38 protein-coding genes and 2 pseudogenes (1 of these 40 running past the window's edge) are annotated in these 57,671 nt (G+C 66.8%); 17 read left to right on the forward strand and 23 right to left on the reverse strand.

What is annotated here, in order from left to right:
* Positions 1-380, forward strand: a 380-nt coding sequence (locus AAFP30_RS27500) for an HNH endonuclease (protein ID WP_419233243.1), incomplete at its 5' end; no start/stop codon positions are given.
* Positions 381-620: 240 nt separating this feature from the next.
* Here the strand turns inward: AAFP30_RS27500 and AAFP30_RS27505 are convergent.
* Both AAFP30_RS27505 and AAFP30_RS27510 read right to left on the reverse strand, forming a co-directional pair.
* The gene (locus AAFP30_RS27505; RefSeq protein ID WP_419233287.1) at positions 621-3,935 is read right to left on the reverse strand and encodes an arabinosyltransferase domain-containing protein; all 3,315 of its coding nucleotides are present in this window, start codon (positions 3,933-3,935) and stop codon (positions 621-623) included.
* 10 nt (positions 3,936-3,945) lie between these two features.
* Complete coding sequence (locus AAFP30_RS27510) at positions 3,946-7,194, reverse strand: arabinosyltransferase domain-containing protein (protein ID WP_419233244.1); 3,249 nt, start codon at positions 7,192-7,194, stop codon at positions 3,946-3,948.
* A 105-nt stretch (positions 7,195-7,299) separates the two neighbouring features.
* On the opposite strand from AAFP30_RS27510, the gene AAFP30_RS27515 reads away from it, so the two are divergent.
* From AAFP30_RS27515 to AAFP30_RS27540, 6 genes are all read left to right on the forward strand, one after another.
* Positions 7,300-10,650 (forward strand): arabinosyltransferase domain-containing protein, encoded by a 3,351-nt coding sequence (locus tag AAFP30_RS27515; RefSeq protein ID WP_419233245.1) that lies wholly within the window; start codon positions 7,300-7,302, stop codon positions 10,648-10,650.
* A 4-nt stretch (positions 10,651-10,654) separates the two neighbouring features.
* On the forward strand, positions 10,655-13,960 hold the full coding sequence (locus AAFP30_RS27520) for an arabinosyltransferase domain-containing protein (RefSeq protein WP_419233246.1): 3,306 nt from the start codon (positions 10,655-10,657) through the stop codon (positions 13,958-13,960).
* Between the two features lie 34 nt (positions 13,961-13,994).
* On the forward strand, positions 13,995-14,888 hold the full coding sequence (locus AAFP30_RS27525) for an oxygenase MpaB family protein (protein WP_419233247.1): 894 nt from the start codon (positions 13,995-13,997) through the stop codon (positions 14,886-14,888).
* Between the two features lie 99 nt (positions 14,889-14,987).
* The gene (locus AAFP30_RS27530) at positions 14,988-15,536 is read left to right on the forward strand and encodes a Dps family protein (protein ID WP_419233248.1); all 549 of its coding nucleotides are present in this window, start codon (positions 14,988-14,990) and stop codon (positions 15,534-15,536) included.
* A 166-nt stretch (positions 15,537-15,702) separates the two neighbouring features.
* A complete protein-coding gene (locus AAFP30_RS27535; RefSeq protein ID WP_419233249.1) occupies positions 15,703-16,932 on the forward strand; it encodes a DICT sensory domain-containing protein in 1,230 nt (409 codons plus the stop codon).
* Between the two features lie 64 nt (positions 16,933-16,996).
* Positions 16,997-17,746 carry a VIT1/CCC1 transporter family protein gene (locus AAFP30_RS27540; protein WP_419233250.1) on the forward strand — a complete coding sequence of 250 codons (750 nt, stop codon included), beginning with the start codon at positions 16,997-16,999 and terminating at the stop codon, positions 17,744-17,746.
* A 5-nt stretch (positions 17,747-17,751) separates the two neighbouring features.
* Here the strand turns inward: AAFP30_RS27540 and AAFP30_RS27545 are convergent, their stop codons facing one another.
* From AAFP30_RS27545 to glf, 13 genes are all read right to left on the reverse strand, one after another.
* Positions 17,752-19,302, reverse strand: a complete 1,551-nt coding sequence (locus AAFP30_RS27545) for an acyl-CoA carboxylase subunit beta (protein ID WP_419233251.1) — start codon at positions 19,300-19,302, stop codon at positions 17,752-17,754.
* A gap of 50 nt (positions 19,303-19,352) precedes the next feature.
* Positions 19,353-24,656, reverse strand: a complete 5,304-nt coding sequence (pks13, locus tag AAFP30_RS27550) for a polyketide synthase Pks13 (protein ID WP_419233252.1) — start codon at positions 24,654-24,656, stop codon at positions 19,353-19,355.
* Positions 24,657-24,784: 128 nt separating this feature from the next.
* Positions 24,785-26,686, reverse strand: coding sequence for a long-chain-fatty-acid--AMP ligase FadD32 (fadD32, locus tag AAFP30_RS27555; protein ID WP_419233253.1), 1,902 nt, complete (start codon positions 26,684-26,686; stop codon positions 24,785-24,787).
* A 244-nt stretch (positions 26,687-26,930) separates the two neighbouring features.
* Positions 26,931-27,917 carry an LLM class F420-dependent oxidoreductase gene (locus tag AAFP30_RS27560; protein WP_419233254.1) on the reverse strand — a complete coding sequence of 329 codons (987 nt, stop codon included), beginning with the start codon at positions 27,915-27,917 and terminating at the stop codon, positions 26,931-26,933.
* Positions 27,918-28,097: 180 nt separating this feature from the next.
* Entirely contained in the window at positions 28,098-29,093 is a 996-nt protein-coding gene (locus AAFP30_RS27565) for a cutinase family protein (protein WP_419233255.1), read from the reverse strand.
* Positions 29,094-29,095: 2 nt separating this feature from the next.
* Complete coding sequence (locus AAFP30_RS27570; protein WP_419233288.1) at positions 29,096-29,659, reverse strand: DUF732 domain-containing protein; 564 nt, start codon at positions 29,657-29,659, stop codon at positions 29,096-29,098.
* 182 nt (positions 29,660-29,841) lie between these two features.
* Positions 29,842-31,323 carry an alpha/beta hydrolase-fold protein gene (locus AAFP30_RS27575; protein WP_419233256.1) on the reverse strand — a complete coding sequence of 494 codons (1,482 nt, stop codon included), beginning with the start codon at positions 31,321-31,323 and terminating at the stop codon, positions 29,842-29,844.
* A gap of 226 nt (positions 31,324-31,549) precedes the next feature.
* Complete coding sequence (locus AAFP30_RS27580; protein ID WP_419233257.1) at positions 31,550-32,536, reverse strand: alpha/beta hydrolase; 987 nt, start codon at positions 32,534-32,536, stop codon at positions 31,550-31,552.
* Positions 32,537-32,783: 247 nt separating this feature from the next.
* Positions 32,784-34,790, reverse strand: a complete 2,007-nt coding sequence (gene zomB, locus AAFP30_RS27585) for a flagellar motor control protein ZomB (RefSeq protein ID WP_419233258.1) — start codon at positions 34,788-34,790, stop codon at positions 32,784-32,786.
* Positions 34,777-35,694 carry a decaprenyl-phosphate phosphoribosyltransferase gene (locus AAFP30_RS27590; RefSeq protein WP_419233259.1) on the reverse strand — a complete coding sequence of 306 codons (918 nt, stop codon included), beginning with the start codon at positions 35,692-35,694 and terminating at the stop codon, positions 34,777-34,779. The genes zomB and AAFP30_RS27590 overlap by 14 nt, the downstream gene beginning before the upstream one ends.
* 33 nt (positions 35,695-35,727) lie before the next feature.
* Positions 35,728-36,270, reverse strand: coding sequence for a phosphatase PAP2 family protein (locus AAFP30_RS27595; RefSeq protein ID WP_419233289.1), 543 nt, complete (start codon positions 36,268-36,270; stop codon positions 35,728-35,730).
* Complete coding sequence (locus AAFP30_RS27600) at positions 36,266-38,209, reverse strand: glycosyltransferase (protein WP_419233260.1); 1,944 nt, start codon at positions 38,207-38,209, stop codon at positions 36,266-36,268. Before AAFP30_RS27600 ends, AAFP30_RS27595 begins: the two co-directional genes overlap by 5 nt.
* Positions 38,206-39,414, reverse strand: coding sequence for a UDP-galactopyranose mutase (gene glf / locus AAFP30_RS27605; RefSeq protein WP_419233261.1), 1,209 nt, complete (start codon positions 39,412-39,414; stop codon positions 38,206-38,208). The genes AAFP30_RS27600 and glf overlap by 4 nt, the downstream gene beginning before the upstream one ends.
* A 172-nt stretch (positions 39,415-39,586) precedes the next feature.
* Here glf and AAFP30_RS27610 point away from each other — a divergent pair, with 172 nt between their 5' ends.
* The 5 genes and pseudogenes from AAFP30_RS27610 to AAFP30_RS27630 all read left to right on the forward strand — a co-directional run bounded on the left by AAFP30_RS27610 (position 39,587) and on the right by AAFP30_RS27630 (position 43,350).
* Positions 39,587-40,306, forward strand: coding sequence for a glycosyltransferase (locus AAFP30_RS27610; RefSeq protein ID WP_419233262.1), 720 nt, complete (start codon positions 39,587-39,589; stop codon positions 40,304-40,306).
* A pseudogene (locus AAFP30_RS27615) lies at positions 40,303-41,220 on the forward strand (acyl-CoA dehydrogenase family protein); the annotation flags it as partial. The gene AAFP30_RS27610 and the pseudogene AAFP30_RS27615, both read left to right, overlap by 4 nt.
* Before the next feature lie 162 nt (positions 41,221-41,382).
* A pseudogene (locus tag AAFP30_RS27620) lies at positions 41,383-42,006 on the forward strand (PIG-L deacetylase family protein); the annotation flags it as partial.
* Positions 42,003-42,626, forward strand: coding sequence for a class I SAM-dependent DNA methyltransferase (locus AAFP30_RS27625; protein ID WP_419233263.1), 624 nt, complete (start codon positions 42,003-42,005; stop codon positions 42,624-42,626). The pseudogene AAFP30_RS27620 and the gene AAFP30_RS27625, both read left to right, overlap by 4 nt.
* 40 nt (positions 42,627-42,666) lie before the next feature.
* The gene (locus AAFP30_RS27630) at positions 42,667-43,350 is read left to right on the forward strand and encodes a GAF and ANTAR domain-containing protein (protein WP_419233264.1); all 684 of its coding nucleotides are present in this window, start codon (positions 42,667-42,669) and stop codon (positions 43,348-43,350) included.
* Between the two features lie 4 nt (positions 43,351-43,354).
* On the opposite strand, the gene AAFP30_RS27635 is transcribed toward AAFP30_RS27630, so the two are convergent.
* The 4 genes from AAFP30_RS27635 to AAFP30_RS27650 all read right to left on the reverse strand — a co-directional run bounded on the left by AAFP30_RS27635 (position 43,355) and on the right by AAFP30_RS27650 (position 47,424).
* Complete coding sequence (locus tag AAFP30_RS27635) at positions 43,355-44,896, reverse strand: SpoIID/LytB domain-containing protein (protein WP_419233265.1); 1,542 nt, start codon at positions 44,894-44,896, stop codon at positions 43,355-43,357.
* A 167-nt stretch (positions 44,897-45,063) separates the two neighbouring features.
* Complete coding sequence (locus AAFP30_RS27640) at positions 45,064-45,894, reverse strand: HAD family hydrolase (RefSeq protein ID WP_419233266.1); 831 nt, start codon at positions 45,892-45,894, stop codon at positions 45,064-45,066.
* The gene (locus AAFP30_RS27645; protein WP_419233267.1) at positions 45,891-46,658 is read right to left on the reverse strand and encodes a lysophospholipid acyltransferase family protein; all 768 of its coding nucleotides are present in this window, start codon (positions 46,656-46,658) and stop codon (positions 45,891-45,893) included. The genes AAFP30_RS27640 and AAFP30_RS27645 overlap by 4 nt, the downstream gene beginning before the upstream one ends.
* 7 nt (positions 46,659-46,665) lie before the next feature.
* A complete protein-coding gene (locus AAFP30_RS27650) occupies positions 46,666-47,424 on the reverse strand; it encodes a lysophospholipid acyltransferase family protein (RefSeq protein WP_419233268.1) in 759 nt (252 codons plus the stop codon).
* A 148-nt stretch (positions 47,425-47,572) separates the two neighbouring features.
* Here AAFP30_RS27650 and AAFP30_RS27655 point away from each other — a divergent pair, with 148 nt between their 5' ends.
* Positions 47,573-49,171: a Rieske 2Fe-2S domain-containing protein gene (locus AAFP30_RS27655; RefSeq protein ID WP_419233269.1), complete on the forward strand. Its 1,599-nt coding sequence runs from the start codon at positions 47,573-47,575 to the stop codon at positions 49,169-49,171.
* Between the two features lie 21 nt (positions 49,172-49,192).
* Complete coding sequence (locus AAFP30_RS27660) at positions 49,193-49,840, forward strand: TetR/AcrR family transcriptional regulator (protein WP_419233270.1); 648 nt, start codon at positions 49,193-49,195, stop codon at positions 49,838-49,840.
* Between the two features lie 2 nt (positions 49,841-49,842).
* On the opposite strand, the gene AAFP30_RS27665 is transcribed toward AAFP30_RS27660, so the two are convergent.
* Positions 49,843-50,685 carry a hypothetical protein gene (locus AAFP30_RS27665; RefSeq protein WP_419233271.1) on the reverse strand — a complete coding sequence of 281 codons (843 nt, stop codon included), beginning with the start codon at positions 50,683-50,685 and terminating at the stop codon, positions 49,843-49,845.
* A 104-nt stretch (positions 50,686-50,789) separates the two neighbouring features.
* On the opposite strand from AAFP30_RS27665, the gene AAFP30_RS27670 reads away from it, so the two are divergent.
* Positions 50,790-51,371 (forward strand): dihydrofolate reductase family protein, encoded by a 582-nt coding sequence (locus AAFP30_RS27670; RefSeq protein WP_419233272.1) that lies wholly within the window; start codon positions 50,790-50,792, stop codon positions 51,369-51,371.
* Between the two features lie 70 nt (positions 51,372-51,441).
* Here the strand turns inward: AAFP30_RS27670 and AAFP30_RS27675 are convergent, their stop codons facing one another.
* Positions 51,442-52,824, reverse strand: a complete 1,383-nt coding sequence (locus tag AAFP30_RS27675; RefSeq protein ID WP_419233273.1) for an MFS transporter — start codon at positions 52,822-52,824, stop codon at positions 51,442-51,444.
* 134 nt (positions 52,825-52,958) lie between these two features.
* Between AAFP30_RS27675 and AAFP30_RS27680 the strand changes: the two genes are divergently transcribed.
* Positions 52,959-54,446, forward strand: a complete 1,488-nt coding sequence (locus AAFP30_RS27680) for a PucR family transcriptional regulator (protein ID WP_419233274.1) — start codon at positions 52,959-52,961, stop codon at positions 54,444-54,446.
* On the opposite strand, the gene AAFP30_RS27685 is transcribed toward AAFP30_RS27680, so the two are convergent.
* On the reverse strand, positions 54,447-56,438 hold the full coding sequence (locus AAFP30_RS27685) for an FAD-dependent oxidoreductase (protein WP_419233275.1): 1,992 nt from the start codon (positions 56,436-56,438) through the stop codon (positions 54,447-54,449). It lies immediately after the preceding gene.
* Positions 56,439-56,580: 142 nt separating this feature from the next.
* Here AAFP30_RS27685 and AAFP30_RS27690 point away from each other — a divergent pair, with 142 nt between their 5' ends.
* Entirely contained in the window at positions 56,581-57,006 is a 426-nt protein-coding gene (locus AAFP30_RS27690; protein ID WP_419233276.1) for a DUF1801 domain-containing protein, read from the forward strand.
* Here AAFP30_RS27690 and AAFP30_RS27695 read toward each other — a convergent pair.
* A protein-coding gene (locus tag AAFP30_RS27695) for an EamA/RhaT family transporter (RefSeq protein WP_419233277.1) crosses the window boundary here: on the reverse strand, positions 56,999-57,671 show its 3' portion. The gene runs 257 nt beyond the window's last position; only the last 673 of its 930 coding nucleotides appear in the window; its start codon lies beyond the right edge, outside the window — the gene reads right to left on this strand; its stop codon occupies positions 56,999-57,001. The two genes, AAFP30_RS27690 and AAFP30_RS27695, sit on opposite strands and share 8 nt — an antisense overlap.

The raw sequence follows: 57,671 nt of genomic DNA on the forward strand, positions 1-57,671 counted from the left end.
ACGCCGAGATCGCCGAGGTCGTCGTCGACGGACAGACCGTGCCGCTGCAGATGGGCACCACCCGACGCCGGTTCCCGCCGCATCTGCGGCGTGCGATCATCATCCGCGACCAGTGCTGCGTCAAGTGCGGGGCATCCGCCGGCCGCACCCACGTGCACCATGTGCAGTGGTGGAGCCAGGACGGGCCGACCGATCTGGATAACGGGTGTCTGCTGTGTCCGTCGTGCCACGCCTTTATCCACGCCACCGACTGGGACATCATCATGGGCGCCGACCGGCACCCCTGGTTGATTCCACCGGCCGCGATCGATCGGCAACGACGACCGCTACCGGCCTACAACCGCCGCACCCTGACCCTCGACGACCCGATCGCCGCCTGAGCCTGAGGCCACCGAACTTGTCGGGGGTCGGTGATACACCTGTACCGGGTGATCAGCCAGGGCAAGCGGCCGACACCCCACGACATCTGATGCGGGCTCCCGCCAACGACAACACTCCCTGTGTGTAGCACCTTTCGCGCACCCGACCCGTCGGGACCGCGCACGCTCTTTGACAACTCCACAGTGTGAACAGGCAAGCGGCGCTTGCGGGCTCCCCGGGGGGAGCCCGCAAGTGACCCCTCAGTTCTTGATCGCGCGCATCGGACCCGGGGTCCACATACCGCCGTGGACATCCTCGGTGATCGTCAACTCCGCGGGGACTTGCGGTTTGAGCGGGACGAGTCGCTGCAGGCTGCCCCAGTCCTTGGCCCAATCGTTGCGGAGATAGGCGGGGAGCACGATCGGTTGCAGTTCGTTCTCGACGATGCCGAGCGGGCCACCGTAGTCGCCGGCCATCCAGCGTCGGGAGTTGACCCGCTCCCCTTCGGCGTCGGGAGCGATCCGCCACATGGGGGTCTCCAGCACACCGTGGACCGCGGCGGCGGGACGCTGGCAGGGGAACGCCAGGGCGACCTCCCAGTCCAACAGGACCGGATCCTCGCTGCCCACCAACGAGTTCAGCGTCACCAGCGGGGTGACCCGCGGCGGGGTGATGGCCAGCCATTGGGCCGGATCCGACGAGGTGTCATCGGCGACGACACGCACGACCGTGGCGCGTGGTGGCGCCTGGTCGAGCGGGAAGCGCAGGTTGCGCCATTCGGGTGCCGTGTCGATGCCGAGTGGGGCCATCGACGCGGTGGTCGTGACCGTGCCGTCGGGCTCGACGCGGCCGAACTCGAGCCGCAGCTTCTGGCCCGGATGGGTGACGGCGAGTTCGTCGACGTACTCCACCTCGCCGGCGACGGCGATCGTCGCGATCGGCTTGTCGGCGCTGCGGGCCGGTAGTTGGTACCAGTCGGACGTGAGATGGCCACGACCACTGTCGGTTCCGTAGGTGCCGAGGACAGGGACCTGATTCGGGTCGAGTCCGAACGGGAGCTTCACCGACGACCCGTTGACACCGCGACCGGCGGTGGTGCCACCACCGGTGTCGGCGGATCCGGCCGATCCGGACACCTCTTGCTGCGCGGCGTTGGGATCGGTCTGCGTGCGGTCGACCTCGGTGGAGTCCGAACTGTCGTCGGAGTCGCTCTCCAGGTGTGCCGAGACTCCGTTCGGCTCGAAGCCGACCATGTCGCGTCCGGCCAGCGCGGCACCCGGTGACGGATTGGCTTGGCCCGCAACCTGTGCCGGCGTCAGCACGCCCTGGTTCGGGTCGGCTTCCACCATCACCGCGTCGGCGAGGGCGCAGGGGTTGCCCTTCATCGCGGCAATGTTCGAACTCGTCCACGACCATGAGCCCTGCTGCGTTCGAATCGCTTTCGCGTAGGAGACGAAGGTGAATAGCAGGATGACCGCGGAGATGATCGCGAGCGAGTAGGTGGGGATGCGTTGGATGATGCTGCGGTTGGCGGTATTCGCGGTCAGTTCGCCGCGTTCGGCGAGTCGGTCGTCGCGGTAGTACTGCCAGGCGCCGTACAGCGTGAGGGCCACCGCCACCAGCAATATCGGTACGTAGAAACCGATGCCGCGGAAGTTGGGGGTGTCGTCACCCCACGGCATGCCATAGCTGCCGACGTACCACCACTGGTTACGGCCGGCGAAGGCGACGGCGAGTGCGTAGGCGCAGGCGGCCGCGAAGAACGTGCGGTTACAGCGCCGCGACATCACTTCGGGGCGCACGAAAGTTGTTGCGGCAGCTGCGAGAACACCGGTGAGACAAGCGAATGCGCCCATCTGGTGGGTGGCCTTCGTCGGCACGAATGCCAGCACCGCCACTGCACCGGAGGTGACGGCGACCAGCCGCCACAGCGGTGCGGTCGCCACGCCGCGGACGCGCCGTTTGCTCAGCAGCATCAGCACGATGAGCAGGACGGCGATGATGGTGACGAAGATGCCCACCCGACGCGCGATCGATCCGTCCGGTGTGGGGTTGAGCAGGATGTAGTAGCGCATCGCCTCGGTCCACCATTTGTTGGTGGGTCCGACGATGCCCTGCACCTTGATGCCTTCGCGGATCGCGGCGAGGGGTTGGTCGGCGAAGATCTCGAACAGCACGGCGAGACCCGATGCGAGAATCGGCAGCAGCAATGGGAGCAGGCCGTCGCGCCGACGACGTTTGCGCAGTCGGGTCAGCAGCGGACGGATCGCTGCCAGCAGCGGCAGGATCGCGATCGCACCCGCCGGGTGAATGGTCAGGGTGAAGGCCGCGGACAGGATGGCCAGGGTCAGCGGGAAGAACCGGCCGGTCGCGATGGCCCGTTCGACCAGGATCCAGGTCAGCAGGATGCCCACCGACAGCGCCGGTTCCACGCGCAGACCGTTGTTGAACGGCAGCCACACCGCGAGGAATCCGAGGCCCGCGGCCCAGAGCGCGGCCCGCGATGTGCGCACGGCGAGTCCGAGCCTCGGGATGGCGGCGCGACTGATCAGGAACCAACCGGCCAGCGCGAACAGCAGCGGCAGCAACCGCAGCCACGGCGTGGCGGTGCTGACCTGCATCCACAGGGCGAGGTATTGGTAGTGCCAGCCGAAGGGATCCTGGGGCACACCGAAATAGCGGTAGTAGTTGTCGAGGTAACCGGCACCGGGGGCAATCCGCCCGACGGTGACCTGGTAGCCGTCGTCGGCGGTGTTGCCACCGATGAACAGCCACACCACCAGTACTGCGGTGACCACCCCGTCAACCCAGGTGGGTTTCCACCATTTCGGCGGCAGCAGTCGTCGGAGTCGTCGACCGTCGCGGGCGTCGAGCACCGCGAGGGCGATCATCGACGCAATGGTTGCGAGGACACCGAGAATCAGCAGCGCACCCTTGAGCGTCGTCGGACTGGAGATGAAGCGGGTGTCAATCGTCGACCGGTACGACAAACCGTCGGCGGACGCGGATTTCGGTAGGTCGGTGTAGACGCCGATGATCTGGGGTCGCGAGTTGGGATCGTCGAGCCGGAAGCGTGGACCGTCGGCGACACCCTCCACGCTGCCCCATGTCCCACTGGTGTTGGCACCGATCACGATGCGGCAGTCGGGGTTCCGCTGCAGGTCGGCGCGAGGCGCCGAGATGAGGACCGCATTGCGCTGGGTTACCAGGAGTCGGTCGCTCGTGGCGCGGATGAACAGACCGACCTTGCTCGCCTCGGCCCCGTTCTCCGGCACCGTCGACAGCAGCACCCCACCGGAGGCGGGGAGATCAGCAGCCAACCGGCACGGCACCGTGATGTCCATGGACACCGGCACATACGACACGTTCGGTGCGGCAACGTTTTCGATGCCACCGGCCTGCGGCCACACCAGTTCAGTCTTGGTGTAGCTGACCGGCAGGAACGGGGCGGCGACGGCCAGCAGCACGCCGAGCAGTCCGGCCACCACCGCGACGATCTTCGCGATGCGGATCTTGCGCGTTTCGGTGGTCCCGGGGTCCCGACTCACGGAAGTCGGTTCGACGTTGTGTGTCATGTCGTTGTCGTCAGTCACTTTGCGGCACCACCCTGATCGCTCCCGGTCGGGTCCAGCCCCACATCGTCGACGGCGCGACCCGAACCGGCGCCGGTTCGGCCTCCGGCACGATCGGTGAAAGTTGTTGCAGACCGCCCCAATCCCGATACCAGTCGTTGTCGAGGTAGGTGGCCATCGTCGAGGCGCGGGTCAACGCCTCCGGCGTGGTGAGAATGCCGCCGTTGACGCCGGCCTGCCACGTCTTGGATTTCGAGTTGGTCGTGACCTGGTCCGGGACGATGCGCCATTCGGGGATCTCGCTGACCCCGTCACGGGTACCCATCGGGTGCTGGCACGGGAACTGGCTACCCACCGACAGATCCAGCAGCACGGGTGTCTCGGTGCCCACCACATCCTGCAGGGTGCGCAGTTGCGGTGCGCGGGGCGGGGTGAACGCGAGCCACTGGTCGGGGGCCACGTTGTCGTCGAGGGCGACGATCCGCATCGCAGTGACCTCGGACGGGACGGCCGACATGGGGATGCGCAGGTTGCGCCACGGACGGTTGGGGCGGTCGGGTCCGGGGTCGATCGGCACCACGGGCGCACCGACTTCGGTGAAGGTCCCGTTCTCGTCGCGACCGAACTGGACTTTCAGCGAGCGACCCGGATTGACCACGCCGTCCTGGTCGATCGACAGCACCGGTCCGGCGGCGGTGATCACCAACAGCGGCGACGAGTTGCGTGCCGGCAGTTGGTACCACGCCGAGGTCAGTTCGGCGGTGCCGTTGTCGTGCCCGTAACTGCCGAGGACGGGGGTGTCCGCGTCGAGCCCGAAAGGCAGTGTCCTGCTCAGGGTCCCAGGCGGACCACCGGAGACGACGAAGGGTCGCGAGAGGTCGCCGGAGGTGTTGATGGTACCGGCGCCGAGCGAGGTCGCGTCCGGGGTGAGGTCGGCGGCGACGCCGTCCGGTGTGAAGCCGGTCGACTCGCCGCGCAGGGCCGCGGTTGGGTTGGTAGTGCCGATCGGTTGCAGCGCACCACGATTCGGGTTCTCTTCGACGAGCACCTGGTCGGCCATGCCGCAGGGGTGTCCGGCCAGCGCGCGCAGGTTGGCGTTGGCGGTTGTGTAGGTGTCCGAGCGTGCCACGGCGGCCTTGGTGAACAACAGCAGTTCACCGATCACCACCAGCGTGGCGATCAGCAGCATCGGCGCCGATGCCACCGCGCTGCTCCACCGCGACACCGGCGTCTGGTCATCTTGTCGCGCACCGCGTTCCGTGTCGACGTCGATCCGCAGGTGGAACCACATCGCGACCGCCAGGGCCAGCACGGTGAGCACGAGGAACACCGACGACAGTGGGATGCCGGCCAGTGTCGGCGCTTTGTCGAAGAAGGCGATGCCGAAGTCGTAGGCCCAGCCCCATGCATTCTTCCCGGCAACCGCGACGGCGCAGGCGAACAGCAGCACGGCGACGTACATCCAGAGGTTGCGCGGGGACCGTCGGGCCGACTGCGCCACCCCGACCGTGGCGACGGCCGCCATCGCTGCGGCGACGCCGGCGTAGATGCCGAATTGGACGGTCCACTTGGTCGGTGTGAACGACAGCAGGAGCACGGTGAGCAGGATCGCGCCGACCAGTCGCCACACCGGACCCGGGTCGACGCCACGAATGTGTTTGCGCCGCAGCATCAGCGCGAGGGTGACGAAGAGCGCCGCGACGAGCATCAGCATCGGCACGCGCCGCACCAGCGAGCCGTCCTGGGTGGTCAGCGAGAGGTAGTAGTAGCGCAGGAGTTCCTGATACCAGACGAGCGTCGGGCCGACGGTGTAGCGGATGCGCAGGGCCTCGGCAATGCCGGCGAGGGTCTGATCGCGGAACACCACGATGACCACCAGGGCGACCGCGGCTCCGATCGGGGCGATCAGCGGCAGCCAGCCGTTTTCGCGGTGGCGTCGTCGGATGGTGCGCAGCATCGGGCGGGAACCCGCGAGGAGCAGTGCGAGCGCGATCACGCCGTGCGGTGCCAGCGCCAGGGTGAGCCCGGCGGCGAGCGCGGCGCCCGCGGCGGGCAGCATCCGGCGGGTCGCGACGGCCTGCTCGACACCCCACCAGGTGAGCAGGGAGCCGAGGACGATGATGCCCTCGCTACGCAGGCCGCTGGCCATCGGCATCCAGAAGGCCACGAACACCGCGGCCGCGGTGAACATGGCCCACTGGGAGCGTCGGACGGCGCCACCGAGTCGCGGCAGCAGCACCCGGCTCAGGATGAACCAGCTCGCCAGCCCGGCGAGCAGCGCGGGCAACCGCATCCACACGCCGGCGGTGGAGATCGCCGACCAGTGCGACAGGAAGCTGTAGTACCAGTCGAACGGTGCCTCGGGGATGCCGAAGAACCGGTAGTAGTTGGCGAGGTAACCGGCGTCGTTGGCGTTGCGGCCCATCGCGAGGATGTAGCCGTCGTCGGACGAGCCCGCGCCGAGGAAGTGCCAGATGACGAGGACCGCGGTGACCGCGAGGTCGGCGGGACGCGGCGCCACCAGACGACGCAGGTCGTGCCACCGTGGGCCGATCCGCCGGTGATAGCCGTTCGCGACGTCGAGCACCGCGATCGCGACGAAGCAGACGAGCGCGGCGAGTATGCCGAGGATCATCACGAGCAGCTTGATCCAGGTCGGGCTGGTGTCGAAGCGGTTGTCGATGTCGACGTGCACCGACAGGCCGGTGGCCTGCGCTCGCGCGACCTCGGCGCGGTCGAGGTCGGTGAAGATGCCCGACACCTGCGGGCGCTCGCCGGGTTCGGCGTGACCGGTCTGCCCGGCCCCGACCAGTCGCGCGTCGACACCGGCCGGCGACGAGATCACCGTGAGGCGCTCGCACCGCGCCAACTCGGCCCGCGGCACCCGCAGCAGGTCCTTGCCACGCAGGGTGACCGCGAGGACATCCCGGGCCGTGGTGACGAACAGTCCCTTCTGCGCGGCCTGCGGCGCAGCGCCCGGCAGCGTGGACAGCACGACGGTGGTGCCGTCGGCGGCCGTCTCCCGCAGGGTGTCGCAGCCGATCGTGACCCGCAGATCCGCCGGTGACTGCGCCACCAACGGCGCGGTCACCGACGCCGTGGAGGCGCCGACGGCCGCGCGGCCGGGCCAGTCGATCGACGCCGCGTGCGTGGTCACCGGGAGCAGCGGGGTCAACACCGCCGCGACGATCGCGACCAGTCCGGAGACGGTGGCGATCATCGCCCACAGGCGCGCATTCGCGGGTCGGGAATCAGCAGTCATCAGATCGAGACCCTAGTTGAACAACGGAACCGGAACAGAATCGTGCTGCGCCGCGGTCCGGGTATGTCTGCGTACTCTCAGGGAAGTCCCCTAGCATTTGGGATCGTGCCTGTGACAGCGCCGACCGGTGCGCCCGACGCAACGAACCCGACCGCGAGGGTGTCAACGGGCACTGTTCGGATCGTTGCCGTCGTCGCCGGCCTGCTCGGTGTGGTGCTGTGCGCGATCACCCCGTTACTGCCGGTCAAGGGCACTGATGCGGCCTTCGACTGGCCGCAGGGACAGTCGCTGACCGGATCGTCGGCCGACATCGTCGCCCCGCTGATCGCACAGACCCCCGAGTCCATGGACGCGACCATTCCGTGCCCGGTGTTGGCGGCGCTGCCCGCCGACGGCGGCCTGGTGCTCGCGACCATGGCGCCGTCGGCCCCGAAGAGCAAGGCGTCGGCGCTCTATGTCACCGCGACGTCGTCGACCGTGTCGGTGACATTCCGGAATTCGGTGGCCGCGTCGGCGCCGCGTGCCGAGTTGTCGGGCTGCCGCGAGTTGCACATCTGGTCGGCGCCGAGCGGACCGGGCGCGCAGTTCGTCGGCCTGTCCGGTGCGGCTGGTGAATCGACGACCCTCGCCCCGGACAAGCGGCCCCAGGTGTCGGGCATCTACACGGATATGACCCGGGAGCAGGCCATCGCCGCCGGCAATGCCGGGATGCGCGTGCACACCGTGATCGACAACCGCTACGTGAGCTCACCGAGCGTGCTGAAGCGCATCGTGGCGGTGCTCGCCGTGCTCGCGGTGCTGGTCGCGCTGGTGGCGCTCGGTTACCTCGACCGCATCTTCGGGTATCACCGTCGGATCGGGCAGCGGTCCCGGTCGCTGGCACGGTCGCTGATCCCCCGACCGTCGGACATCGCGGTGACCGTGGTGCTGCTGATCTGGGCGGTACTGGGGGCGGGGACCGCCGACGACGGCTACATCCTGAACATGGGCCGCATCGCCGGTCCCGCGGGCTATCTGGCCGACTACTACCGCTATTACGGCGCCCCCGAGGCGCCCTTCGATTGGTATTACGACTTCCTCTCGCACTGGTCGTCGGTGTCCCCGTCGATCCTGTGGATGCACATCCCGTCGCTGATCGCGGGACTGGTGTCATGGTTTGTACTCAGCCGGGTGCTGCTGCCGCGCCTGGGATCGGCGGTGCGGCGCAGTGGGTGGGCGATCTGGGCGGCGGCCACGGTGTTCACCGCGTTCTGGCTGCCGTTCTGCAGTGGCCTGCGCAGTGAGTCGATCATCGTGCTCGGCTCGCTGCTGACGTGGTGGGCGGCCGAACAGTCAATCGCCACCCGCCGCCTGCTACCCGCCGCGGCCGCCGCCATCGCCGCCGGGTTCACCCTCGCACTGGCCCCGCAGGGCGTCATCGGTATCGCGATCCTGCTGGTGTCGGCGCGGCCGCTGCTGCACGTCCTGCTGGACCGCCGCCGGGAGGCCGGGCTGACCGCGGTCCTCGCCCCGATCCTGGCCGCCGGTTCGCTCGTGCTGGTCGTGGTGTTCCGCGACCAGACCCTCGCCACAGTGCTCGAGGCGATGAAGCTGCGCTACCAGGTTGGCCCGGTGATCAGCTGGCATCAGGAGTACCTGCGCTACTACTTCCTCACCGTCACCACCGACGACGGCTCGCTGACCCGCCGCGTCCCGGTGCTGTTGCTGCTGGCGGCGCTGATCGTGACCGTCGCGGTGATGCTGCGACGCACCCGCATCCGCGGTGTCGATCCGGGGCCGACGTGGCGGGCGATCGGCGCGGTCGGCGTCACCCTGCTGCTGTTTGCCTTCACCCCGACCAAGTGGACCATCCAGTTCGGCGTGTTCGCGGGTTTGGCGGCGGCACTCGCGGCGACGGCCACCCTCGCGGTGGCGCAGTCGGCGGCCCGCTCCGCGCGCAACCTCACAGTGTTCGTGTCGGGCCTGTGTTTCGCGTTGGCCGCCGCGATGGCCGGCAAGAACGCCTGGCCCTTCGGCTACGAGTACGGCATCTCCTGGTTCGACCGGGCACCGGTACTCCTCGGCTTCAGCATCTCGAGCATCTTCCTCGGCCTCGCGGTACTGACCGCCGGGATCGCGGTGTGGCAGCACCTGCGCCTGGACTACGTGCAGAACAAGGGACTCGCGCACAGTTCCGATGGCCCCGGGGCGAGCACCGCCGATCGGCGGCGCCTGTTCCTCGCGTCGTCGCCGATCGCGATCATCGCGGCCATCATGGTTGTCGCGCAGGTCTTGGTGTTCGCCAAGGCGGTGGTCGTCCGACGGCCCGCCTTCACCGTCGCCGCCGAGAACCTGAACACGCTGCGCGGCAACAGTTGCGGCATGGCCGACGCCGTACTCGCCGAACCCGACGCCAACGCCGGTGTCCTGCCACCGGCGACCGGAGAGTCGGCGTCGGCAACCCTCGCCGGCACCGGTTCGGTCGGGTTCACCCCCGACGGGGTGCCCGCGGATCTGACCCCGGACCCCGGCAGCGCTCGACCCGGACAGATGAACGTCGCCGCGAGCTTCTCCAAGCCGTTCGTGGTCAACGGCGGTCTCGGCGCCGGGACCACCGGCGGTACCGGACCACGCACCGTCAACGGTTCCACCGTCGCGTTGCCCTACGGCCTCGATCCCGCCACGACCCCGGTGCTCGGCAGCTACGGCTACAGCGGTGAGGCCAAGCTGACAACCGGCTGGTATCAACTGCCGCAACGTAATTCGTCGCCGCTGCTGGTGGTCGCGGCGGCCGGGTCGATCTCCACGATCGACGCGTTCGGCGCAACCGTGTTCGGGCAGAAGCTGGTCATGCAGTTCGGCCGGCCCGGTGCGAACGGCGCCTTCGAGCAGGTGGGCCGCGACCTCGTGCCCATCGATCCGGGACCGGTGATCCCGAATCGCCCGTGGCGCAACCTGCGGGTGCCGATGGCACAGGTACCGCCGCGCGCGACGGTGATGCGGTTGTCGTTGCTGGACAACAACCTCGACCCGAAACAGTTCATCGGCATCACGCCGCCGCGCGCACCCAAGCTGCAGACGCTGCAACGGATCGTCGGCTCGCAGGACCCGACGCTCATCGACTTCACTGTCGCCGCACATTTTCCGTGTCAGCGGCCGATGGAGGTGCGCAACGGGGTCGCCGAGGTGCCGGACTGGCGCATCCTGCCCGACTTCGCGTCGGCGAACTCCCAGTCGAAGACGTGGATGTCGAGCGCGGGTGGCGGACCGCTGTCGGTGTCTCAGGCGACGACGTCGGCCACGACCGTCCCGACGTATCTGCGCGACGACTGGCATCAGGACTGGGGTGCGCTGGAACGGCTGTCGCCCCTGGAGCCCGACGCGCATTCGGTGACCGTGGATGTCACGCAGCAGACGCGATGGGGATGGTCGCGGACCGGTTCGATCAGGGTGGAGCCCCAATCCTATGACGACTGAACCCATGACCACTGAACCCTCGCCGACCGAACCCAGGACGACGGAACGCGACTACCGCACCGCCAAGATCGTGGCGGTGGTGGCCGGGCTGATCGGCATCCTGATGGCGGCACTGAGTCCGCTGTTGCCGGTGAACCAGTCGACCTCCGAACTCAACTGGCCGCAGGGCAACGGTGTCGGCAGTGTGGCCGCACCGCTGGTGTCGTTCGTGCCGATCGACATGGATGTGGCTGTGCCGTGTTCGTTGGCCCGGGACCTCCCGGCCGGCGGCGGGGTGCTGTTGTCGACGGTGCCCGACGGCGGGCAGGACGCGGCCGCCCGCGGCCTGTTCATCCGCGCCACCGCCGACGCGCTGACCGTGAGTGACCGCAACGTGGTCATCCTGAACACCGATCGTGCTGCCGCCCAAGCCGATCTGGACTGTCGCATCGTGTTCCACGCCGACGGGACCGGGGTCAATGCACGTATCGACGGCGTCACCGGCGACGGGATCCACACCTATGCGGTGGCCGACCCCGACATGCGACCGCAGATCATCGGCGTGTACACCGACCTACCGGAAACCGCACCGCGCGAGGGCCTTTCGTTCCATGCGACGATCGACACCCGGTACGTCAGCTCCCCCACTTTCCTGAAGCTCGCGGCGATCATCGTCGGCATCATCATGACGATCCTGTCGCTGGTCGCGCTCGGGGTGCTCGACAGCCGGGATGGCCGCGGGCACAAGCGCTTCCTGCCGGCCGGCTGGTGGGTCGTCACGCCACTGGACGTGGTGGTGTTCGCAGTGCTCGCGTTCTGGTGGTTCATGGGCGCCAACACCTCCGACGACGGCTACAACTTCACCGTCGGCCGCATCACCAGCGAAGCGGGCTACGCGGACAACTACTTCCGCTATTTCGGGGTGCCGCAGGACCCGTTCGGCTGGCATTACCAGGTGCTCTCGGCGATGACCCACGTCAGCCTGTCCGCACCGTGGATGCGACTGCCGGCGTTCCTGCTCGGGCTGCTCGGCTGGTGGCTGCTCAGTCGGGAAGTGATCCCCCGCCTGGGTCGCGCGGTGCGCACCAGCACACCGGCGATGTGGTCGGGTGCGTTCGTCTTCCTCGCGATCTGGTTGCCCTACAACAACGGTCTACGGCCGGAACCCGGCGAGGCGATCGGCGCGCTGCTCACCTGGTGCTGCGTCGAACGCGCGATCGCCACCCGTCGACTGCTGCCGTACGCCGTCGCGGTGGTCACCGCCGCATTCACCCTGGCGCTCGCGCCGGGCGGTCTGATGGCGGTGGCCGCATTGCTGGCCGGCATCCGGCCGATCGTGAAAACCGTTGTCACGCGCCGCAAGCGTGACGGTCTGTTCCCGATGCTGATCCCGATCGTGGCGGCCGGCACGGCGGTGCTCTACGAGATCTTCCTCGATCAGCCGTTGATGCCGCTGGTCGTCGGCAACCAGGTGGCCAGCGACGTCGGGCCGACGCTGGAATGGTGGCAGGAACCGGTCCGCTACTACTACCTCGACCTGCAGACCGCCGACGGCACCCTGGCGCGACGGTTCGGCGTGTTCATCATGATCCTGTGCATCGTCGTGGTGCTACTGCGGCTGCTGCGCCGCGAGCATCCGAACGGTGTTGCCCGCGCACCGATCTGGCGGCTGCTGGCGGTGGTGCTCGGCACCATGTTCCTGATCTCGTTCACCCCGACCAAATGGACCCACCACTTCGGGCTGTACGCCGGTATCGCCGGTGGTCTGGCCGCGGCGGCCGGCGCGATGATGGCCCCGGCGATCCTGCGGTCGCGACGCAATCGGACATTCTTCGCCGCCGCGGTACTCGCGGTGACCGCCATATCGTTCGCCGGCACCAACGGCTGGTGGTACGTGGCCAGTTACGGCATCCCCTGGTGGGATCGGCCGCCGTCCATCGGCGGGATCAAGCTCGGCTGGCTGATCCTCGCGGCGGCGGTCATCACCGCACTCGTCGGTCTGTGGTTCCACTTCCGAGACGACTACGTCGACGAGCGGACCCGTACCCGCGGCGGCAGCGGCTGGGCGTCGAAGCTGAAGTTCTCACCGCTACCGGTGATCTCGGTGTTCGTCGTGATGTTCATGGTCGCGTCGTTCGCCAAGGCCGCCTACGAACAGCGCGACAGTTGGTCGTGGCTGAAGTCGAACGCCCGCGCGCTCACCGGCAACTCCTGCGCGCTCGCCAATGATGTGCTGGTGGAAGCGGATCCGAACACCGGGCTGCTCTCGCCGGCCGCCGTCGACGGCCGACCCGCACCGAGTGTGTCCGCCGCGTTGGCCGGGTCGTCGAATCCCGCCGAGTTCACGCCCAACGGGCTGCCCAACCAACTCTCGGTGGATTCCACCCAGGAGTCCGACACCTCGACGACGAGCGCGGTGAACACCGCGCAGTCCGGGGCGGGCGCCGACGAAGCAACCGACAGCAACACGTCGGCGCAGGGCGGCACTCAGGGCGGACAGGGCGCACGCGGCGTCAACGGGTCGACCGTCAAGCTGCCCTTCGGTCTGAATCCCGCGAGTACGCCGGTCCTCGGCACCTACGGAACCGCCTCGGGCACCGGCTCATTGACCACCGACTGGTACCAACTCCCGGCGCGCGATCAGAACAAGCCACTGCTGACGATCGCGGTCGCCGGAAAGGTACAGGCCGTCGACGGCATCGGAGTGGTGCAGCCCGGCCAGCAACTGATCATGCGGTTCGGCCGGACCGGACCGGACGGGAAGGTCACCCCGGTCGGCACCATGTCGCCGATCGATGCCGGCGAGGCCCCCATCTGGCGTGATCTGCGGTTCCCCATGGATCAGGCACCGAGGAACGCCGACGTCGTGCGGGTCGAGGTCACCGACACCGCGGGCGCGCCGGCCGAGTGGGTGGCGATCACCCCGCCGCGGGTGGGCGAACTGGACACTCTGCAGAACGTCGTCGGCAGCACCGACCCGGTGTTCATCGACTGGCTGCCGGGCCTGGTCTTCCCGTGCCAGCAGCCGATGCGGGTACGCAACGGCGTCCTCGAGGTACCCAAGTGGCGGATCATGCCCGACGCCGAGGCAACCCGGAAGAACAGCCAGACGTGGATGTCGGGCAAGGCCGGTGGCCCGCTCGGCATCACCGAGGCGATGCTGACGCCGACGCTGCTGCCGACCTACCTGCGCAACAACTGGGGCCGGGACTGGGGCGGACTGCAGCGGTTCACCGAGATCGATCCGGCGCCGCCCGCCGAGTTGGAGCTGGGCACTGCGCGGCATTCGGGGCTGTACAACCCGGCACCGATGCGATCGAGCGGATACTGACCTCCGGCCACAGTTTTCGGGTTACGGTGACCCGGTGGATGTCATCGACGACAGCTACCGACACGCACACGTCTCCGATGTGCCGCGGGCCCGGCATCGGCGGACCGTGCGCCGCACCGGCGATCTGGTCACCGGCCTGGGGCCGACCATCGCCGGTGCCAATGTGATCATGCAGCTGGCGCACCCGAAGGTCGGCCACGGCGTGGTGGAGAGCCGGGTCGATTCCGGTAGCGCGGTCAAGCATCCGATCAAACGCAGCCGCACCACCGGGACATTCCTGGCGGTGGCACTCCTCGGCGACGACCACGACCGCGCCTACGTACACCGTGAACTCCAGCGGGTCCATGCGCTGGTCTACTCCACCGACAAGAGCCCGGTTCGATACCACGCCAACGATTCCCGGCTGCAGCTGTGGGTGGCGGTGTGCCTGCTGAAGTACTTCATCGACCAGTACGAACTGCTCTACGGACAGTTGTCGACCACCGAACGCGAACGCGTGGTGGCCGATTCCCGGTGGCTCGGCACCACATTGAACGTGCGGGACGACCAATGGCCCGCGAGTTACGCCCAGCTGCAGGAGTATTGGGCAGCGCAAGTCGAGTCGATGACCATAGATGCGCCAGTTCGTGAACTGTTGCAAAGTCTTTCGGATCTCTCCTTCCTCTCCTACCGATTCGGTGTGGCGGGCACAATGGTCCACCAGGCCCTCGGTCGGCCGATGAACTACCTCATCAAGGCCGGGCTGCCCGACGGATTCCGGGAGCAGATGCACTGGCGGTGGACGGCCGCCGACGAACGGATCTACGCTGCGACCCTGCGTGCCGCGCGGATCGTCGACCCCGCAGTCGGCAGGGTCATGCGAGGACTGTTGTTCGCCTACCTTCTCGACATGCGCCTTCGACGGCGGTTCGGTGTGCCGGTTTTCTGACACCTGACGCGTTACCTGATCGAGACCGTGTATCTCGGTTCCGTTGCCATAGCGTTCGGCACTGCCATGTGCGGCCATTGCCCGCCATACCGTCGTGGCATGACCTCATTCACCGCACCAGGCCTGTCCATCGACTCCGCTACCACTGTGACCGAGGTACTGCAGGAGCGCCTGAGCGCCCTCAACGACCTCCACCTCACCCTGAAACACGTGCATTGGAACGTGGTCGGTGCCAACTTCATCGGCGTGCACGAGATGATAGACCCGCAGGTCGAATTGGTCCGCGGATACGCCGACACCATCGCCGAACGCATCGCAACGCTGGGTGCGTCGCCGCGCGGCACCGCGAAAGCCATCGAAACCGACCGCTCCTGGGACGACTACTCCATCGGCCGCGACACCGCGCAGGCGCACCTGGGGGCGCTGGATCTCGTCTACGACGGCTTCATCACCTCGCACCGAGCGGCGATCGAGAAAACCGGCGAACTCGACCCCATCACCGAGGACGTTCTCATCGGGCAGACCGCCGAACTCGAGAAGTTCCAGTGGTTCGTCCGCGCGCACCTCGAGAGCTACACCGGCAACCTCGCCACCGCAGGCCAGAGCACCGAGACCGGCGCCGCGGACGCCGCCCGCAGCGCTGGGTGACGCTCTGACCTCCGCCGACGCGCCACGTCGTCTGCGCGATTATTTGTTACGCTAACGGCGGGCAAGGTGTTTGCCCTCTCGAGGGTGTGAAACAGACCGCATCCGCCCAGATCGATCGGGGCTTCTCGCCCTGACGGGAGGCCGCGCGATGGCCCAAGGTCCAGCGATGAAGCCGGCTTCCGAGTCGACCACGACGAGCGAGTTCACCCTCTTCGACGATCTGGAGCTCCACATGCAGTTCGCGCCGGTCTGTCGGCTGACGGATGGCGCGGTGGGCGCTATGGAACTTCAACTCCGCGGTCCCTCGGGCACGCGGGTCGGGAGCGCTCGTGCGTTGCGTCGCGCAGCCTGGCTGATGGACCAGCACCGCGTGCTCGACAGCCGCAAACGTGACTTCGCGACGACCCCCCGCGCGCAGTCCGTCGCCAAGATACTGCCGCTGCTCGTCCCGCTGGATCTCGATCTGATCGCCGGGCTCGACGACGAGACCGTCAACACCCTGGAGCGCCACGTGATGGTGGTGCTGCCCGATGCGATGCAACGCAGTCCGCAGCACACGCTGGCCAAGGTCGCCAGGGCGCGACGCACCGGCCGAATCATCTGCGTCGACGGTCTCAACACCAGCGAGCAGGCGGCCGCGCTGCTGTCGCTGATCGAACCCGACATCGTCATCACCAGTGCAGATCTGTTGCGCGGCAATGCCGGTCAGGAAGCCGCGCGCGTCGCCCACGCGATCGCCGCACACACCGAGCGCAGCCACGCCGTGGTGATCGCCGAGGGCGTCGACACCGAAGAGCAACGCGTGGCGGCGATGACCATCGGTGCCGCCTACGGCACCGGCGCGATGTACCCGGCGGTCGAATCGCCGACCGCGCTGTCGTCGACAACCGTTGTGCCGCTGCCGGAACTGCCGGTGTGGTCGACCCCGCCGGCCGAGCAGTCGACACCGTTCGCGATCGCCTCGGCGCACCTGGAGTCGCGGCCCGGCGACAAACGGCTGCTCATCGAGATGAGCAAGGCGCTCGAACACCAGGCCGCGATGGGCGGTGCCGCCGTCGTACTGGGCACATTCCAGCACGCCCGGCACTTCACCGAGCACACCGCGGAACGCTGGCGGAAGATGTCGGAGAAGACGGGTCTCGCCGGCGTCTACGGTGTCGATCTCGTCGATGTCCGGGACGGAAACGTACACCGGGCACCCTTGTCGCCCGACGACGACCTGGTCAACGAATGGAATGTGGCGGTGCTCAGTCCGCACTTCTGTGCGCTCCTGTCGGCACGCGATCAGCATTGCGGCGCAGCCGATCTCGACCGCACCTTCGAGTTCGTACAGAGCTACGACCGGGTCACCGTCACCCAGGCCGTGCACTCAATCCTGCTGCGGTTCGCCGTCTGAGGGGCTCCGTTAGGCAACCATCGCCTTGCTTGCGGGGCGAGGCGGTTAGCGGTTGAGTTGAGCCATGTCCGTGGACAATTCACCACACGGTACCGACGACCCGCCACATCAGCATGCCGCTGAACCCCACACCGGCGGCGGGCTGGCCAATCGGCTCAATTGGTTGCGCGCCGGAGTCCTCGGCGCCAACGACGGCATCGTCTCCACGGCGGGCATCGTCGTCGGTGTCGCCGCGGCCACCACCGAACGGGCACCGGTGTTCACCGCTGGCATCGCCGGACTCGCCGCAGGTGCGGTCTCGATGGCGTTGGGTGAGTACGTGTCGGTGAGCACGCAACGCGACTCCGAGCGGAGTCTGCTGGCCAAGGAGCGTCGCGAGCTCGCCGAAGAACCACAGGCCGAATTCGAGGAACTCGTCGGTATCTACGAGGGCAAGGGACTCTCCCACGAGACCGCGTGCCGGGTCGCGACGGAACTCACCGAGCACGACGTATTCGAGGCGCACGTCGACGCCGAGCTCGGCATCGATCCCGACGATCTCACCAACCCGTGGCAGGCCGCGATGTCGTCGGCGGTGTCATTCACCCTGGGAGCGTTGTTGCCCCTGGTCGCCATCCTGCTCCCACCCGCATCGTGGCGGATCGCGGTCGCCGTCGTGACGGTGATCCTGGCTCTCGCGTTGACCGGCTGGGTCGGGGCCACCCTCGGCGGCTCCAAGCCGTGGCGCCCGATGTGCCGGGTCGTGGTCGGCGGCGCGATCGCGATGGCGGTGACGTTCGCGATCGGCCGGCTCGTGGGTACGGCGGTGGGGTGACCCGACTAGATCGGCATCAGGTAATGCTTGCGTGGCGTGCGGTACTCCGTCTTGTCACGCAACTGCGCCAAGGCTTTTCGCAGCTGCAGCCGGGTCTCTGCGGGCTCGATGACCGCATCGATGTAGCCGCGCTCGGCGGCCAGGTAGGGGGTGGCCATCATCGTGTTGTAGAAACCGATGAAGTCACGGCGTACCTTGTCGGCCTCGGCCGCGGACATTCCCTCGGTCTGCCGGCGGGTCAGCACCGCCGCGGCGGACTCCGCACCCATGACCGCGATCTTCGCGCTCGGCCACGCGAGGTTGATGTCGGCGCCGAGTTGCTTGCAGCCCATCACCGCGTACGCGCCGCCGTACGCCTTGCGTAGCACCACCGTCACCTTCGGTACGTCGGCCTCCACGTAGGCGTACAGGAACTTTCCGGACCGACGGATGGTGCCTTTCTGTTCCTCGACGAGTCCCGGCAGAATCCCCGGCGTGTCCACCAGAAAGACCAGCGGGATGCCGAAGGCGTTGCAGATCCGCACGAACCGCGTGGCCTTCTCCGACGAATCCGTGTCCAGCACACCGGACATCACGCTCGGCTGATTCGCGACGACGCCCACGGCCCGGCCATCGACGCGCGCGTAACCGGTCAGAATGTTCGGCGCGAACAATTCGCCAACCTCATGAAAGGCGCCATCGTCGAACAGCTTGATCACGATGTCGTGCATGTCGTAACCCGCATTGTCGTTGTCCGGCATGAATGTGTTGAGTGAAAGGTCAGAGTCGGTGATCTCCGGTTCCAAACCCGGGTTGATGATCGGCGGCTGTTCATACGCACTCGACGGCATGTACTGGAGATACTCGCGCACCCAGTCGAACGCCGTCTTCTCATCGGGCGCGACGTGATGGATGTTGCCCCAGCGCGCCTGGTTGTGGGCGCTACCCAGGTCTTCCGCGGAGATGTCCTCGCCGTTGACCTGTTTCAGCACATCGGGTCCGGTGACGAACATGTAACTCTTGTCTTCGACCGCGACCAGGATGTCGGTGTTGGCGGGTGTGTAGACCGCTCCACCGGCGCATTTGCCCAGGATCACCGAGACCTGCGGAGCGAGCCCGGACAGCAACAGGTTTCGCCTGCCCATCTCCGCGTACCACGCCAGCGAGGTCACCGCGTCCTGGATCCGCGCACCGGCCGAGTCGTTGATGCCGACCATCGGGCAGCCGATCTTGCCGGCCCACTCCATCAGCGCAGACACCTTGCGGCCGAACATCTCTCCAACCGTTCCGCCGAGCACCGTCTGGTCGTGCGAGAACGCTGCGACGGGGCGGCCGTGCACCATGCCGTGACCGGTGACCACGCCATCGCCGTATCCGGTGTGGGCAGCGCCGGGCATCTTCGCCAGCGCACCGATCTCGGTGAACGTGCCCGGATCGAAGAGCATGGCGAGCCGTTCACGCGGCGAGCAGATGCCCTTGGCCTCGCGCTTGGCGATCGCCTTCTCGCCACCCGGTTCGGCTGCGGCAGCCAGCTTCTCGCGTAGATCGGCCAACTTGCTCGCGGTGGTGTCAGTCACGGTCCTCCAACTCCCTACTTCTTGCCGACGTGCTACGTGCCGGCGTTCTGCTAGCCGAGGTGGCCCAGACGCTTGGTCAGGTCCACGCCGATCTTGCCGATGTACGGCTCGTCGACGATCGACAGATGATCGCCGCCGATGTGGATGATCTCCAGATCGTCGACCACCTCACCCCATCGACCGTCCTCATCGATCTTGGCCCACTGGGGTTCCAACTCGATCGCACCCTCATGCATCTTGTCGGCACGATAGAGGATCACCTTGCCGTCGAATCGGGTCGGCTCGATGTTGGTCAGTGCACGGTTGTCCAGGAACGACGTCCGCTGGTGCTCGATGATGCCGCCGGGAATCTTGGTTCCCGACATCGACATCATCTCCATGATGATCTGGAACTGGCCCTCGTCGTCGGCCTCGACCAGCCGATCCATCGGGATCGGGATGTCGTCGTCGAGGTCATAGTTCTTGATGGCGAACTCTTTCCACCGCTCCAGCCGCGCACGCTTGGTGTCGGCATTCTCGATGACCGGCTCGGAGGGCCGCACCACGTCGATCAGTCCGACGAAGGAGACCTCTTCCCCCTCCTCGCGCAGCACCTGCGCGCAGCCGTACGCGAGCGCACCACCCAGCGACCAGCCGACCAGCACGTACGGACCGTGCGGCTGCAGCTCACGCAGACGCGGAAGGTATTGACGCACACGCTCTTCGATCGTGCCTTCGACGCGGTCGAAGCCGATGACCGGGCGATCCTCCGGCAGCCGCTTGAGCAGCGCTTCGTAGGCCGAGGTGTTACCACCGGCCGGGTGGAACAAGAGGATTGGGGACGGATCCCCGGCGGCCGGGTCATAGGACTTCTTACCGTCCGGCACCAGACGCAGGTAGCGCAGGAACCCGTCGGTGTCGGCGCTGGCGTCGAGGAACTGCCGGACGTAGTTCGACATGTCCTCGATGGTCTCCGAGTCGAGGATGTCCTCGACGTCGATATCCCCGCCCGTCCGCTCGTTGAGTCGATCGGTGAGCTGTTGCGCCACATCCTCTTCCAGCACCGGCAGCTTGTTGAAGATGCCACCCGCGGACTTCTTGGTCACCACCGCGTACACACCGAAGGTGAGGCGCTCGGCCGCGTCGCGCGGCGGGACGTCGGCACCCGCGGCGTCGGCGACGGCGGCCGCGTCGGTGAGGTCGGCGGGGTCGGCTGTCGGCGTAACGGCTTCGGCGAGGATCTCGTTGCTGTCAACGGGATCCTGGTTGCCGTCGGCGGGATTCTGGTTGCCGTCGGCGGGGATCTGGTTGCCGTCGGCGGGGATCTGGTTGCTGTCAGCGGGGACGGGATCCGCCTCGCGCTTGGCGTTCTGCTCGTCGATGTAAGCGTTGAGCGCGGCCGTGTCCAGTTCCCCACCGCCCGCAGCGTTATCGGCGAGGTCGTCGAGTTCGTCACGGTGCTCGACGGCATAGGCGACGAACTTGGTGACGTCTTCGAGGTTGGCCTGACGCATGGCCTGCAGTTGCAGTTGCGGGATGTCGAACTCGAACTCGACGCGGTTCTTGATGCGCACCGCCATCAGCGAGTCGAGGCCCAGTTCGATGAGCGGGATCTCCCGCGGCAGGTCTTCGGGGTCGTAGCCCATCGACTCTCCGACGATGATGGCCAGCCGATCCTCCACGGACTCATCGGATTCCGGATCCCACTTGTTGTCGATGTCGTGGACGACCTCGTCCTCGGTCACGACCTTGTCGTCGGCGAATACCGCCGCCGGCGACTGCTCGGTGGCCGCCGGAGCCGACTCCGGCACCGGACCGCCACTGGTGATGGCCGCTTCGAACACGAGCCGGAAGTTCTTGTCCTCCTTGACGTGCACGCTCACCGACGCGCCACCCGGGTGCGGGCTCAGCGTGGTGGTGATGGTGCCGACGGTCGGGAGCTCCCCGTGCGTGACGGCAGCGCCGACGCTCACGTCGGTCATCACCGCAGCGGCGGCCGCCCGCACCAGTTCACGCGGATCGGTGACCGCCGAGGCGTTGACCTCCCAGGCATGCCGGCCGTCCGGCAGCGCCACGTGCGAGCCGGGCACGGTGCCACTCGAGCCCCCGGCGCTGATCTGCGCCTTGATCCAGAACTCCTTGCGCTCGAAGCGAGTTCGCGGCACATCAGCGAAATCGCCCGCCCCGAACAGTGATCCGACGTCGACCGCGTGACCGTGGACGTAGAGCTTCATCAGGGCGTTGACCACGCCGTAGCTCTCGTCTTCCTTGCGGCGCAACGTCTCGATGAGCTCTGCGTCGTGCAGACCCAACGAGAATGTCACCGCGGCAACGGAGATCAGCACCGCGGGATTCGGCGAGAGTTCCAGGAAGGTACGGTGCCCGTTCTCCACCGACTTCGCGATCGCCTGCGAGAACCACACGCTGTGGCGCAGCCCCTTGGTGAAGTAGTCGATGGTGTGCACCGGATCGCTGCCCGGACGGTAGAACGTCTCGCGGTCCACCGAGCTGTAGAAGCCGACAGTGGGTCGCAGCGGGTTGATTCCGGTGAGTTCGTAGGCGAGTTCGCCGAGCAACGGATCCATCTGCGACGTGTGGCTGGCGCCCTTGGTCTGCAGTTTGCGACCGAGTTTGCCTTCCTTCTCCGCACGTTCGACGATCGCGTCGACCTGCGACTCGGGTCCACCGATCACCGTGTGGGTCGGTGCCGCGTAGACGCAGATCTCCAGATCGGGGTAGTCGACGAGGACGTCGCTGATGTCGTCGGCGCTGTATTCGACGAGCGCCATCAGACGGATGTCATCGCCCTGCAGCATCGACTCACCCTCGCCCATCAGCCGCGAACGCTGACAGATGACGCGGGTGGCGTCCTCCAGCGAGAGTCCACCGCTGATGTAGGCGGCCGACGCCTCACCCATCGAATGCGGCACCAGCACACCGGGTTCCGCGCCGTGGTGGCGCAGCAGGTCGGCGAGTGCGACCTGGATGGTGTAGATGCCGACCTGGCTGGTCTCGATGCCGTAGGTCTGCTCATCGTCGAGGAACATCTCGGCGATGGAATAGCCGAGTTCGTTCTGGACGAAGGCATCGACCCGGTCGACATACTTCTTGAAGACCGGGTTCTCGAGGTAGAGCTGCTTGGCCATCTTGCGGTGCTGCGACCCGAACCCGGACAGCAGCCACACAGCCGACGCGGCGTCCGGCGAATCGGCAACGTAGACAAGCGGATTGCTCTTACCGTCGGCGATGGCCCGCACGCCGGTGACGGCATCCTCGTGGGTCCGCGCCATCACCACCGACCGCGAGCGACCGTGGTTGCGGTGCGCCAGGGCGCGGCCGATGTCGGCTAGCGGAGTCGCCTGTCCCGCTTCGGATTCCAGCCATTCCAGCAGATCAGCAGCGGCCCTGCGACGACGCGACGGCAGGAAGCCGGACAGCACCAGTGGCACCACCGAACCCTCGACCGCGCACGGCGCGAAGCCCTCAGCCGGGTCCTTGTCGGTTACCTCGGCCGGGCCGGAGTCCTGCTTGGCCTGGGCGGCCAGGATCGCACGCTCGGCTTCGGTGATGTATTCGTCGTCTTCGTCGTCGTCGACTTCGAGTGGTCTCGATACGGTCGCTCCTTCGTCGCGGCCTACTCGACCAGCGGAGGAGGCGCCATCGGGAAGGACTTCGGCGGGAAGGACGTCGACGGAGGGGCCGTCGGCGAGATCGGCGGGCAGCACCTCACGCACGACGACGTGGGCGTTGGTGCCACCGAAACCGAAACCGGAGATGCCGGCGATGGCGTGACCCGAATAGCGCGGCCAGTCCGCGGCTTCCGGGGTGACCTGGAGTCCGTTCGGGCCGAACTGGATGTACGGGTTCGGGCCCGAGTAGTTCAGGGATGCGGGAATCTTGTTGTGCTGCAACGACAAGATCACCTTGGCGAGTGCACCGGCGCCGGCCGCGGACTCCATGTGCCCGAAGTTCGTCTTGGCCGAGCCGAGCAACGCCGGCGCGCCGACGACACGTCCGCGACCGACCACCCGGCCGAGCGCGTCGGCCTCGATCGGATCACCGAGGATCGTGCCGGTGCCGTGCGCCTCGACGTAGTCCACCGTGCGCGGATCGAGCGCGGCATCGGTGTAGGCGTCGCGCAGCACGTCGACCTGCGCTTCCGGATTGGGAGCGAACAGGCCGTTGGAGCGGCCGTCGGAGTTCACCGCGGACCCCGCGATCACCGCGAGCACATGATCGCCGTCGCGGCGGGCGTCGGCCATGCGCTTGAGCACCACCAGGCCGCCACCTTCGGCGCGGATCATGCCGTCGGCGTCGGCGGAGAACGCCTTGATGTGGCCGTCCTTGGCCTGCGCACCCACGTTGTCGAAGCCGAGGGTGACCGCCGGGGTGATGATCATGTTCACGCCGCCGGCGAGCGCGACCTCCGATTCGCCGGAGCGCAGGCTGCGCACCGCCTGGTGCACCGCCACCAACGACGACGAGCACGCGGTGTCGATGGCGATGGACGGACCGCGGAAGTCGAAGAAGTAGGAGACGCGGTTGGCGACAATCGAGGTGGCGGTACCGGTGAGCGCATACGCCGCGGTCTCCTGGGCGCCTTCGCCGAGACCGAGCGTCGCCAGCATCTGATAGTCGTTGGTCGAGGTGCCGATGAACACGCCGACCGACCCACCCTTGAGATCGCTGGCGGGGATGTGCGCGTGCTCGAGCGCCTCCCACGTCAACTCCAGGGCGAGGCGCTGCTGCGGGTCGACCATTTCGACCTCACGCGGGCTCATCTGGAAGAAGTCCGCGTCAAAGGTCTTCACGTCGTCGAGATAGCCGCCCTTGACGTTGGCGGACTCGATGACCTCGGCGAGCCGCGGATCCGAGGTGAACTCGGTCCAGCGGTCGGCGGGCAGGTCGCTGATACCGTCGCGGCCCTCGATCAGTGCGTCCCACGTCGATTCCGGCGTCGTGCCCGCCTTCGGGAAGCGGGTCGACAGCCCGACGATGGCGATGTCGTCGTCGGCACTGCGCTCCCGCTGCCAGAACGTGTCGGCACCGTCGTCGAGCAGTTCGTCGGGGTCGCCCTCGATGATCCGCTTGGCCAGCATCGCGATGGTCGGATGGTTGTAGGCCGCGGTCGCGGTGAGCACGACGCCGGTCTTGTCCTCGACGTCGGCGGCCAGAGCCACGGCGTCGCGGGACGAGAGCCCGAACTCCTCCATCGGCCGGTCGTCGGAGATCTGCTCGGCGGGGATGCCGGTGGCCTCCGACACCCATCCTCGCAACCAGTCACGCAGTTCGGCGACGGTCAGATCACCCGCGGTCTCGCCGGCAGTGCCGGTTTCCTCGGGGGTGGTGGACTCGTCGTTATTCAGTTCAGACATCGCTTCCAGACTACTGAGTGATTTTTACGTTTGATCATGGTCGCCCTTCAGCACCGCTCTTCGTCGTCGCGGGCGGCGTCGCTGCGCTCCTTGCCGCTCCTCCTGCATCGCCGCGCGGGCGACCATGATCAAACGCTATCCGGGAAGGCGGTCTGCTTATAGCCGCCGCGGAGGCTGCCGTCGATATAGGCCGTGCGCGTCGCCCGTCGGGCGATCTTGCCGCTCGAGGTACGCGGGATGGAGCCGGCGGGCACGAGCAGGATGTCGCGGGCCATCACACCGTGACGCTGTGCGATGGCGGCTCGCACGGTGTCGGCCACCTCCTGCGGGTCGTTCTTCTGGCCCGGGGCGCGCTCGCCGACGATGACGAGTTGCTCGGAGGCGTCGTCGGCGTCGAAGCTCAGGCCGGACGTCGACTGCTCGAAGACCTCCGGCGGCAGCTGGTTGGCCGGGACCGAGAACGCGGCCACGAAGCCCGGCCGCAGGCTGGGGCTGGCCTCCTGCGCGCTGAACTCGAGATCCTGCGGGTAGTGGTTGCGTCCGTCCACTATCACCAGGTCCTTGACGCGACCGGTGATGTAGAGCTCGCCGTCGAGCCACACGCCGTAGTCGCCGGTGCGCATCCAGATGGCGTCGGCGGGCGCGCCGTCGGAGTGGCTGCCCTCGGCGAGCGGATGGGCGATCTTGTTGTGGAAGGTCTCCTCGGTTTCGCTCGCCTTGTTCCAGTAGCCTGCGCCGATGTTGAGACCGTGCAACCAGATCTCGCCGACCTGGCCGTCGGGCCGTTCGGTCGCGGTGTCGGAGTCGACGATGCACGCCCACTGGCTCAGCGCGACCTGCCCGCAGGACACCTGCGCCACCGCGTTGGGGGCGTCGGCATCGACGAGCTTCATGCGGCCGGCGTTGAGTTCGTCGCGATCGACGTAGATGATCTTGGCTTCGTTCTCCCGCTGGGTGGCGGAGACGAACAGGGTGGCCTCGGCCATGCCGTAACACGGCTTGATCGCCGTCTTGGGCAGTCCGTAGGGCCCGAAGGCATCGTTGAACTTCTTCATCGACGCCACGGTCACCGGCTCGGAACCGTTGATCAGGCCGATGACGTTCGACAGGTCGAGGTGTTCGCCGGCCTTCGGCAGACCGCGCACGGCAGCGTGCTCGTAGGCGAAGTTCGGGGCGGCCGCGTAGGTCGGCGCGTTGTCCTTCTCCGCGGCGAGTTCCTTGATCCACCGGCCCGGACGACGCACGAACGCCTGCGGGCTCATGATCGTGATGTACTTGCCGCCCAGCGCCGGCAGGATCACCGTGAGCAGGCCCATGTCGTGGAACATCGGCAGCCACGTGACGCCGCGGGCGTTGCGGTCGATCTCGATGCAGTCGTAGATCTGCAGGACGTTGGCCGCGACGGCCTCGTAGGTGATCTCCACGCCCGCGGGGACGCGAGTCGAGCCGGAGGTGTACTGCAGGTAGGCGACGGTGTCCTTGTTGTGGTCCTTGCCGGCGACCGGGGCGACCCAGCTCGACCCGACCGAATCGGGGACGGCGTCGACGGCGATCACGCGCGGACGTTCCTTGGCGGGCCGGTCGGCGAAGAAGTCGCGGACGGCCTCGGCCGACTTGGTGGAGGTCAGGATCGCGCTGGGCTGGCAGTCGGCGAGCACCGCGGTCAGCCGGTCGGTGTGGCCGGGCTCATCCGGGGAGAACAGCGGAACCGCGATGTTGCTGGCGTACAGCGCGGAGAAGAAGCCGATCACGTACTCCAGCGACTGCGGGGCCAGGATGGCGACACGGTCGCCCGGCTTGGTCACCTGCTGCAGGCGGGCGGCGACTGCACGCAGCCGCTTGCCGAACTGCGCCCAGGTCAAATCCTGTGCCTCGCCGTCCCGTTCGCGGCTGTAGTCGATGAAGCGATAGGCGAGAGTGTCCGCCTCGTCGCGTACGTTGCGTTCGACATAGTCGACCAAGGTGGCGTCCTCGGTGAACGAAAGGTTTCCGTTCTCGTCGAGGAACTGTTCGAATTCAGTGTTCAGCATCCATAACTCCTGTGGCCCCCACGCAACCGGTGATGTCCCTCCCCCGCATCGACGACCGTCCCCGGCGGCCGCCGACCCATCTCCGTTCACGCCCTGTTTACTACCGCTGGTCACGGTAGTCGAAACTCATTACCCATCCGAAATGCTCGCGATACTCAACTATCTTCGCGGTGCCGCAAACCGGACAGGCGCGTCCCTCGCGCCGATGTCGACATCGTGCTCGCTGCCGAAACCGTCGGTCATCCTACTCCCCCTTCAGCAGCTGGATGACCGGCGCAAACGCGTCCATCTGGGTCGGGAAAACCCCGACATAGGACATCGTGGTGCGGCGGCGGACCGCGCGGATCTGATCGGCGATCTCCTCGAAGGAACCGATCGCGATGTAGGGCGAGGACAGCACGTCGTCGACGGTGAACTCGGTGTCACGCTCGATGTTCGGCGGATATCCCTGGTCAAGCGCCTTCAGTGCCATCTCCGCGGTGGCCTGGCGGTCGTCGGTGATGACGATCACGGCGATGGTCCAGTTCAGTTCGATGTCGGCGAACCGGTCGCCGGCCGCCGCCCGGATCCGGTCGACCCGTTCGGCGGTCTTGTCGATGGTCATGTCCGACAGCTTCATCTTCCCGTCGGGCGTGGTGCCCGGCGCGACGGAGATGATGTCGGCGTGCTTGGCGGCCAGCGCCAGCATCTTGGGGCCACCACCGCCGACGGCGATCGGCGGGCGCGGGCCCTGCCGCGGTCGCGGGCTGCCCTCGAGATTCTTGATCTGATAGAACTCGCCGTCGAAGTTGACGGTCTCGCCGCGCAGGAGGCCATCGAGGATGGTCAGCGACTCGTCGAGGCGGCGGATGCGGGTACCGGGGGATTCGAACTCGATGCCCGCCTTGTCGAACTCGTCGCGCATCCAACCCGCGCCGATGCCCAGCTCGAGCCGCCCCTTGGACAGCACGTCGATGGTGGTGGCCTCTTTGGCCAGGATCGCCGGATGGCGGAAGCCGTTCGCGAGGACCGACGTCCCGAGGCGGATGGTGCTGGTGGCCTGGCTCAGGGCGCCGAGCGCGGCGAGCGGGCCCACCTGGTTGCCGAGGTGGTCGGGGATCGCGAAGGTGTCGTATCCGTATTCTTCGGCGGTCTGGGCCAGCTTCACGAACTTGCGGGCACCGCCCTCGTCCTTGTTGCCCTCGCCACCGGCGCCGAACCGGAACTTACGCAGCTCTCCGGCTTCGCTCATTCGATGTGTCTCCTCTGGTGTGGCGCAGGTGTCCTGGTAGATCGTCGGCCAACACGTTAATGCAGCAACAACGCACCACCCAAACACATCGTCGCAGATGGGCGCAGGGTTACCCGCAACACCACGCGCGGGACCTTTGACCCAGTCGACCGACCCGGCGAGCTGCGCGGCGGGTCGTGGTCAGTTGTGTGCCGGCCGGGGCGCGTCGTTGATGACGCCACTGGACCAGCCGTACATCCACTCGGTGGCGCTCGACCCGTCGAGCTCCCAGTACCGGGTGGTCGCGTACATCGCGTGCACCGGGTTGTTGATGGCCCCCGCAAGCTGCGCCGCCGCACCCAGCGGGTTCGCGGCGGTCGGCGAATCGCAGATGAGATCACCTGGCGCACAGATGGATTGGACTCGGTCCTGGAGTTCGCCGAAGCCACCGTTGCGGGACCCGGTCATCGCGATGCCGGGCACCAGTTTGCCGATGCCCGAGAGTGCGATCTCGGCGCCGACGCCGTCGGGGCTCGGTCCGATGTCGTTCTGTTCGCCGGGCTGCCGGCGGCCGTCGGCGATGAGTCCGACCCCGAGGACGAGATCCTGATCGGACTCGTCGAGCACGCCGCGGCCATTGCCGATGTTGCTGGCGAGATCGCCCGCGATCACCGCACCCTGGGAGAAGCCCAGGATCACATAGCGTGTCAGAGGACACCTTTCGTGCGTCGAGATGATCTTGCCCGCAGCACGCTTGTAACCCTGCGTGCGGGACACGTTGTAGTCGGCCTGCCGGTCGTTGAGATTCGTCGGGTTACGGAACTGCGCGATGTACGGGACCGTGTAGACGCTGGTCCGCGAGGTCGGGAACTCCTCCTGCAGCGCGCTGGACACGCGCAGCATCAGCGACCGCGGATTCGACGTCGGGTTGTACGGGTCGTCGTCGGCCGAGGACTCCCAGGTTCCCGGAATGACCAGGGTCAGGACGTCCGGGCAGCTCGCAGGCTGCGCCTCCGGGCGCCCGCTCGGTGCCGACGTCGACGGTCCGCCCGGAATCGGGATCCGGGGCGCGCTGGGCTTGAGCAGGGTGATCACCAGGATGACGATCAGGACGATCGCGATGACCGCAAGCAGCGCAAGGATCAGCAGGAACTTCGGCAGGCGACGTTTGGCGCGCGCCTTCGTACGTGCCGCCACCGTCAGCAGTAGTTGTCGTCGGCGGCCTTGATCACCTTGTCCGCCTTGGCATTTGCCTCGGCGACCGTCTTGGTGCCGGGACCGACGGACGCGGTGACGAAGGCCTTCACGGTGACCGGGTCGGTGTTCTTGCGACGTTCCGCGCACACGTACTGGGCCATCGTCAGCGCCACGGTGTTGTCCGTGTCGCCCATGAAGGTGACGTTCTGCGCCTTCAGCGCGGCCAGGTAGGCGCGGGACTTGTCGGACAGGGGTTGCGTGCTGGGTCCGGGAAAGCTCTTCGGGACGCTGGTCCGCGAGTCCGGCGCGGTCGCCGGCAGCGCGCCACCGGGTTGGGTGGACGGCGTCGTCGCGTCACCCGTCGCCGACACGCTCGTCTCGGTCGAGGGCGTCTGCGAGACCGACCCGGATTCACTGGCCTGGGTCGAGTACATCGAGGTGGTGGTGACCGGGTTGCTGGTGATCGGGGCGGTCGCCGTCGAGTCGTCGGAGCACGCCGACACCGAACTCATCGTCAGTGCGGCGCCCGCCGTCACCATCGCGAGTTGCAGGAACTTACGCGTCATCATCTCTTCCTCGTCGCCTCGCCGCCAGTGCGGCCCGCCAAGCGAAAGGCTACCCGCACCGCGGGACCATTCCGTCGCAGCGACCCGCCCGACCTGCGGAAATGCTTCGATTCCTCAGCGAAGTCTCAGCCGTGGACAGGCGCCGCGCTCAGGTTCACCGCCCGAGCGCGACGCTCTACCCATCACTTCGTGATCCGCGCCCCATCCTTTGCCGTCCATACGATCTTGCCGCGTTGGAAGGTGTTGAACCGTCCCTTGCCGTCGCGGGTCGGCAGTTCGCTACTGGTCGGCAGACCCAGCCGTCCGCCCGGACCACCCGCCCCGGCATAGGCGCCACCGATGCCGCCGCCGACCATCTTCGGTCCCTTCGGCCCGGTGATGATCCGGGCGCCGCGGAAGTCCTGGGCGCGACCGCCCGGCACCGGGTACTCGGGGGTCAGGCATTCGCCGAGGCTGGCGCGATTGGCGTCGTAGACCTTCTTGATGGCTCCGGTCACCCGGCACATCGGCCGGTCACCGGCGAGGCCCAGCGCGGCGGCGGCCTGCGGCCAGGCCTGCTGCATCTCGAACTCCCAGTACGGCCAGGTGTGCGTGCCGGACGGTCGGTAGACGGCCTGACCCGGGATGCCCAGCTGGTTGAGTTTGATCGCGAACTGCTGCGAGGTGACCCGGCTGAGGATCTCCAGGCCGACGCCGGAGTAGTTGGTCGCCAGCAGCGGGATGTCCGACGGCTTGTCATGCGGGCCGATCAGGCCGTTGCCCGACGACACATAGATGCTCGTGCCACGCAGCTTCTCGGCCAGCAGATACGGGTCATGTTCCTTCCACGCCGGGTCGCTCGGCGGGCCGAACATCTTCATCGAGTCGTAGCCGCCGCCGTCGCGGACCGCGAACTGGATGGCCTGCGGCATGCCGTAGGACGTCAGCTGCAGGATGCCGGAGAACGATGCCGCGAACTTGTAGAAGCCGGGATTACGGGCGGCGAGCATCATCGCGGCCGAGCCGCCCATCGACAGTCCTTCGATGCCGCGCACATCGGTCGAGCGCCACTGCCCCTCGATGACCGGTGGGAGCTCCTTGATGAGGAACGTCTCCCAGCGGTAGAGCTTGCCCTTGTCGGGCTGCTTCCAGTCGGTGTAGAAGCTCGACTCCCCGCCGATGGGCAGGATGACGTTGACGTTCTTGTCCTTGTAGAAGTTCTCGGCGTCGGTGTTGATGATCCAGCCGCTCTGATCCTCTTGCGCGCGTAGCCCATCGAGCATGGTGAGCTGAGGGAACTTGGCCGCCGGCTTGGCCCACCAGTCGCGGGCCAGCAGGATCTGCACCTGAATGTCCTTGTTCATCGCCGGCGAGTGCACCCACAGCGCGACCCGTCGGTCGGTGTACCAGTAGGTCTTGGTGACCTCGACCTTGCCGACCGGCGCCACCGACGGTGCCGGAGCCGGAGCCGGCGGCGACTGGGGCGCGGGTGGCGCAGGCGGGGCCGGTGCGTCGGGTGCCGGGGCCGCCGCGGGAGCGGGCGCGGCCGGCGGCGGTGCCGCCGGTGCGGCGGGTGGTGCAGCCGGCGCAGCGGGTGGCGGTGCGGCGGGAGCCGGGGCGGCTCCTGCGGTCACATCCACCACCGTTGGCGCGACGACGACCAGCGCCGCACTCGCGACACTCACCGCCGCCACATTCACACGTCGAACCACTCGACTGATCACCACGACTCCTTCGCACCCCACCTGGCAGGTCGGCGTCGTGTCTGCTTGGTCCGTAACTTTATCCCCATAAGTCACATGAACCTCACAGGCAACAAAACGCCCTACGTGCTTTCATACACGTAGGGCGTTCTGTTCAGGTGCTCGCCACGCTGTGACGCGTGGGATTTCTGTGACTGAAGTTAAATCATCAGTGGAAGAAGCCCCGGTTCTTCGCGTTCCAGAGCATGTCCTGCCAGTAGCCCCAGGCATGGGTGCCGTTGGCGTAGTAGGTCATGACCGGAACACCCTGGACGAAGGCGGCCGCCTCGAAGGCCTTGGCCTGGGTGAAGGCCAGGAACTCCAGCGTCGATCCCTTGAAGAGGTCGTCGAAGACATTCGGGAGTGCGTTGTACTGGCCGAACAGTCCGTTGCCGGAGCCGACGAAGATCTTCATCCCGTGCATGCGGTTGATGTTCAGGAACGGGTCGTTCTGGTACCAGCGCGGGCTCCACGGCGGGCCCCACATGCAGTCGATGTTCCACGGCTTGGGGTCGACGTCGAACATCGCGAGCCGCAGGGCGGTGTGCATGCCCGGCGCGCTCAGGAAGTTGTAGCCCGAGAGCGATGCCGCCCGGTCGAAGTTCTGTCGGTTCTGCGCGCCGATCACGAGGGAGGCGTTGCCGCCCATCGAGAGGCCGGCGACGGCATACTTGCGGCTCGGGCCGACTCGGAAGCCGCGGGCATCCAGAGCGCGCACCAGCGTGTTCGTGATCACACAGTTCCACGTGTAGCGGTAGCGCTGGCCGTTGAAGTTACTCGGCGCGTCCCAGTCGGTGTAGAAGCTGGCCGGTCCGCCGATCGGCTCGACGACGTTGACGCCGGAGCGCACCATCTCCTGGACGTTGGTGTTGATCTCCCAGCCGCTGTAGTCGTACTGGGCGCGCATGCCGTCGAGCAGGATGACGGTCTTGTAGTTGCCCGGACGCTTCCAGGCGCGCACCTTGACCTGCGGCATACCGCAGCCGTTGACGTAGAACTGCTGAAGACCGACCTGTGTTCCGCCGATGCGGGCGTTGGCCTGGCCGGCACCGCCGACAACGCCGGCCAATCCGATGACGGTCGCCACCGCGACGAACGCAGCCACGAATCTGGAGCGGGTCCGCCCACGTCGTGGCCCGGCAACTGCTTCGCGCATCGCCTGAAATCTCCCTCTGTTCTGCGGCTGACCTGGGAAAATATCCCCGATCAACCACATCGTCGTCGACACCCGGTCGCTGGCCCTCCCCCGAACCGGCGCAATTTCGCACCGCTTCGGGAGCCTATTGCATACCCCCTGGGGTGACAAACGCTGTCACCGGACGCCCTGGTCACATGTCCTAATCGACCAATCGGAGCCGAACGTTACCGATTCGAGACCTGATGAGGCAAACCGGGCATTGTCGTCACTTCGGGTGAATACGCTCCGGCATCGTCAGTCCGCAGCGCTGGATCTCGTATTCCGGCTCGCGCTCGATGCGGTAGTCGGTGAAGTCGAACGACTTGCGCAGGTTCTGTTTGAACCGGGCGAACGTCCACTGCGACTCGTAGGAGATGAACCGATCCTGCGTCGCCGGGCACGTCAGCGCGACCTCGGCCTGCCGCACGACGTCCTCGTCGAGATATCCCGGCAGCCCCGGCTTCCGCGGGTAGGCACCCGACTCCGCGACCACCCACTCCGATGGCAGGTTCTTGTCGTGCCCGATCCGACCGTCGACGAGGCGCTCGGTGTGCGCGGCCAATGGATAGGCGAGGCCCATCTGGTCGACGACCCGCACATCCAGCGGGGCGTTCATGCTGGTCATGCCCAGGTTGAGGAAGTAGACGGTCAGCTTGCGGTCTTTCTGCGGGGTGTCGTCGGGCAGCTTCGCGATGTACCACTGGTCATAGTCCGACGACGGCAGGATCACCCCGCCCTGGCTGTGGAACTCGTCGATCCACTCGGCCATCGCGCGCATACGCGGGTAGTCGAGGTAGTCGGCAGCGGTCACCGGGTTCTCGTTGCCCATGTTGGTGACGTAGAAGCGTCGCTCGTCGACGATGCCGCTGCGGCCGATGTCGATGCCCGCATTGGGCAGCGTGTTCTGGTGGCACACGATCGCCCACACGAGAGTGGTGACCCAGAACGCGGCCAGCGCGCCGGCACCGGCGAGGGCCATGCGAGTGCGGCGACGAGGGGTCTCGGCGCCTGCCTCCTCCGACGTGTTCTTGCCGAACGCCGCCCGCGCATGGGCCGGGATGGTGATGGGCAGGACCATCAACGGCAGCAGCAGAGTGAACAGCGGGGCCAGCAGGACACGGCCGTGCATGAAGTCGCCGCCCTGACGCATCCAGTAGAGCCCGCCGATGAGACCGGCCAGCAGCACGGTGACGACGGCCGCGGTGGGCGTCTGCAGGGCGGCCGACCAGCCACCGATGCGGGACCGCCACGTCGTCGGCTCCTCCGGTGCGCTGGTGTCGCCACCCACGCGCCGAGATCGGTGGCCCGCGGTCAACACCACACCCGCGATGATCGCGAGGACCACGGGCAACAGCAGCACGTACGGACCGAACAGGTTGGCCACATAAAGAAAGCCCTGGTGCCACTTGGAGCCGCTGGCGTCCTTGGCGACGGCCGGGTTGGGCACCAGCAGCGCGTAGTAACCCATGCGGAAGATCTGGTAGCCGACCGGCAGCACGGCCGCGACGACGACGATTCCGACGCGCATCGGCCAGGTCTGCGGGGCCAGCACGACGAGCAGCAGCACGAGGCCGCCGAGCACGGTGAGTTCGGGCCGGATCAGCGGGGCCAGCCCGGCGGTGAACGCCAGCAGCAGGGTGGCGGTGTTGCCCGCGACGCCGCCGCGGGTGCGGCGGCTCCAGGCGATGAGCTGACACCACAGCACCGCGATCCAGAAGATGACCAGCCCGTTCTCCAGGCCGCTGGTCGCGAAGTCGCGGGCGGGCGGCAGGGCGATGTAGATGATCGCGCCGAACGGCAGCAACAGCGTGTAGCCGTCGCCCGTGATCCCGCCGAAGCGTGTGCGCATCAGCCGGGCGGTGCCGTACATGGCGATCGGGATCGCCGACAGCGACAGCACCAGCGCAACCCAGAGGGCGACGTACTCGAGTTGTCCGTCGGTGATCCATGCCCAGAACCACAGCAGGTAGGTCCAGGCGGTCGAGGTGTTGGCCTCGACGCGTTCCCCGGCGTTGAACACGGGGCCGTTGCCGGCGAACAGGTTGCGCAGGGTGCGCAGGACGATCAGGCCGTCATCGGCAATCCAGCGACGCTGCCACGCGCCGATGGCGAAGAACGTGGTGACGGCGACAGCGCCGACGAAGAAGCTGATCGTCGGGACCCATTGCCGCGCACCCCAAGTACGGATGCCCCCGGTGCGGCGCTCCCCGGGGACCGGCTCAGTTGACTGCATAGACGGCGACAGCAACACAGACCACCCAGGCCACGGCCAGCAACTGCAGGACACGGTCGCCGAGCGCGATCTCCTCCGGCTCGCCGGCCTGCCCACCGTCGATGTCGACGGCGTAGCGCAGGATGGCGATGGTGAACGGCACCATGGAGATCGCATAGGCGACGTTGGTGTCGTGCGACGTCTTGTCGAACGCCCACAGCCCGTAGAAGATGACGACCGCGGTGGCCGATAGCGTCCAGACAAAACGCAGGTAGGTGGTGGTGTAGTACTGCAGCGCCTTGCGGATCTTCGCGCCGGTACGCTCGGCCAGCTGCAGTTCGGCGTAACGCTTGCCGGCCGCCATGAACAGCGACCCGAATGCCATCACCAGCAGGAACCACTGCGACAGATGGATCTCGGTGGCCACACCACCGGCAATGGCACGCAACAGGAAGCCCGACGACACGATGCAGATGTCGATGACCGGCTGGTTCTTCCAGCCGAAGCAGTAACCGAGCTGGATCGCCAGGTAGACCGCGATGACCGCGGCCGTCTGCCAGTTCGCGATGAACGAGATCGCCAGTGACGCCACCCCGAGGACGACCGCGAGGCCGTAGGCCAGCGACACCGGCACGACGCCCGCGGCGATCGGCCGGAACCGCTTGGTCGGGTGATTGCGGTCGGACTCGACGTCCTTGGCGTCGTTGATCAGGTAAATGCACGACGCGGCGAGGCAGAACGCGACGAACGCGACGGCCGCCCGCCACAGGACGTCGGCGTCGGTGATGTTGCCCGCGGCCAGCGGCGCGGCCAGGACCAGGACGTTCTTCACCCACTGGCGGGGTCGAACGGCCTTGATCAGTCCACTCGCCAGGTTCTTCGGCGGTCCCAGTACTGGTCCGTGCTCGATCGGCTCTTCGCTCATGTCCTCGGGTTCATCTCGGTTTCGTCGCGCGCGTCACTGTTGTGTCGCGAACAGTCTGTCACTCGCGATCACCGCACCGGCGCTCGCCGCACCGATCGCGGCACCGGCCAGCACGTCGGTCGGGTAGTGCACGCCCAGCACGAGTCGGGAGGCGAGCATCGGCGGGACGAGCAGGGCGGGTAACAGCGCCGGGGGTGCACCGGCGGCGCGGCCGATCAGGATGGCCGCGGCGGTCGTCGACGTGGCGTGCGACGACGGGAAGCTCAGCTGACTCGGGGTGGACACGCCCACCTCGATCGCCGGATCGCTGGGCCGGGGACGCCGCACGATCCGCTTGATGATCACCGACGCCGCGTGCGCGCCGAACGCGCCGACACCGGCCTCGATCCACTTGCGCTGCGCGTCGGCGTTGCCGCGGCGGCGGGCCAGCGCCCAGCCTGCAGCACTGACCCCGACCCACCCGAGGGAGTGCTCCCCGAAGTGCGAGAGCCCCCGCGCCGCGGACTTGGCTCCGGGCAGCGCACCGACGGTGTTCTGGACGTCGTAGAGAATGCCGAGCTCGCCGGATGGCTCAATCGATTCCGAAGACACGCGCCCAGCTCTCCTCACTGGTCAGTTCCCGATGCTTGGCGCGGTATTGCTCGCGCATCTCCGGGAATTTCTCCTGCAACTCCTTGACCAACGCGAAGTGCTCGCGCGCCAGGTCCATCATCTTGTCCCGGTCACGCTGTCGGTACACCACGCCACGGCCGTCGGCGGTGGTCACGGTGACCCCGTCGACCCGGCCGAGGGAGAACCAACGAGCCTCGATCGGCGGGTAATTCGCTTGCGGCACTTCGTGATGCCGCGGATCAGCGGGGCGGGCATTGTTGCGCACGGAGGCGGCGAGCGCCTTGAGCTTGGCGACCTTGCCAAGCGGCGGGTTGGTGCCGAGGTGGGTGGCCTCACCGCTGGTGCGGGGCAGTTCGGTGGCCGACGGCAGGACGACCGCATCGGGGAACTGCTTACGCATCTCGGCGACCTTGGGCAGTGCGGTCGGCAGCAGACTGCGGATGTGGTCGGGGCCGGCGAGAAAGTCGCGGATGGCCTCGTTCTGGATCGCGACCGTCGAATACTCCAGGCACAGCAGGTGTTTCGCCGTCGCCTTGGTCATCGACCGGACGATGCCCTTCATCGGCCCGTCGTGGTGGATGGACGCGACGACCAATCGGTTGCGCAGGTGGAAGTACGCCTGCCAGTCGATGGCATCGTCCTTGTCACTCCAGGCCATGTGCCAGATGGCGATACCCGGGATCGTCGCGGTGGGATAGCCGGCCTTGGCCGCGCGCAGCGCGAACTCCCAGTCGTCCCACTTGATGAACAACGGCATCGGCAGGCCGATGGTCTGCGCGCACTCCCGCGGGATCATGCACATCCACCAGCCATTGCCCTCGACGTCGATGCGACGATGCAGGTTCTTGGAGTTCTCCCGGTCGCGGAGTGGATATTTCGCGAAGTTGTGGTCGTAATCGACGAACGGCGCGGCGGTCCACATGAAGTTGTGCCGATTGATGACCTCGCCCATGCAATGCAGATGGCTGCGGTCCTGCAGATTGAGCATCTGCCCGCCGACAAGCATCGGGGTGCGCGCGAACCGCGACATGGCCAGCGCCCGCAGGATGGAGTCGGGCTCGATGGCGATGTCGTCATCCATATACAGCACGTACGGGGAGTCGGTGCGCCGCAACGCTTCATACATGATGCGGGCATAGCCGCCGGACCCGCCGAGGTTGGGTTGGTCGAAGATGTGCAGCCGGTCGCCGAGCGCGGCGGCCGCCTCGGTATAGCCCGGTTCGTCGATGACCTTGCGGGTGCCCTGATCGGGCATCAGCACGGCGTCGATCACCCCGTCCACCAACGGATCCGAGGTGAGCGCGGCCAGTGCGGCGACCGCGTCGTTGGGCCGGTTGAAGGTGGGGATACCGACCGTAACTCGTTTGGTCTCAGGGCCGCTCGGTGCGTCGATCGGCGCGTACCAGCCCGCGGCGACGATCTCGGTGTCGGTGTCGGTGGTGACGTCGAACCAGATCCAGCCGCCGTCCTCGAAGGGTCCGAGGTCGAGTTCGAATTCGATGACGCCCCGGCCGTTTTCGTCGGTCGGCACCAGGTCTCCGCCGATGCCTATGCGGGCGCCGTCGAACTTCGAGCGGTAGAGGTCGACGCGGCAGGTGCCCACGACCTCGATGCGCAGCACCACCGACTCCAGGATGCTCCAGCGCCGCCAGTACGACGCGGCGAACGCGTTGAAGTAGGTCTCGAAGCTGACCTCGGACTCAGCGCCGAGCGACACCGCGGTGCGGCTGGGTGCGTGCGCGCGACGCGAATTGTCGTGCGATTCCTGCAGATACAGCGACCGCACGTCGATCGGTTCCCCGGGCCGCGGGAAGATCACCCGTTGCAGCAGGGTTTTCGCCTTCGACGACGGGTCGTCGACCTCGGCCGGGGCGTTGTTCTGTTGGGTGGGGGTCACACTCATGCGTCATTGCCTTCCGCCAGTGCCGCGCCCTCGGTGAGGTGCGGCGCCAGCGTGTTGTCGAACATGGTGAGCGCGCTCGCGATCGCCATGTGCATGTCCAGGTACTGGTAGGTGCCGAGGCGGCCGCCGAAAAGCACTTTGCGCTCGGCGGTTTCGGTCCTGGCGAGATCGCGGTAGGCGGCGACCATCTGCCGGTCCTCGGGCGTGTTGATCGGGTAGTACGGTTCGTCGTCGTCTTTCGCGAATCGTCCGTATTCGCGCATGATCACGGTCTTGTCGTCGGGATAACCGCTTCGTTCCGGATGGAAGTGACGGAACTCGTGAATGCGGGTGTAGGGCACGTCCGCGTCGTTGTAGTTCATCACCGGGGTGCCCTGGAAATCACCGGTCTCCAGTACCTCGACCTCGAAATCGAGTGTGCGCCAACCGAGTCGGCCGGCCGAGTAGTCGAAGTACCGATCCAGCGGCCCGGTGTAGACAATGGGCGCATCGGGTGATGCGGCACGCAGTTCGTCACGGACGGCGAACCAGTCGGTGTCGAGGCGGACCTCGATGCGGTCGTCGGCGGCCATCCGTTCCAGCCACGCGGTGTAGCCATCGACCGGCAGGCCCTCGTAGGTGTCGTTGAAGTAGCGGTTGTCGAAGGTGTAACGCACGGGCAGCCGGGTGATGTTGCCCGCCGGGAGGTTCTTCGGATCGGTCTCCCACTGCTTGGCGGTGTAGTGCTTGATGAACGCCTCATAGAGCGGGCGACCGATCAGGCTGATCGCCTTCTCCTCGAAGTTCGCCGCCTCCTTGGTGTCGATCTCGGCGGCCTGTTCGGCGATCAGTGCGCGCGCCTCATCGGGGCTGAAGTACCGTCCGAAGAACTGCGACACCAGACCCAGTCCCATCGGGAACTGGTACGACTGGCCTTGGTACATGGCGAACACGCGGTGCTGATAGTTCGTGAAGTCGGTGAACTGGTTGACGTAGTCCCACACCCGCTTGTTGGAGGTGTGGAACAGGTGCGCGCCGTACTTGTGGACCTCGATACCGGTGGTCGGCTCGGCCTCCGAGTAGGCGTTGCCACCGAGGTGGTGGCGCCGCTCGACCACGAGGACCCGCTTGTCGAGCTGGGTCGCCGCCCGCTCGGCGACGGTGAGCCCGAAGAATCCGGAACCGACGACGATCAGGTCGTAGGAGTTCGCACTGTTGACCACCACGGGAGTTCAGGGTAACGGACGCAACCTGAGGAATCGCCGCACGCGCCGCGTCCTGGCCGGTCATCGGCATATCTCGGCTGCTTCGCGTGGCAGAGATCACGGGTAGGGTTGGTGGTCCGGCCTGCAGCCATCGGGCTCCCATCACCTGTTTGCGGTGTTCAGGAGGCTGCCCGTGACCGATCCCGCCCATAACCGACGACGAGGCATCGAACGCATCTTCGTGGTCGTGCCGGCGCACAACGAACAATGTCTGCTACCCGCCTGCCTGGCGTCCCTGTCGGCGGCGGCCGCGCACGTACCGGTTCCCGTCGAGGTCACCGTTGTCCTCGACACGTGCACCGATGCGACCCGTCGGGCCGTCCCCCGCCACGTCAACACGCTCGAGGTCAGCTACCGATCCGTCGGTGCCGCCCGCCGCGCGGGGTTCGCCGAGCCCTTCGGTTATCTGGACGCCGGCGCGCTCGCCACCACCTGGTTGGCAACCACCGACGCCGACTCGACGGTTCCGGCGCACTGGTTCGCCCAGCAACTGACCAGCGCGGCGGCCGGGGCCGACGGCTACGCGGGCACCGTCACTCCGCGGGATTGGGTCGGGTGGCCGGACCACACCGCCCTGCGATTCGCGCAGCGCTACCGCGGGCGCGACGGCCACCGGCACATCCATGGAGCCAACCTCGCGTTCCGGGCCCAGGCCTACGCGGCCGTCGGCGGCTTCTCGACGATCTCCGCCCACGAAGACGTCGATCTCGTCCGCCGACTCGAGGCCGACGGTGCGCGGATCGCCTGGTGCGGGCGCGCTCCGGTGGTCACCTCGACCCGCCGCCGCAGTCGCACCGACGGAGGCTTCGCGACCTATCTGCACTCACTGACCGGACCGGTGGCGCCGTCGTGACCGACCTCGTCGACGCCGCACGCTGCCGTCTGCCCTACCCGGGCGAGGGGGCGACCGCCGAGCGCTGGGCGACCCTGTCGGAGTGGTGTCGCACCGACATCTCCATCGGCCGATTGTTGGAAGCCCACTTCGACGCCGACGCGATCCTGCACGACATCGTCGGCGGCGGCGTCCGGTCCGGCCAGTTCTGGGGAGTCTGGGCCGCCGAACCACCCGCACCGCGAGTCACCGCGACCCGGCGGAACGATGGGTGGTTCCTCACCGGCACCAAACCGTGGTGTTCGGGCGTCGGCGTCTGCACCCATGCGCTGATCACCGCCGACGTCGGCGATTCGGATACCGCGGCCCGCCGACTGTTCGCCGTCGACCTGACCCGGCCCGGGGTCCGACGCGGCGACTGCACAGAGTGGGTGGCGGCCGGTATGCGCGCCACCGAAACCGGCGCGGTGACCTTCGACGACGTACCGGCCGACCCGATCGGCCCGGCGGGCGCCTACCTCGACCGCCCGGGATTCTGGCATGGCGGGATCGGGGTGGCCGCGTGCTGGCTCGGCGGCGCCGAGAAGGTGGCGGACCTTCTGTACCGCCGCAGCGCGGAGCGGTCCGATGAGCTGACCCTGATGCATCTCGGTGCGGTGGACGCACTGTTGAGCAGCGGGCGCCACCTGCTCGCTGCCGTGGCCGACGAGATCGACCGGCATCCGTCCGATCTCGATCTCGCCCGTCACCAGGCGTTCGCCGTGCGGTGGAGCATCGAACAGACCGCGACCGCCGTCCTCGACCGCGTCGCCCGTGCGCTCGGGCCCGGTCCGCTCGCACATGACGCCGATCACGCCCAGTCCGTCGCCGACCTGCAGATCTACCTCCGCCAGTCACACGCCGACCGTGATCTGGTCACGCTCGGTCGACTCGTGGCCGAGTCGGGGAAACCGCAGCTCTCGGCCACGTCGGCGCGGTTGGCCGCCACGCCCACCGACGGTGACGGCACTCCCGAATCGCAGTGGCACGAGTGGCTCGGATCGCGTAGCTGGTCGCCGCTCGACTTGTCGGTGGATCGCCTCGTCGTCCTCGCTGCCCATCCGGACGACGAGGTGCTGGGCGCCGGCGGGATCATGACCGCGGCGACGCAGGCCGGCATCGAGGTGCGGATCGTCTGCATGTCCGACGGCTCGGCGTCGCACCCCGGCTCACCCACCCTGTCACCGGAGCAACTGGGCGTTCGCCGTCATCTCGAATTGACCGCGGCGACCGAGACTCTCGGCTTGCGCCCACCGGACTGGCACGGACTGCCGGACGGTCACCTCGTCGATCATCACGCCTCGATGGTCGCCATCATCGAGCGTGCCGTGGCGGAGTCCGCGGGCCGGGTGGGGCTGCTCGCGGTGTGGTCGGGCGACGGACACCCCGATCACGAGGCGGTAGGGCAGTGCGCCACCGAAGTGGCTCGCGCACAAGGTCTTCCGCTCTGGATGTATCCGGTGTGGATGTGGCACTGGGCGCACCCGGGCGATCGGGCGGTGCCGTGGGATCGGCTTCGGGTGCAGCCGCTCACCGCGCCCGTGCTCGCGGCCAAACGCGCCGCGATCGACTGCTTCGAGACCCAGATCCATCCCCTGTCGTCGGCGCCCGCCGACCGCGCGGTGCTCTCCGCCCAGATGCTCGCGCACCTGACCCGCGATCAGGAGTATGTGTTCGCATGAACCGCTTGTCGGACAGCTACTTTCACGAGATGTACGCCACCGAGGACGATCCGTGGGGATTCGGGGATCGGTGGTACGAACAGCGGAAGTATCAGCTCACGCTGGCCGCGCTGAGTGCACCCACCTACGGTCGGGCCTTCGAGGCGGGCTGCTCGATCGGCGTACTGAGCGAACAACTCGCCCCGCGCTGCGACCACCTGCTGTGCGTCGACGTCGCCGACCGCGCGACGACACTCGCCGCCCAACGGCTGGCACGGTTCGGTGACCGCGTCGAGGTGCAGACCCGGGATTTCGTCGACGGCTGGCCGCCCGGCGAGTTCGATCTGATCGTGCTCAGTGAGGTGTTGTACTACCTCGAACCGGCCACGCTCGACCGGCTCGTCGACCGGTTGACCACAGCGCTGACCGACGTCGGCGAGTTGATCGTGGTGCATTGGCGGTGGCCGGTGGCGGAGTATCCGCAAACCGGGGACGCCGTGCACGACCGGCTGACCGCGTCCGCGCTGCACCAGAGCGCCTCGTATCGTGACGCTGACCTGCGGCTCGACGTCTTCCATCGCAGCGACCGCCCGTCGGTGGCCCAGTCCGAGGGCTTGGTGTCGGCCGAGGTAATACGCTGAAGATCTGGTTCGAGCGGCCGGTGGCCGGGGAGGATGCGCGATGACTGTGGACATCAGTGTGCGGATGGCCGGGCTGGTCCGTGATCTGCACGTCGAGAGCAGCGACACCGAGGCGATGCTGCGCGGGATGTCGAAGGCTGCGGTGAGCACCGTGCCGGGCGCGGAGTATGCCAGCGTCACCCTGGTCACGCGTGGACGTATCGAGACACCGGTGATGGTCGGCGATCTCGCGGGCAGCTCCGACGACCTGCAGCGCGAGCTGATCGAGGGGCCGTGCCTGCGCGCCGCCCTCGACGACTCCACCATCCTCATCAGGGACATGTCGCAGGAGACGCGGTGGCCCCGATTCGCGCCTGCGGCAACCGAGTTGGGCATCCTGTCGATGGTGTGCTTCTGCCTCTACATCGACGGCAAGGACTCGGCCGCACTCAATTTGCACAGCACCCGGCGGGATGCCTTCGACGCCGATGCCCGCGCCCTGGGTGAACTGTTCGCCGCGCACTGCGCCACCGCGTTCGCGACCGTGCGGGAACGTGAGCAATTGCGCAGCGCTCTCACCTCCCGCGACATCATCGGTCAGGCGAAGGGGATGCTGATGGAGCGGTACGGCATCGACGCCGACGCCGCCTTCGCGCTGCTGGCCCGGCTCTCTCAGGAAACCAACACCAAACTCGTCGCGGTGGCCGAACAACTCGTCCTCGCGGGACCCGATCAGCGGCGGTGACCGGCTACCGCAGCCGGTCCGCGGTCGGAAAGCCCAGCACCGGCTGGCCGCCGCGCTCTAGATAGTCCGCCAGACTCGCGCCGACCAGGGCGTGCGCACCGGTCTGCTGGCTGAACAGCATCAGCCCGCGCTGGAAGAGCTGGACCACGCCCTTGCCGTCGGGGGTCAGCGTCGGCACCCCGATCGCCTGTCCGAGTGGCCCGGTGATCGCCCCGAGTTCGGTGTACTTGCCGCTCAGCGCGCTGGTCCCGATGTTGAGCAACTGGGTGGCGCCGGGCAGCAGGCTGTCCGACAGAGTGCTGAGGCTGCCCAGATCCAGGCCACCGCTGCCGCCCGGGGCGGTCGGCGGGGTGACGATCTTCGGTTTGGTCGCCTGACCCTGGATGGCGAACCACGACGATTTGAGTTTGAGCAGGTTGCGGGCCTCTTCCCCGCTGACCTCACGGGTGCCGCCCGAACCGACCGCGCGCACCTTGATTGCCCGCCCGTTTTCCGCGCCCAGCCCGTTGGCTTCGGTGACCTCGAGGCTGCGTAGCGCACCCACGCCGAACGCCGCGCCGGCGCTGGCCGCGCTGACGGTGGCTGTCCAGTTGCGGTTCGGGGACACGGAGTCGCCGTCGTCACGCACTGCCGGGAACCGTCCGCCTGCGGTGTAACCGCCGGTCGACGACGAGAATTCGGTGAAGGCCGGCTTGCCACCCTGCAGCAAGATCTGGCCGGCGGTCGCGTCGGCGGCTCGGTTGGTACGCGGGTCCTCACTCGCGACGGCGCCGTAGACCTGGGAGTTCTGGGTGTCGTCGATCTTCTTGCCACCGGCGATCGCGGCAAGCGCGTAGGTTCGCGCGGCGACGGCCTGCGCCTTGAGTGCTTCGGCCCCACCGGCGTCGGCCCAGCCTGGAGAACTCTCCTTGGGGATGACGCCCTTGACGTAGTCGTCGACGTTCAACCGGTTGACGACCCGCCCGCCGTCGAAGCCGAGTGCTCCGCGATAGGCCTGATTGGAGCCGCAATACTTCAGGAACTCGTTCGGCGGCCGACTCGCGGCCATGCTGATGGGTTCGACGAATTGGGCGGGTACCGATCGGACGACCGCGCCACCGCAGCCGTTGGTGATGGTGGCCGTGGCCCCGGACAGGCTGACCGCCTGCCCGGGGGCCACCGTTTGGCCACCGACTCGCATTCCGGCGTCCGCGTGCACATTCACCGAATTCTTCCCGGTCAGAGCGACCGAGATATCGGGTCTGTCCACCTTCCCCGCGGTGGTGCCGCCGTAATAGTGGCGCAAAATCTGCGACGCCGACCAGCCCTGTTTGGCGTAGCCGAAGGCGCCGTACTGCCCCATGCCGCGACCATGACCGAGGCCATGGCCGATCAATGTCAGCTCGGAACCGGCCGAGAGCGTGATCCGCTGGGTGGTCTCACCCTGCGTGGACTCGCTCGGGGCACCGACGGTCAGTAAGCCCCCCACGAGGACGGCGGGGATCACCCCGACCGCGGCCAGGGAGAGCGTACGGACACGAGCATGCCGTGGGCGTGCGTTGACCAAGGTCTCGGCCTCCCCGTCGGTTCTGTTACTGAAGTGACTCGTGTGACTCTAGTGAACTCACGAGTAGGACGACAACCCGAGGAGGTCACAACCGCGTCACGAGTTGAATCGGCGCGAGAATGGGCGAAAGTTCTTCCGCAGATGCGATGGCCTGAGATGGCAAGCCCTCAGCCGAACCACCGCTCGAGCACCCGCGCCACGCCGTCCTCGTTATTGCCCACGGTGATCTCGTCGGCCGCCTCCCGTGCCGCGGGATGACCGTGCCCCATCGCGACCCCGTGATGTGCCCACGTCAGCATCTCGACGTCGTTGGGCATGTCGCCGAACGCGACCGTGGCACTGTCGTCGAGGTGCGCGAGAGCGGCGAGCATCTCGAGGCCGGAGGCCTTGTGGGTGTCCGGCAACGACAGTTCGATCAGGCCGTTGTCGGTGGAGAAGGTGATCTGCGCGAGTGACCCGACGACCGGAGCCATCCGCGCGGCCATCTCCTGACTTGACATTTCCGGTTGCCGGACAAGGAGTTTCACCGCCGGTTCGGAGTACACCTCGTCGTCGCCAACCTCGACGTGGTCGGGATTGAGCCACGCGTGACGGTATCCGGAGGTCGCGACGAATGGCGGGGTGGCCGCGTCGTGCGCCGAACGCCCGACGCGCTCGGCGGCGATGCCACATCCCGGCAACTGCCGATAGGCCCGCTCGACGAGAAGCTCGAGCGCCTCGGGATGCATTGTCGCCGAGACCATCACGTGGTCATGCGCGACGTCGTAGACGATGGCGCCGTTGGCGCACACCGCATACCGGACGGGCGAGTTGCCGTCGAACTGGTCGGTGATCTCGGCGATCCAGCGCGGTGGGCGGCCGGTCGCGAGCACGAACTCGGCCCCCGAATCACGGGCCGCACCAAGCACTTTCAGGGTCCGTTCGGAGACCTTGTTGGCATCGTCGATCAATGTGCCGTCGACGTCACTGGCGATCAGGGTGGGTGGTCCGAAGCTCATCTCTTCTCCTGGGCCTTGCGGGCGCGAGCCGCCGCCTTCCGGGCGGCGTCGGCGTCCTCGATCACGTGCGCTTCCTCGGGCGTGGGTGCCGACCCACCGAGTCGTGCCGGCACCCAGAACTCACCGGCGGGATGTGGTCCGTAGTCGCTCTGCACCTCGAGCAGTTCGACTTTCATCACCTCACGGAGTCGGTGCGTGGCGTCCTCGGGCGATTCGTCGACGTCGACGCGGAACGGCAGGCCGTACCGCACCGCGACGGGAATGTGCTTGCGCCCCATCTGCCGTACCCCACCCTTGGTCCACTGCCGGTGAGCACCCCAGACGACCGCCGGGATGATCGGCACGCGGGCTTCGGCGGCCATGCGGACCGCCCCGGTCTTGAACTCCTTGAGTTCGAAGCTGCGGCTGATCGTCGCCTCCGGGTAGACCACGACGATTTCCCCCTCGCGCAGCCGGGCGACCGCGGCGCCGTAGGCCTCGGCCCCCACCGACCGGTCGACCGGCACCGTCTTGGTGTGGTGGACCAGGAACCGCATGATCGCGACGTCCATCACCTCGGACTTGATCATGAAGCGGGCCCGTCGTCCGGCGCGTTGCACACCCAGCGCAGCCGGCAGGAAGTCGACATAGCTGGTGTGGTTGACGGTCAGGACCGCGCCTCCGGAGGGCGGGATGTTCTCGATGCCGCGGTAGGTCAGTTTCAGGCCCTGGGCATGCGCGAGTCCGTTCGCGATGATCTCCAGGGTCCGAAAGACCGGTTCCACGTCGGTGTCAGCCTTCCTCGCGTTGGGCTCGTCGGGCCGCGCGTGCGGCCTGCTCCTCGGCGTCCATCCGGTTGGCCTCCTCCAAGGTGGGCGCCGAACCGCCGAGCCGGGCGGGCACCCAGAACTCGCCCTGGGGATGCTCTCCGTAGGCGTCCTGCAGTTCGAGGAGCTTTTCGCCCATCACCTTGTGCAGCTTCGCGGTGATCGCCTCGGCGTCACCGACCGGCTCGACCGGCTCCGCGACGCCGATCGCGATCTTGGTGTTGGTCCGGCCGAGACGCTTCGGATAGCCCTTGGTCCAGATGCGCTGGGCGCCCCAGATCACCGTCGGGATGATCGGCGCGTCCGCCTCGAGCGCCATCCGCGCCGCCCCGGACTTGAACTCCTTGAGCTCGAAGCTGCGGCTGATCGTCGCCTCCGGGTAGACACCGACGAGTTCGCCACGCTTGAGGTTGTCAACGGCGTCCCGATAGCTCTGCGCACCGTTGCTGCGATCGACCGGGATGTGCTTGAGCGCACGCATGATCGGGCCGGAGATCTTGTTGTCGAAGACCTCTTTCTTGGCCATGAACCGCACATACCGTTTGCCCTGCAGATAGGCCGGGATGCCCGCGTAGGTGAAGTCCATGTAGCCGGTGTGATTAATCGCGACGACGCCCGCGCCCGACGTGGGCACGTTCTCCACACCCGAGATGCTGAACTTGAGTCCCTCGGCCAACCACAGCAGCCGTGCCGTGGTGATGACGGTGGAGTAGACGGGTTCCATGTGACGAGCTTATCGGTCAATCGGGAACCGGGCCGAAGGTCCCACTCCCCCGCCTCGATGCCGTGCCCGAAGGTCCCCGACGCTACCCTTGACACGGACTTTCCCGGACCCAGCTCAGTCCGGTCCGGACCACCCAGGAGGCGAGAACTTGCAGATCACCAGTGTTGGACATGCCGGATTCCACATTCAGACGGCGGCCGGCTCCATCCTCTGCGATCCCTGGGTCAACCCGGCGTACTTCGCGTCGTGGGTGCCCTTCCCGGACAACTCGGAGCTGGACTGGAAGGCCCTCGGCGACTGCGACTATCTCTACGTCTCACATCTGCACCGGGACCACTTCGACGAGAAGAACCTGCGGGAGAACATCAACAAGGACGCCACCGTCCTGCTGCCCGACTACCCGGTGCCCGACCTCAAGCGCGAGCTGGAGAAGCTCGGGTTCACCAAGTTCGTGGAGACCACCGACTCGGTGAAGACGACGGTCACCAACGAGAAGGGCTCGCTCGATGTGATGATCATCGCGCTGCGTGCCCCCGCCGACGGCCCGATCGGCGACAGCGGCCTCATCGTCTCCGACGGTGAGACGGTCTGCTTCAACATGAACGACGCGCGGCCGATCGACCTCGACGTCATCGACGACGCCTTCGGGCACGTCGACGTCCATCTCCTCCAGTACTCGGGGGCCATCTGGTACCCGATGGTCTACGACATCCCACGCAAGTCGAAGGCCAACTTCGCCGCGCAGAAACGACAGCGCGGCATGGACCGGGCGCGGTCCTACATCGAGCAGGTCGGTGCCACCTGGGTCGTCCCGTCCGCCGGTCCGCCGATGTTCCTCGACGACGACCTGTTCGGGCTCAACGACTTCGGTTCCGGCGTCGAGGATTCGGACAATGAGCGTCCGGGCGACGTCACGTCGATCTTCCCCGACCAAGAGACCTTCCTGGAACAGATGCGCATCCATGGCACCGACGATGGTGAGAAGCATCGCGGACTGATGATGGTGTCCGGGTCCGTCGCCGAATTCACTGGCTCGACGCTGAACGAGGTCACCCATCCCTACGCGCCGCACGAGGTGTTCGGTGAGAACAAGCAGGCCTATCTGGAGCGGATGAAGGAGAAGTTCGCGCCGGTCATCGCCGCCGACAAGGCGACCTGGGCGTCCGACGACGGCGATCCGTTGCTGCCGCCGCTGCGCGATCTGTTCGAGCCGATCATGGCTCAATCGGATCTGATCTGCGACGGCATCGGCTACCCGGTCGGACTCGTGATGGGCGACCAGACCGTCGTCCTCGACTTCCCCAATCGCATCGTTCGTGAGCCGAAGGAAGGGGAAGGCAAGTACCGCTACGGCTTTCGGATTGCGCCGGAACTCGTCCGGACCGTGCTGCGTGACGACGAACCGGACTGGGTGAACACCATCTTCTTGTCCACCCGATTCACCACCTGGCGGATCGGTGGATACAACGAGTACTTGTACACTTTCTTCAAATGTTTGACAGACGAACGAATTGCCTACGCGGACGGTTGGTTTGCCGAGGCGCACGACGATTCGGCGTCAATCGACAAGGACGGCTGGGAGATTCAGCGTCGATGCCCGCACCTGAAGGCGGACCTGTCGAAGTTCGGGGTGATCGAGGGCGAGAAGCTCACCTGCAACCTGCACGGGTGGCAGTGGGACCTGCCGAGTGGCCGCTGCCTGACGTCCAAAGGACATGAATTGCGCGCCAACCGAATCGGCCAGTGATTTGTCGCTTATCGTAGGTATGTGCCCCAGCGCTCATACGGCGGGCGGTCGGTAGCCGAACGTCAAGCCGAACGATTCGACCGCTTCATGGCGGCTGCGCTCGATGTGTTCGGCACCCAGGGGTACGCGCAGGGCACGGTGTCGGCGGTCTGCAGTGCCGCCGGGTTGTCACGCCGACAGTTCTACGAGTTGTTCGAGAGCCGCGAGGATCTGCTCATCGCGGCCTACGACATGATCCACGCCGAGGCGCGCGACGCGGTGATCGCGGCGTTCGGGTCCGTCGACGATTCGGTCGCCGACGTCTCCGCACGTGTGCGGCCGGGCATCGCGGCGTTTTTCGACTCGGTTGCCGCCGACCCGCGCCGGATGCGAATTGCGTTCATCGAGGTCGCGGGCGTGAGTCCGCGCGTCGAGGCGCATCGCCTGGGTGCGCGAGCAGAGTGGACGACGTTCTTTTCCGCGATGGCCGACACGATTGCGCCCGAGCTGAGCGAGTCGGAGTTCGGCTGGAGTTACGAGGCGGCCGCGTTCGTCGGCGCGCTGACCGAAGCGGGTCATCTGTGGACCGACGCGACGCCCCGTCCCGATCGTGACGTCGTCGTCGACATGCTCATGGGCATCATCATGTCGTTCGTCCGTGACCGGATGACCCGCGACATCGGGGCCTGACCTCAGCCGTGCGGCACTGCAGGCGATGACGCGACGGTCACCGCCCCGGCGACCGCGGCGATGAATGCGATCAACGCCACGATCCCCCACCCCGGGCGAGTCGTATCGCCCAGCACCAAGATGCCGACCACACCCGGGATCACCGTCTCGCCCACCACGATCGCCGCCGACGCGCCCTGTACCGAACCCGTCTGCAGCGCGATGGTGAACAGATAGAACCCGCCTCCCCCGCCGACGAGGATCGCGTAGAACGCCGCGCTGGTGAGTACGGCAGCCGGGTCGAATGGGTCGATTCCGGGGACGATGCGGACCGCGATGGCCAGCATGCCGAACAACACACCGCCGATCAGTCCGGCGATGATGGCGATCCGATCACCGTATTGGCGAATGAGCAAGTGCGCCACCGCGAACAGACCGAGAGCGGCCAGCAGGCACATCCACCCGAGCCGGTAGTGGTCACCCTCATGGCCCTCGTCGCCGGCGGTGAAGCTCAGCACCACCAGCGCCACCACCACGACACCGATCGCGGTCCAGTCCCGGCGCGACAAGCGGGTGTGCAAGACGACGACCGCGAGTACCGCGGTGACGGCGAGGTTCGCGCTGATGATGGTCTGCGACAGGAACAACGGGATGAGTCGGGCCGACACCATCGAACCGGTGAAACCGACCGCGTCGAGGGCCATGCCGGCCAGGAACGACGCGGTGAGCATCGCGGTGATGGTCGAGCGCAGGGTGGGCGCCGCGGCCTCGTGTCGCTCCACGCTCTGCGCGCCGCGTGCCTGCAGCACCGACGCCGTGCCGTAGGACAGCGCCGCGAGCACTGCGGCGAGGATGCCGATGATCATGCACAGAGTCTTGCACCCCCGCACCCCAACCGATGAGTTCCGACCGCGAACACGGTCAGATCGGTAGCCGCAGTCAGCGGTTCCCCGTCGAGAAGGAGCGCCCGATGCGCAGGCTAGTGCTGAAGATGTCGATGTCATTGGACGGATTCGTTGCCGGACCGAACGGTGAGATGGACTGGTCGCAGCGCGCGCGAAGCAAGGACTCCGGCGCCTGGGTACTCGACACTCTCCAGAGCGCCGATGTTCACCTGATGGGCGCCGGCTTCTACACCGAGACCCGCTCCTACTGGTCGAAGGCGAGCGGGCCCATGGCTGCGGCGATGAACGACACTCCGAAGGTGGTGGCGACCCATAGCGCCAAGCCCGCCGCATCCGGCGGTGACGGCACCTGGAAGTCGCCCTACATCGCCGACGGCAACCTCGACGTCGATGTCCAACGTCTGAAAGACGGGCCCGGCGAGGTCATTCTCGTCAACGGCGGCGTCCGACTCGCGCGCAGCCTGGTCCGGCTCGGATTGGTCGACGAATATCGGCTCGTGATCGCTCCGATCGCGCTGGGCACCGGCCGGTCGATCTTCTCCGATCTGGCCGCACCACTGGACCTAGCCCTCGTCGACACGACCGTGTTCAGCGGCGGGATCGTCGCGCAGACGCTGGTGCCGAAGCACACAAAACCGAGAACATGAGATCCGACGAAGGCCGGGACAGCAGATGTGATCTGCTGTCCCGGCACCTTGTCATCGTCCGGTCAGGCGGTCACCGAGCGGCTACCCGTCCGGTCTTCTTCTTCTGCGCTGGCTGACCTACTCCCACCGTCGAGGTCTCTTCCAGCGATCGACCGGCGGTTTCCGGGGCCCATGCGTAGCAGACCACGAATCCGATGATCGTCAGGAGCGCACCGAATCCCATGGTCGGTCCGATACCGAGGTGATCGATGCTGATCGGCAGCAAGTACGTGCCGGTGGCCGCACCGATCCGGCTGATACCGACGGCCGCGCCCACCGCGGTGGCACGGACCTCGGTCGGGAAAAGTTCGTTCGGGTAGATCCACTCGAGGATGCTCGGGCCACCGGACGCGAAGGCGTAGACGCAGAAGCCGAGCACCACAACCCAGATCGGCGCATCGGGCACCAACCACAAGACGAGAAATGGCACGGCCATGATCGCGAACGGCACGATCGTCATCTTCCGGCGACCGATCGTCTCGACCCACCGCAGTGCCGGGATGGCGCCGACGGCGAACAACACGATGATGACGGTCTCCACCAGCAAGCTCACCGATCCGGAATCCGCGGAGATCGCGAAGCCGGCGAGGATCACCGGGAGGAAGGTCATCATGGCGTACTGCGGAGTGATCTGCGCAAGATAGAGCGTGCCGCACATGATGGTCCGCTTCAGGTAGCCGCCACGCAGGATCGCCATGAACGATCCCTTCTCGGAGGCCGGGGCTTGGTCCTTCGTCAGCTCAACCTTGTGTCCATACACCTGCTCGATGACGGCCTGGGCCTCGTCGATACGACCCTTGTTCAGCAGCCAGCGCGGCGACTCCGGAATGCCGCGACGCGCAAGCACCACGATGACACCGAGTACCGCTGCCGTGCCCAGCATGAATCGCCAGTTCTGGTGGTCGCCCGAAACGCCGACGACAATGGCTCCGACAATGTAGGCGAACGCGGCCCCGACCGACCAACTGACGCCGGTCAGACCAATCATGAAGCCGCGCTTCTTACTCGGCGTGAACTCAGTGAGCAGGGATGTCGCGATCGGATAGTCGGCGCCGATGGCCAGTCCGATGATCAGTCGAAGCAGGATCAGCTGCCACGCCTCCTGGACAAAGATGCAGAGCACGCAGCCCGCCACGAGGACAGTGAGGTCCAGCGCATACATCTTCTCGCGCCCGATTCGGTCGGTCAGAGCACCGAAAAGGGTTGCGCCGAAGAAGATTCCGATCAGCGATGCCGCACCGATCAGTCCCACCTCCGAGCTCGACGGTCCGAGGTCGGCCTTGATGCCAACCATGGCAACGCCGATGATGCTCAGTACGTAGCCGTCAAGAAATGGGCCGCCGCAACAGGCGATCAATAGTTTGCGGTGAAATCGCGACGTGGGTGCATCGTCGATTACGTCGAATGTCTTCATCGAAACCTCTGTGTCGTGGGGGAACGATAGAACCGTAATGCCGATCACAAATCTGGGATAGGCGACTGCAGTATGATTAGCGGGCCCCGCATCATCCACCAGTAGTAGAGTCAAGGCATAGAGAGGGACCTTCCTTGGCCAGCCTCACCGTCGCGGACCTCGTCGTCATGCGTCAGCTTTCCTGTACACCACTTGCCGGTGATTCCGGGCTCGACCATCGGCTGGTCTGGGCGCATGTCTGCGAGCTGCCGGATCCGTGGAACTGGGTGGGCGCGGACGAGCTGTTGATGACGACCGGGATGTGTATACCGAAAAGCGCTGCCGACCAACGTGATCTGGTGCGACACCTACACGAGCGCGGTACGGCCGGAATCGCCATCGGCGACGATCAGCAGGCACCTCCGCTGCACGATGAGATGTTTGCCGAGGCCAACCGGCTCGGTTACCCCATTCTGTCGGTGGGACATTCAACGCCGTTCTCCGCCATCGGCCGCACCGTGGCCGTTGCCGCGCAGAGCGAGCAGATCATCCGGATCGCGCGGCTCAGTAAGCTCTACGAAGCAACCCGTTCGGCCGCGCTGGGCGAGGCCACGTTGCTCGATCAGATCTCGCGCGAACTCGGATTCGAAGTCCACGTGGTCGATGTCGAGGTTCACTCGGAGGTATTGGCTCGTCGCACGCGATTGCCGCGCGACGTGGTGACGGCGGTCGTCGACGAGGTTGGCGACCGGCTGGACCGACTCCCCACTCGACTACCTGTCGTGCGTGACGAACGTCTGGTTGCAACGACTTTTCCGCTACCGACTCATCGCAAATGCATGCTCGTCGCCGAAGGTCCGGACGAGGTCGAACTCGACGCGTTCGTCCTGTTGCACAGCCAGAGCCTGGTGGCCATCGAGGTCGAACGGTTGACGCGCGAACGGGAGCGCACCGACGCCGCCGAAGAACAGCTGATGCGCCAGATCGTCGACGGCGCCTTGGGGTTCGATGCCGCAGAACCGCTACTCGAGCAGCTCGGCTTGGCTCACCAACAGTGGGCGGTACTGTGCTTCGCGGTCACTCAGCTTCCGTTCGCGCGCACCGTCATCGGGGATCTGACGATCTCGAAGATGACCATGTCGACCGGCGAAGAGAGCTACCTTCTGGTGGCGGACAGAGATTTCGACGAGGTGGTGTCCGCCTTGCGGCCGACGATCCCCGCGATCGGAGTATCGGCACGCACCACCGCGATCACCCGCCTCGGCGACGCGCTACGGCAAGCGCGCTGGGCGTTGCACGCAGCACGCGCGGATGGCAGCTCTCTCGCCGAATACTCCTCAGCAGCACCGCTTTTTCTGCCCCGAACGCTCAGTGAGGCACACTTCGCCGCGCGGGCCATCCTTGGTGACCTCATCGACTACGACGCCGAGAACCAGTCCCAATTGGTCGAGACCTTGGATGCCTATCTGAGTCTGGATCGCAGTTGGACCGAGACCGCAGACCAACTGCTGATCCATCGACAGACGTTGGGTTACCGGCTGAAGAAGATCGAGGCGCTCACCGGGCGCAGCACGAAGAGTTCTGCCGACATCTCCTCATTCTGGAACGCGTTGGTGGCCTACCGGATCAGTCGGGGTAGTTGATCAGATCGTCGCGGCCACCCGTAGTGCCTCGAGCGTGGCCTCTTCCACGGTTCGCGGCGCCATGCAGTCGCCGATTCCATACACCTCGATATCGGCGATTCCCTGGAGTTCGGTCAGCAACGAATTCTGTTGCACATGACCCAGATTCACCACGAGCCCGGCCACGTCCTCGATGAGAACCGGTTCTCCGGTGAGGGTGTTCTGCAGGTACACAGTGTCCTCGTCGGCACCGAAGAGTCGCGCGTTCGGCACTACTGAGACCTTCGCCTTGTACGCAGAGGCCAGCATCGCGTTGCGTGTGTACTGCTGCAGGGTCTCTCCGGCCGTGTATCCGTTGACGCACAACGTCACCTGTCGGCCCCCGCTGCGGGCGATCAGTTCTGCCACTCCCAGACCACCCCAGTCGCAACGCCAATCGGCGACGACGATGTGACCCTTTGGCAGCTCGGCAGCGTTGCTGGTGATCACATCCCAGGTATTGGCCACCGGCATGGCGTCATCGAGTTCGAGGCCCGCCGGCAGGTAGGGGGTGGCACCCGTCGCGACGATGACGGCATCGGGATTCTCGCTGAGAACGAGTTCGGAATCCACCCTGACCCGCGTCTTGACGGTGACACCGTAGCGCTGCAGTTCGTTCTCGAGATTCGTGGTGGCGCCTCCGAACTCGGCGCGACCCGGTAGACGTTCGGCGAGGCGAACCTGACCCCCCACTCGCCCATCGGCCTCGAACAGCACGACCCGATGACCACGTTGGGCCGCAACGGACGCCGCCTTCATGCCGGCGGGTCCGCCACCGACGACCATGACATAGCGACTCTCCGATGCACGACGCAGAGTTCCGTACTCCTGTTCGCGCCCTGTTTCCGGGCGTTGGATGCATGAGATCGGATAACCGGCATGAAAGTGGCCGATGCACGCCTGATTACAGGCAATGCACGCCCGAACCTCTTCTACTCGATGGCTTTCCGCCTTGATCGGCATCTCGGGATCGCAGATGAGAGCGCGCGTCATGGCGCACGCATCCGCCGATCCTGAGGACAGGACGAGTTCGGCGTCCTGCGGCTGATTGATCCGACCGGCCACGAGCACCGGCACCGAAACGGCTGCCTTGATGTTCTTTGCCGACGGCGCGGTGTAGGCCGATTCGAAGGCCATCGGCGGCACGATGTGCACCGATCCGGCAGTCGTCGACGACGTACCTTCGGTCACGTTGAAGTAGTCGAGCAATCCGTCCTCGTCGAGCCTGCGACACACCTCGACCATCTCGTCCGGCTCGGCTCCGTCGAAGGACTTGTCGGTGGCCGAGATACGCAGGCCGACAACGAAACTGCTCCCGACCGCGTCGCGCACCTGTCGAATAATACTGCGCAGGAATCGCATCCGGTTCTCGAGGTCTCCGCCGTACTCGTCATCGCGCTGGTTGACCGCCGGGTTGAGGAATTGCGCCGGCAGATATCCGTGGCTCGCCACCACCTCGACGCCGTCGAAGCCGGCGCGCTGCAGGCGGACCGCTCCGGTCGCGAAGCCCGCGATGACTTCGTCGATCTCGGTCGTGGTCATGGGTTTCGGCATGACGTGGAAACGCTCGTTCGGTACTGCCGAGGGCGCCAACGCAACCGGTAGCGCACCGTCAGACGACTCCATGATCTCGCGGCCGGGGTGGAAGATTTGCGAGACCACCTTGCAGCCGTGCTCGTGGACCGCGTCGGCGAGTCGCCGATAGCCGTCGATGCAGCTGTCGTCGGTGACCATCAGCACGTGCGAGGTGTAGCGGGCCGATTCATGGACGCCGGCGACCTGGGTGACGATCAAACCGGCCCCACCCTCGGCGCGCGCCCGGTGGTAGGCGATCAGACGGTCCGTGACCCGCCCATCCTCAGCCATGACCGTGTCGTGGCCCGAGGAGAAGATCCGGTTCTTGAGGTCGACCGGCCCCACCTTCAGCGGGCTGAACAGGGTCGGAAAGTCGGCAGGGGCTGCTGCGCTGGTCATGACGGTGTCCTTCGAGAGATCCGGGTGCGTCATCCACAGTCGCATACAAGCAGGCCGAGGAGCACTGTACGTCAGCTAGAAGATCTCCTCGGTTTCATACTGCAGTACATCCGCTGTCGCAGATGTGCCCTACCATCGCCCCATGAAGCCCACCGACGGCGACGTCGCCGCACACCTGGCCGCGATCACCCCGGCTGCTCGTCGGCGTGATGCGCACACCGTCGTCGACATCATGCGCGAGATCACCGGCGCGGAGCCCGTTCTGTGGGGCTCGATCATCGGCTTCGGCACGTGCCACTACCGCTACCCCACCGGCACGGAGGGGGACTCGCCGATCATCAGCCTGGCCCCGCGGAAGAAATCGCTGACCATCTACCTCCTCGACGGCGTCGACGCCCACGAGGAGCGCCTCGCCGCGCTGTGCCCGCACACCACCGGCCGCGGATGTCTCTATCTACCCGATGTCGATGCCGTGGACCGCGCGACGCTGACCGCGTTGCTCACGGAGTCGCACCGGCGGGTCACCGACAATGACGTCGACGGCGCGGACATCACCGTGATCAGTTGATCTCCCGCACCGGATGCCCGTATCCGCGCGGCAGATTCGTCGCATCCCCCGATTCGACCGCGGTCACCGCACCCGAGGACGCGAGCACGACACCACCGGCAACGGCGGCGACGAAGGCGATCACCGCGACCAGTCCCCAGCCGGGGCGGGTGGTGTCGCCGAGGAACCAGATGCCGACCGCACCGGGCAGCACGGTCTGCCCGACGACGAGGGCCGCGGCGGCCCCGTTGACCGAGCCGGTCTGCAGCGCGACGGTGAAGAGGTAGAAGCCGCCGATCCCGCTGAAGATCAACGCGTACAGCGCGGGATCGGTGAACAGAGCACCCGGCGCGAACGGGTCGAGTCCGTCGAGGATGCGCGACGCGATGGCCATCACCCCGAACACCGCGCCGGCTATGAGTCCGGTGGCGGCGGCGATGTGCCGCTTCAGGTTTCGCATCACCACCAGACCGACCACGAACAGGGCGGGTCCGGCGATCAGCACCGCCCAGTGCATCCATCGGTCCTCGGTGACACCTTCCCGCCCCGCGGACACCGCCAGCAGCACCAACGCCACCACCACCACGGCGCCGGCGATCCAGTCCCGCATGGTCAGCGACACGTGTAGCACCACCATCGCCAACAATGCGGTGGCAACGAGGCGCGCGGAAATGATGGTCTGCGAC

Origin of the sequence: Gordonia sp. CPCC 205515 (assembly GCF_048537925.1) — a bacterium.
Taxonomy (GTDB): domain Bacteria; phylum Actinomycetota; class Actinomycetes; order Mycobacteriales; family Mycobacteriaceae; genus Gordonia.

Coding starts and splice junctions, on each gene's coding strand:
- AAFP30_RS27505 (WP_419233287.1), bottom strand. CDS start 3,935: ATGACACACAACGTCGAACCGACTTCCGTGAGTCGGGACCCCGGGACC.
- AAFP30_RS27510 (WP_419233244.1), bottom strand. CDS start 7,194: ATGACTGCTGATTCCCGACCCGCGAATGCGCGCCTGTGGGCGATGATC.
- AAFP30_RS27520 (WP_419233246.1), top strand. CDS start 10,655: ATGACCACTGAACCCTCGCCGACCGAACCCAGGACGACGGAACGCGAC.
- AAFP30_RS27530 (WP_419233248.1), top strand. CDS start 14,988: ATGACCTCATTCACCGCACCAGGCCTGTCCATCGACTCCGCTACCACT.
- AAFP30_RS27535 (WP_419233249.1), top strand. CDS start 15,703: ATGAAGCCGGCTTCCGAGTCGACCACGACGAGCGAGTTCACCCTCTTC.
- AAFP30_RS27540 (WP_419233250.1), top strand. CDS start 16,997: ATGTCCGTGGACAATTCACCACACGGTACCGACGACCCGCCACATCAG.
- pks13 (WP_419233252.1), bottom strand. CDS start 24,656: ATGTCTGAACTGAATAACGACGAGTCCACCACCCCCGAGGAAACCGGC.
- fadD32 (WP_419233253.1), bottom strand. CDS start 26,686: ATGCTGAACACTGAATTCGAACAGTTCCTCGACGAGAACGGAAACCTT.
- AAFP30_RS27560 (WP_419233254.1), bottom strand. CDS start 27,917: ATGAGCGAAGCCGGAGAGCTGCGTAAGTTCCGGTTCGGCGCCGGTGGC.
- AAFP30_RS27570 (WP_419233288.1), bottom strand. CDS start 29,659: ATGACGCGTAAGTTCCTGCAACTCGCGATGGTGACGGCGGGCGCCGCA.
- AAFP30_RS27580 (WP_419233257.1), bottom strand. CDS start 32,536: ATGCGCGAAGCAGTTGCCGGGCCACGACGTGGGCGGACCCGCTCCAGA.
- zomB (WP_419233258.1), bottom strand. CDS start 34,790: ATGCAGTCAACTGAGCCGGTCCCCGGGGAGCGCCGCACCGGGGGCATC.
- AAFP30_RS27590 (WP_419233259.1), bottom strand. CDS start 35,694: ATGAGCGAAGAGCCGATCGAGCACGGACCAGTACTGGGACCGCCGAAG.
- AAFP30_RS27600 (WP_419233260.1), bottom strand. CDS start 38,209: ATGAGTGTGACCCCCACCCAACAGAACAACGCCCCGGCCGAGGTCGAC.
- AAFP30_RS27625 (WP_419233263.1), top strand. CDS start 42,003: ATGAACCGCTTGTCGGACAGCTACTTTCACGAGATGTACGCCACCGAG.
- AAFP30_RS27630 (WP_419233264.1), top strand. CDS start 42,667: ATGACTGTGGACATCAGTGTGCGGATGGCCGGGCTGGTCCGTGATCTG.
- AAFP30_RS27640 (WP_419233266.1), bottom strand. CDS start 45,894: ATGAGCTTCGGACCACCCACCCTGATCGCCAGTGACGTCGACGGCACA.
- AAFP30_RS27650 (WP_419233268.1), bottom strand. CDS start 47,424: ATGGAACCCGTCTACTCCACCGTCATCACCACGGCACGGCTGCTGTGG.
- AAFP30_RS27665 (WP_419233271.1), bottom strand. CDS start 50,685: ATGATCATCGGCATCCTCGCCGCAGTGCTCGCGGCGCTGTCCTACGGC.
- AAFP30_RS27670 (WP_419233272.1), top strand. CDS start 50,790: ATGCGCAGGCTAGTGCTGAAGATGTCGATGTCATTGGACGGATTCGTT.
- AAFP30_RS27675 (WP_419233273.1), bottom strand. CDS start 52,824: ATGAAGACATTCGACGTAATCGACGATGCACCCACGTCGCGATTTCAC.
- AAFP30_RS27685 (WP_419233275.1), bottom strand. CDS start 56,438: ATGACCAGCGCAGCAGCCCCTGCCGACTTTCCGACCCTGTTCAGCCCG.
- AAFP30_RS27690 (WP_419233276.1), top strand. CDS start 56,581: ATGAAGCCCACCGACGGCGACGTCGCCGCACACCTGGCCGCGATCACC.